This is a genomic window from Pseudomonas flavescens, from assembly GCF_013408425.1.
Lineage (GTDB): Bacteria > Pseudomonadota > Gammaproteobacteria > Pseudomonadales > Pseudomonadaceae > Aquipseudomonas > Aquipseudomonas fulva_A.
In genome coordinates this window covers 5843275-5900945 of the sequence record NZ_JACBYV010000001.1, presented here as the reverse complement: position 1 = coordinate 5900945, position 57671 = coordinate 5843275, and the positions used below count along the sequence as shown (strand labels likewise).

The window sequence follows — 57671 nt, the reverse complement described above, 5'->3', positions numbered from 1 at the left end:
CCGCTGGCCTGCCTTACATGCTGGTGTTCTCGACACTTTCCGTGTGGTTGCGCGAAGCAGGCGTGGCGCGGGAAACCATCGGTTTCGCCAGCCTGATCGGCCTGGCCTATGCATTCAAATGGGTGTGGTCGCCATTGCTCGACCAATGGCGCCTGCCACTGCTCGGCAAGTTGGGCAGGCGCCGCTCCTGGCTGGTGCTGTCGCAAATTCTGATCGCCATCGGCCTCGCGGGTATGGCGCTGTGCGATCCGCATACCCACCTGACCTGGCTGATCGCCCTGGCGGTGCTGGTGGCCTTCGCTTCGGCGACCCAGGACATCGCCGTCGATGCCTACCGCCTGGAGATCGTCGACGACACCCGCCAGGCCGCTCTGGCTGCCAGCTACATGGCCGGTTACCGGGTCGCGGCGCTGCTGGCCACCGCCGGCGCGCTTTACGTGGCCGAAGGGCTGGGCTCCACCACCCTGCTTTACCAGCACGCTGCCTGGGCCGGGACCTATCTGCTGTTCGCCCTGCTGATGCTGCCGGGCCTGCTCACCAGCCTGTGGATGAAGGAGCCCGACGTCTCCCTGAAGACCCAGCTGGCAGCCGCCAAGTACGGATTCAGCCACCAGATCGCATCGGTGCTGGTGCTGATCGTTCTGCTGGTCTCGGTACCGGCCATGTTCACCCAGTTGTACAACACCGACTTCCCCAGCCTGATCACCGGTGAAGCCACCCTGCTGGATCTGCTGCTCGAGGACCGTGCCTTCCTGCGCGCCATCCTCTACACCATCCTCACCTGCCTGTGCCTGTCGACCTTCGGCCGCCGCGGCCTGGCTCCCGTGCTGACTCCGGTCAACGACTTCATCCTGCGCTACCGCTGGCAGGCCTTGCTGCTGCTCGGGTTGATCGCCACCTATCGCATGTCCGACACGGTGATGGGCGTAATGGCCAACGTGTTCTACATCGACCAGGGTTTCACCAAGGATCAGATCGCCAGCGTCAGCAAGCTGTTCGGCTTGATCATGACCCTGGTCGGTGCCGGTGCCGGCGGCCTGCTGATCGTGCGCTTCGGCATCATGCCGATCCTCTTCATCGGCGGCGTGGCTTCGGCGGCGACCAACCTGCTGTTCCTGATGCTGGCCGGCATGGGCGCGGATCTGCAGATGCTGATCTTCACCATCTCCGCCGACAACTTCAGCTCGGGGCTGGCCACTGCCGCCTTCGTCGCCTACCTGTCGAGCCTCACCAACCTGAAGTTCTCGGCCACCCAGTACGCCCTGCTCAGCTCGATCATGCTGCTGCTGCCACGCCTGATCGGTGGCTACTCGGGCGTGCTGGTGGAAAAGTACGGCTATGCCGACTTCTTCCTGATCACCGCGCTGATGGGCGTTCCGACCCTGATCCTGATCCTGGTCCAGTGGCACCGCCATGGCGGCCGGCCGATGGCGCCGAGCAGCGAACCCGAGAAGCCCGAAGCCTGACTTCGGCCCATGAAAAAGCCGACGACCGTCGGCTTTTTCATGTCTGGCAGAGGGGCTGCTATCAACCCGCCCTGCCCTGCTGCTGCACCTGCACCATGCGTGGTGGCTGCGCCAGTTCGACACCCTCGGCACGCAGGCGATCACGCACGCTTTCATTGAGCATGAAGATCACCGGCCAGTAGTCGCCGGCCGAGGTCCACATGCGCAGCGACAGGTTGATCGAGGTCTCGCCCAGGCTGGACACCACCACGACCGGTGCCGGATCCTGATGCACCCGCGCGTCCTTGGACAGCGCCAGCAACACGTCTCGGGCCTTCGACAGGTCAGCGTCATAATCGAGCTTCACGTCGTACAGCACCTGGCGGGTCGTCTGCCGTGAGTGGTTGGTGATGATGCCGTTGGACAGCGTGCCGTTGGGCACTATCACCACCTTGTTGTCGCCGGTACGCAACACGGTGTGGAAGATCTGGATGTAATCGACGGAACCGGAAACACCCTGAGCCTCGATGAAGTCACCGGCCTTGAACGGTCGGAACAGCATGATCAACACACCGCCGGCGAAGTTCGCCAGGCTGCCCTGCAGCGCCAGGCCGATGGCCAGACCGGCAGCACCGATCACGGCGATGAACGAGGTGGTTTCCACACCGATCATCGAAGCGACGCTGATGATCAACAGCACTTTCAGGATGATGCTGGCCAGGCTGCCGATGAAGCTGCTCAGGGCACGGTCGACCTTGCGGCCGTCCATCAATGCGCTGAACTTGTTGGTGAGTTTGCTGATCAGCCACCAGCCAATCAGCAAGGTGAAGATGGCCAGGGTCAGCTTGCCACTGTACTGCAGCAACACCGGGATCCAGGCCTGCGACATGACGACCAACTGGTCGACGCTCATATCCATCTGGCACTCCTTCTAGGGCGTGAAACGAAAACGCCATGGCAGATCCTCACCAGCCTGAGCTGACGTCTCGGCGCAAGCTGCGTTGCTGCATGAAACGTCAACGGACCCCAACCATGGCGTTCGCGAGAGCGTTACAGAATGTGCGACGTCGTTGCCACGGTCAGGTTCAATAATCCTGACCGAGCAAGACACCCGTATTCCGTCAGTCGCGGAAGTTGTTGTACTGCAGAGGCATCTCGAAATTCTTGCCGCGCAGGGAGGCGATGCAGTCCTGCAGGTCATCGCGCTTCTTGCCGGTTACCCGCACCTGCTCGCCCTGAATGGCGGCCTGCACCTTGAGCTTGGCGTCCTTGATGTGCGCGACGATCTTCTTCGCCAGCTCCTTGTCGATGCCTTCGCGGAACTCGACCTCCTGCTTGACCACCTTGCCGGATGCATAGGCATCCTTGGTTTCCATGCACTGACCATCGATCTTGCGCTTGATCAGGCAGGAACGAATGATTTCGAGCATCTGCTCGAGCATGAAATCGGCTTCGGCAGTCAACGTGACCGCCTTGTCCTTGACCTCGAAACTGCATTTGCCGCGCAGATCGAAGCGCCGCTCCAGCTCCTTGGCCGCGTTATCCAGGGCGTTGGTGAGTTCGTGTTTATCCAGCTCCGACACCACGTCGAACGAGGGCATGGAATTACTCCTGATAAAAGGCGCGATTGTGGTCGGAATGTCATTCTCGATCTATCGTGAGTGGGGCAAGCCGGTGTCGACTCCTTGCGATTGTTTCGCCTGGAGTCTTGATCCGGCTGGGCGCCAGTTCGCGAGATCGTGAATAAGTTCTCCGCAAATCGCGCGGATGGCTTGACGATAAAATTGGCGCGATCATTATATCCGCTCTGATACAGACCGTTCGGCGTTGTATTGGTTACTCCCCCCCTCGACCCGTTTTCTTGCCTGTGAGTGCCATCCATGCCCAACCCCCATCTCAGCATTCTGGTGGTGGACGATGCCAAGTTTTCCAGTGCCATCATCGGCCGGGCGCTGAGCCAGGCTGGCTATCAGGACGTACGCTTCGCGAGTAGCGCTGCGGAAGCCATCAGCAACCTCGAACAACGCCCAGCCAGCGTGCTGCTGGCCGACTGGCTGATGCCAGAAATGGACGGCCTCGAACTGACCGGACGAGTGCGCCAGCTCGACGAAGCGGCCGAGCACTACACTTACATCATCCTGCTGACCGGCAAGGAGGGCGAGAACGTGCTGAACGAAGCCTTCGACCGCGGCGTCGATGATTTCATCAGCAAGTCGGCGATGAACGAACAACTGCTGCCACGGGTGTTCGCCGCCGAACGCCTGTGCAACACCCTGCAACGCCTGCTGCAGGAAAACGCCCTGCTGCTGCAGAACATCGCCAGCCTGGAAGAACGCAACCTGGTCGATCCCCTCACCGGCCTGGGCAACACCCGTTACCTGAAGCAGAAGATGGCCGACAGCCTGCGCCAGGTGGAATCGCGTGGTGGTGCCCTGTGCTACCTGCTGATTGGCTTGCAGGGCGTCGATGAACTCAGTGCCCGACATGGCACGACCTTCCACAACGAGCTGCTGCGCAGCGTGGCCCGCCGCCTGCAACAGCTGGTGCGCCCACTGGATGTGCTGGTGAGCCTGGATGACCGTCACTTCGCCCTCATCACCCTGCTCGAAGACCTTCAGGAATGCTCGCCAAGTAGCTTCAAGCGGCTGCATGAAGGCCTCAACCTCAAGGCCTTCAAGACCAGCGAAGGCTTCATCTCGCTCAAGGCCGGCATTGCCGTGGTCGGGCTGGATGGCAAGGCCATGCCCATGGAACAGCAACAACTGCTCGACCTCGCCGCGCGCCTGCTTCCCGAGGCCCACGCCAGCGGCCGCGTCACCGCGGTCCGTCTGCCACGCACATGAGTTGGCACGTGCTCGGCGCAGGCAGCCTGGGCAGCCTGTGGGCCGCGCGCCTGTCTCGTGCCGGCGTGCCGGTGCAACTGATCCTGCGCGATGAACGGCGCCTGGCGTCCTATCGCCAGACGGGTGCACTGACCCTGGTGGAGGGAGACCACGCCAGCCAGCACGTCATCCCGGCGCGCAGCCTCGCTGACGACACGCCCATCGAGCGCCTGCTCCTGGCATGCAAGGCCTACGATGCAGCGGACGCGATCGAGCGTGTCGCCCATCGCCTCGCCCCGGGCGCCGAAGTGATCCTGCTGCAGAACGGCCTGGGCAGCCAGGACGAAGTGCTCGAAAGGCTCCCCGGCCGGCGTTGTCTGTTCGCCTCCAGTACCGAAGGGGCTTTTCGCGACGGTGACTGGCGCGTGGTGTTCGCCGGCCAGGGGCATACCTGGATCGGAGACCCCGCCGACATCACCGCGCCGAGCTGGTTGATCGACCTGCAGCGCAGTCGCATTGCTCATACCTGGAGCCCGGACATTCTCGCGCGCCTGTGGCGCAAGCTGGCGCTCAACTGCGCGATCAACCCGCTGACCGTCCTGCATGGCTGCCGCAATGGCGAGCTTGCCGGCTACCGTGAGGACGTCGACGGGCTATGTGCCGAGCTGGAGGTTCTGCTGCGCGGTTGCGGTCAGGCCGAAGCGGCTGAACACCTTCAGGCCGACGTCTGGCGGGTGATCGAGGCCACCGCGGCCAATTACTCGTCCATGTACCAGGACGTCGCCGGGGGCCGGCGCACCGAAGTCAGCTATCTGCTCGGCTACGCCTGCACGGCGGGTGACCGCCATGGCCTGTCATTGCCACGGTTGCATGCCCTGCAGCAACGCCTGCTCGCCTATCTGCACAGCCGCGGATTACCGCGCCACTGAGCCCGAACCGGGGCCGTCGACGCTTGCGCGCAACGGTTAACAGGCCCTAACCTGCCCCCTTACCTGCCAATACGACAAAACCCAATGCGCCTGCGCCACCGCCTGAAGAATCTACCCGTTGGCCGTAAACTGCTCGCTGCCCTGCTGGTGCTACTGGCGGCAGTGCTGGTGGTGGCCAACATGACCTTCATCAGCGCCGCCTACTGGATTTCTCAGGAGAGCGTTGCCCCCCAGGCATTGCAAACCCTCAGCCGACTGATCGCCAGCCCCGCCCTGAGTCACGAAGCCCTGAGCTCACGGCAGGCCGCAGGCGATCTGCTGAAACGCCTGGACGGCTACGCGCCGCTGCGTGCCGCGGTGATCTACGACGCCAACGGCGACAGCCTGGCGCAGTTGCAGCGCGGCGAAAAACTGCAGCTGCCATCGCGGGTCGACGACCTCGACCACTGGCGCCTGGGCGAATTTCGCGCCAACCAGCTGGTCCAGCTGCCGCAGGCCGATGCGCCACCCGGCTACCTGCTGCTGGTCGCCTCCAGCGAATTGCCTGGTGCGTTCTACACCGGCACCGTCACCGCCAGCCTGGTGATCCTCGGCTTCAGTCTGGTGCTGTGGCTGCTGGTGGCGCGGCAGATCCGCCGCCTGGTCACCAGCCCGATCAAGCGACTGGAAGAGCTGACCCGCCAGGTCACCCGCGAAGAGAATTATTCGCTGCGGGCGCGGCGCGGCAATCAGGATGAAATCGGCAGCCTGGCCGAAGCCTTCAATACCATGCTGACGCGCATCGAGGCCCGTGAACAGCAGCTCAAGCGCGCCCGTGACGATTCCGAGGAGGCCTACAATCAGGCCCAGGGTCTGGCCGAGGAAACCCGCCTGTCGAACCGCAAGCTGGAACTCGAGGTGCAGGTCCGCAGCAAGATCGAGAAGAAGCTCACCGGCTTCCAGAACTACCTCAACAGCATCATCGACTCCATGCCCTCGGCCTTGATCGCTCTGGACGAACAGCTCTACGTCGCGCAATGGAATCAGGAGGCCAGCGCCCTGTCCGGCACCTCTCTGGACGAGGCGGTGAACCAGCCGGTGTTTCTCGCCTTTCCGCTGCTCAAACCCTATCTGTCCAAGCTCAAGCGCACGGCCGAACAGCACCGGGTGGAGAAGATCGAGCGGGTTACCTGGATCCGCGATGACGAGCCTCACCATTACGCCCTGACCTTCTACCCGCTGATCGGCAGCATCGGCCGCGGCGTGGTGATCCGCATCGACGACATCACCCAGCGCCTCAACCTCGAAGAGGTCATGGTGCAGTCGGAGAAGATGCTCTCCGTCGGCGGCCTGGCCGCCGGCATGGCGCACGAGATCAACAACCCGCTGGGCGCCATCCTGCACAACGTGCAGAACATCCGTCGACGTCTGTCGCCCGAACTGCCGCGCAATCAGGAACAGGCCGAAGTGGCTGGCGTCAGCCTGCCAGCCATCGATCAGTACCTGACGGCGCGGGAGATTCCCATGCTGCTCGACGGCATCCAGCAGGCCGGCACGCGAGCCTCGAAGATCGTCACCCACATGCTCAGCTTCAGCCGCCTCAGCAACCGCCAGTTGGCACCCTGCCAGTTGCCGGCGCTGATCGACCAGGCCGTGGAAATCGCCAGCAACGACTTCGACCTGACCGAAAGCTTCGACTTCAAGAGCCTGATGATTCAGCGCGAGTTCGATCCGGCACTGGGGCCGATCCCCGGCATCGCCAACGAACTGGAACAAGTGCTGCTCAACCTGCTGAAGAACGCCGCCCAGGCCATCCACCTGCGCGACGACGACAGCGTCCCTGGCAAGCTCATCCTGCGCACACGCCTGGCGCCGCCATGGGCCGAAGTGCAGGTGGAGGATAACGGCGTGGGCATCCCGGAGGCGGTGCGCAAGCGCATCTTCGAACCCTTCTTCACCACCAAGGAGGTCGGCCAGGGCACCGGTCTGGGGCTTTCCGTCTCCTACTTCATCGTCACCAACAATCACAAGGGCCAGATGGAAGTGCACTCACGCACCGGCCAGGGCACCTGCTTCACCCTGCGCCTGCCCATCGGTATCAGTAGCTGAACCCTCGCCACGGAGACCCCATGGGCTATCGACTGTCGAAAATCTACACACGCACCGGCGATGCCGGAGAAACCGGGCTGGCCGACGGGCGCCGGGTCGCCAAGGATCACCCACGCATCGAAGCCATCGGCGAAGTGGACACCCTGAACAGCCAACTTGGGCTGCTGCTGGCCGAGCTGATCGAGCAGCAGCCCCGCTACCCGGGTTTCGCCGAGCTGATCGAGGTATTGGCGCCCTGTCAGCATCGCCTGTTCGATCTGGGTGGCGAACTGGCCATGCCGGACTACCAGGCGCTGCAGGCCGTCGAGATCGAACGCCTGGAGACGGCCATCGATCGCTGGAACGAGGAAGTGGGACCACTGACGAACTTCATCCTGCCGGGTGGCTCGCGACTGATCGCCCAGGCTCACCTGTGCCGCAGTGGCGCGCGCGGCGCCGAGCGCCGTTGCGGGCAGCTCAATGCCATCGAACCGCTGCGTGGCGAGCTGCTGGCCTACATCAACCGATTGTCGGACCTGCTGTTCGTGGCGGCACGGCTGATCGCCAGGCGCCAGGGCGTCGACGAAGTGCTCTGGCAGGCGGCCGCTAAAGCCTGAGGACGCTCTCGAAACGCCTCGGCTCACCGCTCAACGGATCGGCAAACGACAAGCCGCGGGCCAATAGCTTGAGCGGCCGGCTGTAATCGTCGGGGTCACCTTCGCTGCTGCTCACCTCGGGATAGAAGGGGTCATTGAGGATCGGCGCCCCCAATGCAGCCATGTGCACCCGCAATTGGTGCTTCTTGCCGGTGACCGGCTCGAGGCCGTACAGCCAGCAGTCAGCGCGTCGTTCGAGTACGTCGATGCGCGTGCGGGTGTTGGCCACGCCCGGCGCTTCGCGCATGCGGAAGAACGGCTCGCCCGCCTCGAAACGGGTCTCGCGCAGTAACGGAAACCGCACCTGCGGCAAAGGCGCCGCCAGCGCCTCGTAACGCTTGCCGATGTGGCGCTCGCGAAACAGCGCCTGGTAGCGCCCCCGCGTCTGCGCATTGGTGGAAAACAGCACCAGCCCGGCGGTATGCCGGTCGATCCGGTGCAGCGGCACCAGATCGGCATTGCCGGTGCGTTTGACCAGCCGTGCCAGCAAGGTCTGCTCGACATAGGCGCCTGCCGGCATCACTGACAGGAAATGAGGCTTGTCGGCAACCAGCAGATGATCGTCGGCATGCAGGATCGCCTCCTCGAACGGGATGAGCGGCTCGGCTGGCACCTCACGAAAATAGTGCACACGCAAGCCGACCCGGTAGGGGTGATCGGCAGTGATGGGCGCGCCCTGCGCATCCAGCACCCGGCCCCTCGCCATGCGCTCCAGCCAGATTTCTCGTGAAATCGCCGGGAAGTGCGCGCACAGACAATCGAGCACGGTCGCCCAGGGCCCCGCCGGCAGATGCAGGGTGCTGGGGCGCAAGGAGCCGGACGGGTGATCGGATGCGGACATGCAAAGGCTCCGGGAGCGGTTATCGGGGGGCGATCAGATACAGGCAGATCGACAGCGTCACCAGCGACCCCAGGGTCGACAGCAGGATGGTACTCGACACCTGGGTGCCTTCACGCCGATAGAACTCGGCAAGCATGAATGGCCCGGTGCCGGTGGGCAGTGCACTGAGCAGCAAGGCGGCATGAGTCCACATGGGTGGCAGGCGGAAAACATGGACGGCGAGCACCCAAGTGATCAGCGGATGAGCGATCAGCTTGATCAGCACCAGGCCGATACCGCGCTGCTGCGCGCCCTCCTGCCGCTGCGCCAGGAACAGTCCCAGCGCGATCAGCGCACAGGGGCCGGTAGCGGCGGCGAGCAACTTGAGAAACTGGTGCAGCGGCCCGGGCAGCGGCTGCGCCGTCGTCGCCCATAGCGCACCGAGCAGCGGCGCCATGACGATGGGGTTCTTCAGCAACGCGATAGAGACCTTGCGTACCGCCAGCAGGACGCTCTTTTCGTTCTGCAAGCCAACTTCGATGCACACCACCGCCAGGGCGAACAGCACGCAGATGACGATCAGGCAGGCAATCAGTGCTGGCTCCATGCCTGCATCGCCGAACACCAGCAGACACAGCGGGATGCCCATGTAACCGGTATTCGCATAGGAGGCGCTCAGCCCCTGCACGCTGGCATCGGCCAGGCTGCCGGTACGGCGCAGGCGCCACAGCAACACCACGGCGAAGATACCCAGAGTGGCGATGCCATAGGCGAGGATGAACCCCGGCTGCCAGATCGCCTCCCAGACGACCGTCGCCATGGCCTCGAAGAGCAGCGCCGGCAGGCACAGCCAGACCACCATGCGGTTTATCTCGGACGCCGCCGTGGCGCCAAGCAGACCCAGCCGCCGACAGGCGAAGCCGGCGAGGATCAGCGCGAAGACCGGCAGGATGACATTGAAGACCGAGGCCATGGGCCGGAGAACTCTCAGCGAAAACGGACAGACGTACTGCCGCCCGAAACAGGCAGCAGATCGTGGTTATTGCTCGGGCCAGAAGGCGCGAATTCCGGCAACGCCCTGCGCGCCAGCCTGCCAGGCTTGCTCGCTGTGCTGCGGGCCGACTCCACCGAGCAAGTAACACGGCTGGTTGAAGCCCTGCAGCAGCTCGGTTGCCTGCTCCCAGCCCAAGGGCTGTGCATCGGGGTGGCTCTGGGTCGCCTGCAACGGCGACAGCGTGACGAAATCGGCGCCGATCTGTGCCGCCAACTGCAACTCCTCGGCGCTGTGGCAGGACGCCGCCAGCCAGCGGTCCGCCGCCAGCGGACGCCCCTTGGCGGCATACTTGCGCAATTGCTCGGCCGTCAGGTGCCAGCCGGCAGCGGGAAAATCGCCAAGCCACTCCAGGGGCCCCTTGAGCATCAATTGCGCCTTGCCGGCGCACAGCCCCTGGATGTCCACGGCAAGATCCCGGTACTGAGCATCGAACATCGCCGGGGCACGCAACTGGATCAGCCGCGCGCCACGGCCGATGGCTGCGCGAATGCCCGCCAGCAACTGCGGCCCATCCAGGCCATCCGGGGTGATCAGGTACTGCTCGGGCAAACGGGCGGCCGCCACGATTGGCCGGTTGGCAGCCGGGAAATCGTAATCGCCCAACTGCCGGGCACTCACCCAGGCCAGTGGCTGACCTTCGGCGCCGTGAGGCTCGCCACTGAAACGGCTGACCTCCCAGACGTCCAGCAGGACGTGCTTGTCGACATAGTCGTGGCGCACCTGGATCAGTGGCCGTGCACTTTCCGGGCGAATGCCCAACTCCTCGTGCAGCTCGCGGGACAAAGCAGCCAGCACGGCCTCGCCCTCCTCGACCTTGCCCCCCGGAAACTCCCAGAGCCCGCCCTGATGCTTGTCGTCGGGACGCCTGGCGATGAGGATGCGACCATCCTCACCACGAATCACCGCTGCCGCTACATGCACGCGCTTCACGTTCACTCCTTCAAGGCTGCCTGCAACCAGCGCTGGAACGCCGGCCACTGAAAAATGGTTTCCACATAGGCCGCGGCATCTTTGGGCAGTTGCACGGCATAACTACGCAGGCGGCTGGCCACCGGCGCGAAATAGGCGTCGGCGATGCTCAGTTCACCGAACAGATAAGGGCCACTCTGGCCAAAACGCTGACGACAGGTTGCCCACAAGGCGATGACCCGCTGGATATCGCCCTGCACGTCATCGGCAATGCTGGCCAGCGGCGTATTGCGCTGCATGTCCATGGGCATATGACTGCGCAACGCGCCGAAACCGCTGTGCATTTCCGCGCAGACGGAACGCGCCATGGCCCGAGCCGCTACATCACGCGGCCACATGGCAGCCTCGGGAAAGCGCTCTGCCAGGTACTCGGCGATGGCCAGAGAGTCCCAGATCACCCCGGCGTCATCGGTCTTGAGCACTGGCACCTTGGCGGTCGGCGAATGGGCCTGCAGGCGCGCGTGGGTATCGGCACGAAACAGCGGCACCAGGGTTTCCTGATAGTCCGCGCCACTGAGTTCGGCCAGCAACCAGCCGCGTAGCGACCAGGACGAGTAGTTCTTGTTGCCTATCAGCAATTGCAGCGGCATGTGCGCTCTCCGGCGGTCAGAAGAAACAGAGCGACAGCTTCGCCGCTACCTGCCGTGAAGGCAAATTCCGCTCGCTCATGGGGCCATGCGCGAGCGGAATGGGGGCCAGCTACCGACTGCAAACCTCGAGAGGCAAGCAGGTGCGGACCATCGATCCGCGCGAAGCCTGGGAATGGCCTACCTCAGGTGCGGTATTCGGCGTTGATCTTCACGTACTCGTGGGACAGATCGGTGGTCCAGATGGTCTCGCTGCAGGTGCCGCGACCCAGCTCGATGCGGATGGTGATTTCCGCTTCGGCCATCACCGCCGAGCCCTGCTCCTCGGTGTAGCTGCTGGCCCGGCAACCCTTGCTGGCGATGCACACATTACCGAGGAACACGTCGATCTTGCTGACGTCGAGCTGCGCCACACCGGCGCGGCCGACGGCCGCGAGGATGCGCCCCCAGTTGGGGTCGGAGGCGAACAACGCGGTCTTGATCAACGGCGAATGGGCCACGGCATAGCCGACATCCAGACACTCCTGATGCGTCGCCCCCCCGTTGACCTGCACGGTGACGAACTTGGTCGCGCCTTCACCGTCACGCACGATGGCCTGGGCCACGTCCATGCACACCTCGAACACCGCCTGCTTGAGGGCCGCGAACAGCGCCCCGCTGGCCTGGGTGATTTCCGGCAGCGCTGCCTGACCGGTGGCGATCAGCATGCAGCAATCGTTGGTGGAGGTATCGCCGTCGATGGTGATGCGGTTGAACGACTTGTTCGCCGCATCGCGCAGCAGATCCTGCAGCACGCCCTGGGCGACCTTGGCGTCCGTGGCGATGTAGCCGAGCATGGTGGCCATGTTCGGCTTGATCATGCCGGCGCCCTTGCTGATGCCGGTGACGGTGACCGTCACGCCTTCATGGCTGAACTGGCGGCTGGCGCCCTTGGGCAGAGTATCGGTGGTCATGATGCCGGTAGCGGCATCGGCCCAGTTGTTCACCGAGAGGTTATCCAGAGCGGCCTGCAGCGCACCCTCGATTTTTTCCACCGGCAGCGGCTCACCGATCACCCCGGTGGAGAACGGCAGCACTTCGCTCTCGTCCACACCGGCCAGGGCGGCCAGACTGGCGCAGGTACGCATGGCGTTCTGCAGGCCCGGCTCGCCGGTGCCGGCATTGGCATTGCCCGTATTGGTCAGCAGGTAGCGAACGCTGCCGGACGTGCGTTTCTTGGCCAGGATCACCGGCGCCGCGCAGAACGCGTTGAGGGTGAACACACCTGCCACGCTGCTGCCTTCGGCACAGCGCATCACCACCACATCCTTGCGCCCAGGGCGCTTGATGCCGGCGGAGGCGATGCCCAGTTCGAAACCTGGAACCGGGTGCAGGGTAGACAGCGGGCCAAGACCAACAGCCATGGGGAAGCTCCTCGAATTAGGTGACATTGCACAGCATGTTCGATGCGAAAACGCCGCGAAGAGGCTAGCCCTCGCGGCGTTGGGATTTTACAGCTCAGGTAAAGAACCTGATCACGACCTTGCGAGCTAGAGACCTGCAAGGCGAAAACAGGCGAGGAAGCGGAGTGTACTTTTGTACATGAGCATTCCGAGCCTGTTTTCAACGCCGCAGGGCCGACGCGCAGCTAGTCGTGTTCAGGTTCTCAGTTGACCTGACCGTGGCAGTGCTTGTACTTCTTGCCGGAGCCACACGGGCAGAGCTCGTTGCGACCGATCTTCTGCTCGGCACGCACGGGGGCGCTGGCAACCGCGACATCGCCGCCATCCTGCGCTTCGGCTTCAGGCTCTTCGAGCGCGGAAACTTCATCGTGCTGGAACTGCATGCGCTGGGCCAGGGCTTCGGCATCGCGACGCAGACGGGCTTCTTCCTCGGCCGGATCCTCGCGGCGAACCTGCACGTGCGAGAGCACGCGGATGGCATCGCGCTTGATGGAGTCGAGCAGCTCCTGGAACAGGGTGAAGGACTCGCGCTTGTATTCCTGCTTCGGGTTCTTCTGCGCGTAACCGCGCAGGTGAATACCGTGACGCAGGTGATCCATGGTCGACAGGTGGTCTTTCCACAGGTCGTCGAGTACACGCAGCAGAATCTGCTTCTCGAAGGTACGCAGAGCCTCGGCACTGGCCTGGGTCTCTTTCTCGTTGTAAGCCTCGATCAGCTCCTTGAGGATGCGCTCGCGCAGCGTGTCCTCGTACAGCTTGTCGTCTTCGTCGAGCCACTGCTGGATCGGCAGGCGCAGGTTGAAGCCAGCGTACAGCGCCTCTTCCAGACCGGCGATATCCCACTGCTCAGGCAGCGACTGCGGCGGCATGTGGGCGTTGATGGTGTTGTCCAACACTTCCTTGCGGAAGTCCTCGATGGTCTCGCCAACGTTGTCGGCGGTCAGCAAGGTGTTGCGCATGTGGTAGATCACCTTGCGCTGTTCGTTGGCCACGTCATCGAACTCGAGCAATTGCTTGCGCATGTCGAAGTTGCGGCCTTCGACCTTGCGCTGCGCCTTCTCGATGGCGTTGGTCACCATGCGGTGCTCGATGGCTTCGCCGGCCTGCATGCCCAGCGCCTTCATGAAGTTCTTCACCCGATCGGAGGCGAAGATGCGCATCAGGCTGTCCTCCAGCGACAGGTAGAAACGGCTGGAGCCGGCATCGCCCTGACGGCCGGCACGGCCACGCAGCTGGTTGTCGATACGGCGCGATTCGTGACGCTCGGACGCGATCACGTGCAGGCCACCCGACTCGAGTACCTGCTGGTGACGTTTCTGCCAGTCGGCCTTGATCTGGGCGATCTGCTCGGGAGTGGCGTTCTCCAGCGCCGCCACTTCGACTTCCCAGTTGCCGCCCAACAGAATGTCGGTACCACGACCGGCCATGTTGGTCGCGATGGTCAGTGCGCCTGGGCGACCGGCTTGGGCGATGATCTCGGCTTCCTTCTCGTGGAACTTGGCGTTGAGCACCTTGTGCTCGATGCCTTCCTGCTCCAGCAAGCGCGACACGTACTCGGACGTCTCGATGGTCGCGGTACCGACCAGGATCGGCCGGCCCTGGGCCTGGCATTCCTTGATGTCGTTGATGATCGCCGCGTACTTCTCTTCCTGGGTCAGGTAGACCAGGTCGTTGAAGTCCTTACGGGAAATCGGCTTGTTGGTCGGAATGACCATCACGTCCAGACCATAGATCTGGTGGAATTCGAAGGCTTCGGTATCAGCGGTACCGGTCATTCCCGCCAGCTTGTTGTACAGGCGGAAATAGTTCTGGAAGGTGGTCGAGGCGAGCGTCTGGCTCTCGGCCTGGATGTTCACGCCTTCCTTCGCTTCGATGGCCTGGTGCAGGCCTTCGGACAGGCGACGGCCCTGCATGGTACGACCGGTGTGTTCGTCGATCAGGATCACCTGACCGTTCTGCACGATGTACTCGACGTTGCGCTGGAACAGGGTGTGAGCGCGCAGGCCGGCATACACGTGGGTCAGCAGGCCGAGGTTGTGCGCCGAATAGAGGCTCTCGCCTTCGGCCAGCAGACCTGCCTGGGTCAGCATGTCTTCGATGACCTGATGACCTTCCTCGTTGAGTTCGACCTGGCGGCTCTTCTCGTCGACCTTGTAATGGCCTTCCTGAGTGACCACGCCCTCTTCTTCCTCGATGTGCAGCTTGAGACGAGGAATCAGCTTGTTGATCTCGGTGTACATCTTGGAGCTGTCTTCGGCCTGGCCGGAGATGATCAGCGGTGTACGCGCCTCGTCGATGAGGATCGAGTCGACTTCGTCGATCACGGCGAAATTCAGCTCGCGCTGGAATTTCTCTTCCACGCTGAACGCCATGTTGTCGCGCAGGTAATCGAAACCGAATTCGTTGTTGGTGCCGTAGGTGATATCGGACGCATAAGCGGCGCGCTTCTCGTCCGGCGGCATGAACGGGGTGACGATGCCGACCGACAGGCCGAGGAATTCATACAGCGGACGCATCCAGTTGGCGTCACGGCGAGCCAGGTAGTCGTTGACCGTGACCACGTGCACGCCCTTGCCTTCCAGGGCGTTGAGGTAGACGGCCAGGGTGCCGACCAGGGTCTTGCCCTCACCGGTACGCATCTCGGCGATCTTGCCTTCATGCAGGGTCATGCCACCGATCAACTGGACGTCGAAGTGGCGCATGCCCATCACGCGCTTGCCGGCCTCGCGGGCGACGGCAAAGGCTTCGGGCAACAGTTGATCCAGGGTTTCGCCTTTGGCCAGGCGGGCCTTGAATTCTTCGGTCTTGGCGCGCAGTTGCTCATCGGAGAGTGCGAGCATCTGCTCCTCGAATGCATTGACGGCCTGAACCGCCTTGAGCAGGCGCTTGACCTCACGCTCGTTCTTGCTTCCAAAGAGTTTTTTCAACAAAGGCGCAAACATATCGACAGGATCTTCCACGCTATGGATGGAGGGCGGCCCCGTGAGTCGCCCATGCAGCCCTCATGGCTGCGTGCGAAGGGGGCATTCTACCCGGAAACGGAATGGATGAAAGCGGCGTTATTGGCACAGGGCCATCGGCTGCTGCACGAAGTTGGCAGCGACCACCCTCATCACTCTTCGTCGCTGACTCGCGCAATGTAACTGTGCGGATTGACCAGTTGCCCGTTACGGCTGACTTCGAAGTGAACGTGATTGCCCGTCGAGCGCCCGGTACTGCCCACCGTTGCGATGGCCTGACCGCGCTGAACCAGGTCACCGACCTGCACACGATTGCTGCGGTTGTGCGCATACAGCGTGACATAGCCATCGGCATGGCTGATTTCCACGGTGTTGCCATAGCCGTTGCGACGCCCGGCGAAAGTCACCACGCCAGCGCCGACCGCGACCACATCGCTGCCCGCCTTGGCAGCGAAATCCACGCCCTTGTGCACACTGGCACGTCCGGTCAGCGGATCGACCCGATGACCGAATGGCGACGACACGTACCCCTGCAGCACCGGATGGCCCGAGAGCATCACCGCCTCATCGATACGCCGATCGGCCAGCAACTGCTCCAGCACCTCGAGCTGCTGCTCGCGGCTGTCCATGCGCATTGCCAGCTCATCCAGAGAACTCATGAACGGTGGCGGCGCGTAGGCAGCGCTCCCAATGGGCTCTTCAGGCCCACCCTGACCGACGCCGAGGGAGAAATCGAACTCGCTGGCGTCCAGCTCCGCCAGCTCGGTAAGCCGCTCGCCAAGAGCATCGAGCCGAGTCAGCCGGGCCTGCAGCTCGGCGACGTGGGCGGCGAATGCATCCAGTTGGCGCTGTGCATCGATACGCACCGCACCCACTTCGTCACGCTGGGCATCGAGAGCCTGAGTGATCTCGACGCTTTCCGGCAGCCCTGTAGGCTTCGGTGCCAGCCAGGCGCCCACTGCGGCACCTCCGCCAACCGCCAACGCGACCAACAACGCCAGGCCGATCGCCAGCCAGCGCAGATCGAGACTGAGCGAACGTGCGGCGCCGTGACGTCGACTGAGCAAAATGATGTGCATGACATCCCCATGTAAAAAAGGTGGAACCAGAGTGGTCAGCAAGGTTCTGCTACCATGACGGCCCCAAGAATTTGCAGGCTTCCCGCCATGAGTTTTCGTCCCTTGCCGGCCAAGGCTCCTGCCGCACTGCTGCGCGAGGCGAAGCCGCTCAAAGCCCTGTTCAATCAGGCCCAGCGGATCGATCACCTGCAGCAGTTGCTGGAAAGCCAGCTACAACCTGCCGCCCGGGAACACTGTCACGTGGCATCCTGGCGAGAAGGCTGTCTGCTTTTAATCGTCACCGATGGCCACTGGGCCACCCGGCTGCGTTATCAACAGCGGCGCCTGCAAAGGCAGTTGCAGGCGCTCGAAACGTTCGCGACCTTAACGAAAATACTCTTCAAGGTGCAACCTCCTACCGCCGAAAGGCGCGAGCCTCCCCGCCCCTTCGAACTCTCCGACAGCGCCGCTGACAGCATCCAGGAAACCGCCGCCGGGGTCACCGACCCTCGCCTGCGTGAGGCCCTGGAACGTCTGGCGAGCCATCGCCGACGCAGCGATTCGTAAACCTCATCAAGCGGTTATCAGAGCACCTGAGCGCCGCCGGAAAACTGTCACGCCATGCACCGAGCCGGTAGCCGTGGCTACTGCATATGTCGGCAGGCATCTGCAAAAACGATAAAAATACCGGAATAAAAAAAGGCCACCCGAAGGTGGCCTTGAAGATAAAACAAGGAGAGTGCCTTACATCGCCGCAGCTGGGCGCATGTAAGAAATCGGTGCGGTATCGGCGTCTTCGAATGTGACCACTTCCCAAGCCTCCGGCTGTGCGATCAAAGCGCGCAGCAGGCGGTTGTTCAGGCCATGGCCGGATTTGTAGCCGCGGAACTCACCGATAAGGCTGTTGCCGAGCAGGTAGAGATCACCAATGGCATCGAGAATCTTGTGCCTGACGAATTCGTCCTCGTAACGCAGGCCGTCTTCGTTGAGCACACCGAATTCGTCCACCACGATGGCGTTGTCCACGCTACCGCCACGGGCCAGATTGTGCGAACGCAGGAATTCGATATCACGCATGAAACCGAACGTGCGGGCACGGCTGACCTCTTTGACGAACGACGTGCTGGAGAAATCCACACTCGCCGTCTTGGTACGGTCATGGAACACCGGGTGATCGAAATCGATCTCGAAGCTCACCTTGAAGCCATCGAACGGAACGAAGGTGGCGCGCTTGTCGCCGTCCGTTACGGTCACTTCACTGATGATGCGGATGAACTTCTTGGGCGCGTCCTGCTCTTGCAGACCAGCCGACTGAATCAGGAAAACAAAGGGCCCAGCGCTGCCATCCATGATCGGCACTTCACAGGCAGAGAGCTCGACGTAGGCGTTATCGATACCCAGGCCAGCCATAGCTGACAGCAGGTGCTCTACCGTATCCACCTTGACATCACCATTGACCAGCGTGGTCGACATGGTGGTCTCACCGACGTTCAGGGCGTGACCGGTGACCTCTACTACAGGATCGAGGTCGGTGCGACGGAACACGATGCCGGTGTCAACCGGAGCCGGCTTCAGGGTCAGGTAAACCTTCTCCCCGGAGTGCAGGCCGATACCCGTGGCGCGGATGATGTTCTTCAGGGTGCGTTGTTTGATCATGGGTCTGGCCGCTATAGCGCTAGGTGCGAATTGTTTTCAACAAAGGCTGGCGATGATAGCAGAACCGACCTTTGCTGAACACCAATCACCCTTATACTCCTGATAGATTTCATCAATCTGCCTGACGGCGCAGGAACGCGGGGATGTCCAGATAATCCAGGTCATCCTGCGGGTTCATCTTCGCCGCAGTGGCAGCGCCACCATGGCTCTGACGCTGTACGGTCGGGCGCTCGTAATCTTTGTAATTGACGCTTTGCTCACTGCGAATCGGCGCAGCGACCGGAGCGCTGGACTGAGCGGCAGCCACCTGAACGGTGTTGTCGACGACCTTGACCGGCTTCTCGATGCGCGCGCCCAGACCGGTGGCAACCACGGTCACGTGCAGCTCGTCGCGCATGTCCGGATCGATCACGGTACCAACCTTGACGGTGGCGTGCTCGGAGGCGAATTGTTCAATGATGTTACCCACGTCGGAGTACTCACCCAGGGACAAGTCAGGACCGGCGGTGATGTTCACCAGGATGCCGCGAGCGCCCTGCAGGTTGACGTCTTCGAGCAGCGGGTTGCGAATGGCCGCTTCGGTCGCTTCACGTGCACGGTTCGGACCGCTGGCGCAGCCAGTGCCCATCATCGCCATGCCCATTTCGCTCATCACGGTCTTCACGTCGGCGAAGTCGACGTTGATCATGCCCGGACGCTTGATGATGTCGGAGATACCACGTACGGCACCGGACAGCACGTCATCGGCCTTGGAGAAGGCGGACAGCAGGCTGGCGTCCTTGCCGAGGATGGTCAGCAGTTTTTCGTTGGGGATGGTGATCAGCGAGTCGACGCTTTCCTGCAGCGCGCGGATGCCTTCATCGGCGATCTGCATGCGCTTGCGGCCTTCGAACGGGAACGGACGCGTCACTACCGCGACGGTCAGGATGCCCATTTCCTTGGCCACTTCGGCGATCACTGGCGCAGCACCGGTACCGGTACCACCGCCCATGCCCGTGGTGATGAATACCATGTCGCAGCCCTGCAGCACTTCGGCGATACGCTCACGGTCTTCCAGAGCGGCCTGACGACCCACTTCCGGATTGGCACCAGCGCCCAGGCCCTTGGTCACGCCAGTGCCCAGTTGCAGGATGGTGCGTGCACCGATGTTCTTCAGTGCCTGAGCATCGGTGTTGGCGCAGATGAATTCGACGCCTTCGATGTTGCTCTTGGCCATGTGATTGACGGCGTTGCCGCCACCACCACCGACACCGATAACCTTGATGACCGCGCTTTGCGGAAGGTTGTCTACGAGTTCAAACATGGTCTCTCTCCTGTATTTTCTAGTTTTTACGCCTACTGCCTGATGACGCCGCACACGCCCGTGCACGCGCCGCCCAACATTAGAAGTTGCCCTGAATCCAGCGTTTGAGCCGTTCCAGTACCGGGGTTTTAGTTTCATCGCCGTAGCTACCGTTGCCGGGCATCGGGATGTCGTCGGACTGCTTGCGCAGGCCGTACATCAACAGGCCAACGCCCGTCGAATAAATAGGATTGCGCACCACGTCGCTGAGCCCCTTGACGCTGTGGGGCACACCGAGGCGTACCGGCATGTGGAAGATTTCCTCGGCCAGCTCGACCGCCCCTTCCATCTTCGCGGTACCACCGGTGAGCACGATGCCTGCCGGGATCAGATCTTCGTAACCGCTGCGACGCAGTTCGGCCTGAATCAGGGTGAACAGCTCGTCGTAACGCGGCTCGACCACTTCAGCCAGCGACTGGCGCGACAGGTCGCGCGGCGGGCGATCGCCTACGCTCGGCACCTTGATGGTCTCGCCAGCGCCAGCCAACTTGGCCAGGGCGCAGGCATAACGGATCTTGATCTCTTCGGCGTACTGAGTCGGGGTACGCAGGGCCATGGCGATATCGTTGGTGACCTGATCGCCAGCGATCGGGATCACCGCGGTATGCCGAATCGCGCCTTCGGTGAAGATGCAGATATCAGTGGTGCCACCGCCGATGTCGACCAGGCAAACGCCCAGTTCCTTCTCGTCGTCGGTCAGCACCGCATAAGCGGATGCGAGCTGTTCGAGGATGATGTCATCGACTTCCAGGCCGCACCGGCGCACGCACTTCTCGATGTTCTGCGCCGCGTTCACCGCACAGGTCACCACGTGTACCTTGGCTTCCAGGCGCACACCGGACATGCCCAGCGGCTCACGAACGCCTTCCTGGTTATCGATCACGTAATCCTGCGGCAGGGTGTGCAGAACACGCTGGTCAGCGGGAATGGCAACGGCCTGAGCGGCGTCGAGCACGCGCTCCAGGTCGGCATTGCTGACCTCCCGGTCGCGGATGGCGACGATGCCGTGGCTGTTGAGGCTGCGAATGTGATTGCCGGCGACGCCGACGAAGGCCGAATGGATGCGGCAACCCGCCATTAGCTGGGCTTCTTCGACCGCGCGCTGGATCGAGGCCACCGTGGACTCGATATTGACCACCACGCCCTTCTTCAGGCCGCGCGATGGGTGAGTACCGATGCCGACGATTTCCAGCTGACCATCAGCGGTCACCTCACCCACCAGCGCCACCACTTTGGAGGTGCCGATGTCGAGGCCGACGATCATCTTGCCGCTCTGCACGTTTGCCATGACTCTTGCCTTCTCTCCTGATTCACTGCACCGCAGCGGTTTCGGCCGCTACGGGTGCCGGCGGCTCGTGCCACGCAACGGCGAGGCCGTTGGCGTAGCGCAGATCGATCCGCGCGATGTTGTCTTTCTGATCCTTCAGCGCCTTGCTATAGATGGCGCCGAAACGACGTATTTTTTCCACCAGATGGTCGCGTCCCAGCAGCACTTCGATCCCCTGCCCGGTGGACAGGAACCAGCTGCCGCGCTCACGCAACTCCAGGCGTGCCACGGTGAATCCCATTGGTCGCAGCATCTGGCTCAACACCTGATACTGCTGCATGACTTGTTGCTGGGCCCGTTTCGGGCCGTACAGCTGTGGCAGATTCTCGTAATGCGCCAGTTCTTTCGGCGCGAATGCCTGCCCCTGGTTGTTGAGCAGCGCTTCGTCACCCCAACGGGCGATCGGCAGTTGCTCTTCCAGACGCACCATCACCTGATCGGGCCATACGCGACGTACTTCGGCGTGGGCGATCCACGGCATCTGCTCCAGTTCGTGACGCATACCGACAAGGTCGACACTGAAGAAGCTCGCGCTGACAAAAGGTTCAATGCGTTGTTGCACCGATTGCTGGCTGATGTAGCTCAGATCGCCTTCCACGCTGATCTTGGCGATCGGCCGATCCGCGTAAGGCAGCAGGCGAAGTGACAACTCATAAGCGCCGAAACCCAGCACCAGCAATAGCACCGGCCAGGTGATGCGCTTGAACAGACTGAAATTGGGTCGCGGCAAACGCAGGCTGATCGGCTCCTTCGCCACCAGACGGCTGGCGCCGCGCGGCACGGCCTTGCCGCGCATGGGCGCTCGGGCGGTACCTGGCTGATGACGCAAGACGGCGCTCATGATTACCCCCGGGCCTCGACACTGTCGGCAAGGATCGCCAACACCAGTTGCTGGAAGTCCAGACCGGCAGCCTGCGCGGCCATCGGCACCAGACTGTGGTCGGTCATGCCTGGTACGGTATTGACCTCGAGCAGCCAGAAGCGCCCTTCGGCGTCCTGCATCACGTCGGCGCGAGCCCACCCCTGAGTGCCCACGGCCTCACAGGCCCTGGCGGTCAGCGCCTTGAGTTCGGCCTCCTTGTCGGCATCCAGACCGCAGGGAACCCGGTACTGGGTGTCATTGGCCAGGTACTTGGCATCGTAGTCGTAGAAGCTGTGCGACGTGCCCAGCGCGATGGGCGGCAACACTTCGCCGCGCAACATGGCGATGGTGAATTCGGGGCCGTGGATCCACTGCTCGACCAGCACCTGGCTGTCGTAGACGGCAGCGTCCTGCCAGGCAGCGATCAGCGCCTCGACATCGGCGACCTTGGCCATGCCGATGCTGGAACCCTCGTGGGCCGGTTTGACGATCAGCGGGAAACCCAGCTCGGCAGCCGCGCGGCGGCAATCCTCGGCACTGGCCAGTACCGCATGACGCGGCGTGGAAAGACCGAGGCTCTGCCATACCTGCTTGGTGCGCAGCTTGTCCATGGCCAGGGCAGAGGCCAGGATGCCACTGCCGGTGTAGGGAATACCGGCGCATTCGAGCAGGCCCTGCATGCTGCCGTCTTCACCACCACGGCCGTGCAGCACGATGAAGGCACGGTCGATCTTCTCGTTGAGCAGGCGCTCGAGGACGTCATCCCCCACGTCGATGCCGAAGGCATCCACGCCCGCACTCTGCAGCGCGGACAACACGGCATTGCCGGACTTCAGCGAGACTTCGCGCTCAGCGCTCTTGCCGCCGAACAGCACGGCCACTCGGCCGAACGCCGCGACCGGCAGTTGAGATTTCAGAGTATCGGCACTCATTTCCCTTGACCTTGCACGCTGAACAGCGGGCTTTGCAGCAGTTGTGGGGCAACCCCGCCAATGTCGCCGGCACCCTGGCAAAGCAGGATGTCGCCGGCACGCAGCAGCGGCTTGATCAGCGGCGCCAGCTCGGCGCCACGTTCGACATAAATGGGATCCAGCTGACCGCGTTGGCGGATGCTGTGACACAGCTGACGGCTGTCGGCACCCGGAATCGGCTCTTCGCCAGCCGGATAGACTTCCATCAACAGCAACACGTTGGCATCGGCCAGCACTTGAACGAAATCGTCGTACAGGTCACGGGTACGGCTGAAACGGTGCGGCTGGTAGACCATCACCAGACGGCGCTCTGGCCAACCGCCGCGTACTGCCTTGATCACTGCCGCGACTTCGCGCGGGTGATGGCCATAATCGTCGACCAGCATCACCTGACCGCCTTCGACCGGCAGCTCGCCATAGACCTGGAAGCGGCGACCGACACCCTGGAACTGCGACAGCCCCTGCACGATGGCTTCGTCACTGATGCCTTCATCAGTGGCGATACAGATGGTCGCCAAAGCGTTGAGCACGTTGTGATTGCCGGGCATGTTCACCGACACGTCGAGCGGCTCGCAGTCCGGACGCAGCACCGTGAAGAAGGTCTGCATGCCCTGCTGACGCACGTTGATGGCACGCACGTCGGCGTCTTCGCTGAAACCGTAGGTCACGGTCGGGCGGCCCACCTGGGAGAGAATCTCGCGAACCACCGGATCATCCACGCAGACCACGGCCAGGCCGTAGAACGGCAGGTTGTGGAGGAACTCGATGAAGGTCTTCTTCAGTTTGTTGAAGTCGCCCTCATAGGTGCTCATGTGGTCCATGTCGATATTGGTGACCACCGAGACCATGGGCTGCAGATGCAGGAAGCTGGCATCGCTCTCGTCGGCTTCGGCGATCAGGTAGCGGCTGGTGCCGAGCTGCGCATTGGTGCCGGCGGCGTTCAGACGACCACCGATCACGAAGGTTGGGTCCAGGCCACCGGCAGCGAACACCGAAGCCAGCAGGCTGGTGGTGGTGGTCTTGCCATGGGTACCGGCCACGGCGATACCGTGACGGTAGCGCATCAGCTCGGCAAGCATTTCGGCACGCGGCACCACCGGAATGCGCCGCTCGAGAGCGGTAGCGACTTCCGGGTTGGAGGTGTTGATGGCACTGGAAACCACCAGCACGTCGGCATTCTCGGCATTCTCGGCACGGTGACCGATGAAGATGTGGGCACCGAAGTTTTCCAGGCGCTCGGTGACCGACGAGGTTTTCAGGTCGGAGCCGGAAACTTCGTAACCGAGGTTGAGCAGTACTTCAGCGATGCCGCACATACCAGCGCCGCCGATGCCGACGAAATGAATACGGCGGATGCGGCGCATGCGCCGCACTTCTGCCTTGACCGCTGCGGGAGACTTAGCCACGGGCCACCTCCAGGCAAACATCGACAACGCTACGGGTGGCATCGGGCTTGGCCAGGCGACGTGCCGTGCTGGCCATTTCTTTGAGTCGTTCGGGGTGCATCAAGACCTCGGTCAGCTGCGCTGCCAGATCGGCAGCGTCAGTGGAGCGTTGGGGCAGAAGGACGGCGGCACCATCCTTCGCGAGATAGCTGGCATTGCGCGTCTGGTGGTCGTCGATCGCGTGGGGCAACGGCACCAGGAAAGCCGGCAGACCGGCAGCAGCCAGTTCACTGACGGTCAGCGCGCCGGAGCGGCAAACCACCAGATCGGCCCATGCATAGGCGCGGGCCATGTCGCTGATGAACGGCGCGACTTGCGCTTCGACGCCCACAGCGGTGTAACGTTCGCCAGTCACCGTGGCGTGCTGCTTGCCCGCCTGATGGAACACTTCCGGCCGCAGTTCGGCAGATACCCGCGCCAGCGCCTCCGGCAGCAATTTGTTGAGTGGCTCGGCGCCCAGGCTGCCGCCCAGAATCAGCAGACGCGGGCGACGACCGGTCAGGGAATCGCGGGGCGTTTCAAGGAACAGCTCCTCGCGCACCGGGTTGCCGGTGGTACGACGCTTGTCCGATGCCGCGAAGGTGTCGGGGAAAGCCTCGCAGACCCGGCTGGCGAATGCCACCAGGCTGCGATTGGCGGTACCAGCCACTGCATTCTGCTCGTGAATGATCAGTGGCACGCCAGCCAGCCGCGCGGCCAGGCCGCCAGGGCCGGTCACGTAACCACCCATGCCGAGCACACAGACCGGCTGCAGCTCACGCACCACCTTGCGAGCCTGGAACAATGCCTTGAGCAGTTGCAGCGGTGCCTTGAGCAGCGACAGCTTGCCCTTGCCGCGCAGCCCGCTGACGTTGATCAGGTGCAGCGGCAGACCGGCAGCCGGCACCAGCTCGTTCTCGATACCACGCGGCGTGCCCAGCCAGTGCACGCGGTAACCGCGCGCCTGGAACTCGCGGGCGCAGGCCAGGGCCGGGAACACATGCCCCCCGGTGCCGCCCGCCATGATCAGCACGTTACCGGACATGCTGCGCCTCCTTGCCGATGGCGGGCTCGGGGAAATCCGATTCGTCGAATTCGACGTCTTCGTTACCCAGCTGATTGCGCGTCTCCCACTCGATGCGCAGCAGCAGTGCCAGGCTGACGCAGCAGATCACCAGAGAGCTGCCGCCGTAGCTGAGGAATGGCAGGGTCAGGCCCTTGGTTGGCAACAGGCCGATGTTCACACCGATGTTGATCAGGAACTGACCAATCCACAGGAAAGCCAGACCGAAGGCCACATAGGCGGAGAAGAACTGCTTGGCGCGCTCCGCCCACAGACCGATGTACAAGGCCCGTACGCTGACGAACACGAACAGGCCGACGGTCGCCAGCGCACCGACCAGGCCAAGCTCCTCGGCCAGTACGGAGAACACGAAGTCGGTGTGCGCTTCCGGCAGGTAGAACTGTTTCTGGATGCTGTTGCCCAGCCCCACGCCCAGCCATTCGCCTCGACCGAAGGCGATCAGTGCCTGGGTCAGCTGGTAGCCGGAACCATATTGGTCGGCCCAGGGGTCGGTGAAGGTGATCAGACGCTGCAGGCGATATTCCTGGGTCTGCACCAGCACGAACACCGCGCCCACTGCCAGAGCCACCATCAGGCCGAAGCGCAACAGGCCGACGCCACCGAGGAACAGCATGGCCATTGCCGAGCCCATCATGACCACGGTGGCACCGAAGTCCGGCTCCAGCAGCAGCAGGAAGGCCATCGGCAGCAATACCACGAACGGTTTGAAGAAACCGGCCCAACTCTCGCGCACCTCTTCCTGGCGACGTACCAGATAACCGGCGAGATAGAGCACCACGAAGACCTTGGCGATCTCCGAGGGCTGAATGTTGAAGGCACCGAAGCCGATCCAGCGTCGTGCGCCGTTGACTTCGCGGCCGATGCCGGGAACCAGCACCATCACCAGCAGGGCGATGGCGATCAGCAGCAACAACCAGCTGTGCCGCTGCCAGGTGGCCAGCGGCACCATCAGCACCACCCCAGCAGCACCGAGGCCGATCACCAGATACACCAGGTGGCGGATCATGTAGTACAGCGGGCTACCCGTGTTGACCGCCGCCACTTCGGTAGAAGCCGAGGAGATCATCACCAGCCCCAGGCCGAGCAACGCCAGGCAGCCGGCGAGCATGGGGAAGTCCATGTCCAGGCCACGGCGGCTGAACAGCGGGGACGGATAAGGGCGCAGGAAGGACAGCATCAGACGAGCGCCTCCACGGCCTGGGCGAACAGGCGCCCGCGTTCTTCGAAGTTCTTGAACATGTCGAGGCTCGCGCAGGCTGGCGACAGCAGTACCGCATCACCACTCTGGGCGATGGCCGCAGCCTGCTCGACCGCCGCCTGCAAGGTATCGACACGAACGATGTCCACCGCGCCCTCGAGCACCGCCGCCAAACGCTCGGCATCACGGCCGAGCAGCACCACGGCGCGGCAATGGGCCGCTACCGGCTTGCGCAGGCTGGAGAAGTCGGCGCCCTTGCCGTCGCCACCCGCGATCAGCACCAGCTTGCCGGCGATGTCATCGCCCAGACCTTCGATGGCCGCCAGAGCGGCGCCCACGTTGGTGGCCTTGGAATCGTCGTAATAGCTCACGCCCGCGCGCTCACCGACCCACTGGCAGCGGTGCGGCAGGCCGGTGAAGCCCTTGAGGGTATCGAGCATGACCGCCATCGGAAGGCCCACGGCGTGCCCGAGCGCCAGCGCCGCCAGGGCATTGGACTGGTTGTGGGCACCACGCACTTTCAGCTCGCGCACTGGCAGCAAGGCTTCGAACTGATAGGCCAGCGCCTTCTCGCCGTTTTCCTCGAGCAGGCCGAAACGCTTGAAGTCCGGCTTGCCGAGACCGAAGCTCCAGCACGGCACCTGATCGGCGATCATCGGCCGTGACAGCGGGTCGTCACGGTTCACCACCACCTGGCGCGCGCCGCGGAACACGCGGTGCTTGGCCAGGTGATAGGCAGGCAGATCGGCGTAGCGATCCATGTGATCTTCGCTGACGTTCAGGCAGGTAGCCACTTCAGCGTTGAGCAATTCTGTGGTTTCCAGCTGGAAGCTGGACAGCTCGATGACATACAGCTCGACGTCGTCGTCGAGCAGGTCCAGCGCTGGCGTGCCGAGGTTGCCGCCCACGGCGACCTTGCGGCCGGCCGCTGCCGCCATCTCGCCGACCAGGGTGGTCACGGTACTCTTCGCGTTGGAGCCGGTGATGGCGATGATCGGCGCCTTGGCGGCGCGGGCGAACAGGTCGATGTCTCCGGACAACTTGGCGCCACGCTTGGCCGCCTCCTGCAACGCCGGTGTGGCCACGGCCAGACCGGGGCTGATCAGCAGTTCGCTGGCACGACCGAGGAACTCCGCGTCCAGCTCGCCACAACGCACCTCGACCTGCGGGAACTGCTCACGCAAGGTGCTCAGCTCCGGCGGATTGGCACGGGTATCGACCACGGCAAAGCGCACGCCCTGGCGCGCAAGGTAGCGCACCAGGGACATGCCGCTCTTGCCGAGGCCGACAACGATGCGGAATTGGTCGGAAGCGATCAGGCTCATGCTGTCCTCAACGCAGTTTCAAAGTAGCGAGGCCGATCAACACCAGAATGACGGTGATGATCCAGAAACGAACGATGACCCGTGGTTCGGGCCAACCCTTCAACTCGAAATGGTGGTGAATCGGTGCCATGCGGAACACGCGCTTGCCGGTCAGCTTGAAGCTGGCGACCTGGATGATCACCGACAGGGTTTCCATGACGAATACGCCGCCCATGATGAACAGCACGATTTCCTGACGCACGATCACGGCGATTGTGCCCAGTGCAGCGCCCAGCGCCAGCGCACCCACGTCGCCCATGAACACCTGCGCTGGGTAGGTGTTGAACCACAGGAAGCCCAGGCCGGCGCCAATCAGCGCACCGCAGAACACGATCAGCTCACCCGCCCCCGGCACATAGGGAATCAGCAGGTACTCGGAGAAATTCACGTTGCCCGACAGGTAGCAGAAGATGCCCAGGGCGCCACCGACCATGACGGTTGGCAGAATGGCCAGGCCATCGAGGCCATCGGTCAGGTTAACCGCGTTGCTGGAGCCGACGATGACGAAGTAGGTCAGGATCACGAAACCGATGCCCAGCGGGATGCTGACATCCTTGAGCAACGGCACGATCAGGGTGGTCTCGATCGGCGTCTGCGCAGTCATATAAAGGAAGGTCGCCGCGCCCAGGCCGAACACCGACTGCCAGAAGTACTTCCAGCGGCTAGGCAGACCCCGGGAATTCTTTTCGATCACCTTGCGGTAGTCGTCGACCCAACCGATGGCACCGAACAGCAGGGTAACGATCAGCACCACCCACACGTAACGGTTGCTCAGGTCAGCCCACAACAGGGTGCTGACGGCGATCGCCGAGAGGATCAGCGCACCGCCCATGGTCGGCGTGCCTTTCTTCGACAGGTGCGACTGCGGGCCGTCGTTGCGCACGGCCTGACCGATCTGCCGAATCTGCAGGGTACGGATCATCCAGGGGCCCAGGAACAGCGACAGTGTCAGCGCCGTGAGCACGCCGAGAATCCCGCGCAGCGTCAGGTACTGAAAGACCGCGAAGCCCTTGTGGAACTGTTGCAGATACTCTGCCAGCAGCAGCAGCATTTAGTGACTCTCCCCGCTATCGCCACACAGCGCGACCACGACGTTTTCCATCGCGGCGCTGCGTGAACCTTTAATTAGAATGGTGCTGTCGCCGGGCTCGGCGCGGACCGCAGCGATCAAGGCGGCCTGGTCGGCGAAATGCCGAGCTTGGCTACCGAAAGCCTGAACGGCGTGTTTCATCTGCGGCCCGACCGCGTACAGAACGTCCGCCTTGCCGATCGCGTATTCGCCGACTTCGCGGTGGCCCTGCTCCGACCAGGCACCCAACTCGCCGATATCCCCCAGCACCAGCGCCTTGCGGCCGGAAAAGCCGGCGAGGATGTCGATGGCGGCGCAGATCGAGGCGGGGTTGGCGTTGTAGGTATCGTCGATCACCCGGGCACCGTTCTGCGCCAGTTGCGCCACGGCCCGGCCCTTGACCGGCAACAGGCTCTCGAGACCGTTCTTGATGGCCATCAGCGGCACCGACAGGGCATGGGCGGCCGCTGCAGCGGCCAGCGCATTGGCGACGTTGTGCTCACCCAGCAGGTTCAGTTGCACGCGGGCCTGGCCGTCGTGGCAATACAGGCTGAAGGACGGGCAACCGCGCGGATCGCGACTCAGCTCGCTGGCATGGAAATCGGCGCTGGCGTCGCGCAGGGCGAAGCTCAGCACGCGACGACCGGCAGCGCGCTTGACCCAGCGCTCGAAGGCCACGTCATCGCGATTGAGCACGGCCACGCCACCTTCGGCCAACCCTTCGAGGATCTCGCCCTTGGCCAGCACGATGTTCTCCGGCCCGCCGAACTCGCCCACGTGAGCGCTGCCGGCATTGGTGATGATCGCTACCTGGGGCTGAGTCAGGCCGACGGTGTAGGCGATCTCGCCGATACCGGAAGCGCCGAGTTCGATCACGGCACCCTTGTGCTCGGGCGCCAGCTCCAGCAGCGTCAATGGCACGCCGAGTTGGTTGTTCAGGTTGCCACGGGTGGCCAGCACGGTGCCGCCCAGATCCATGAAGGCAGCGCGCAGGATGCTGGCGAGCATTTCCTTGACCGTGGTCTTGCCACTGGAGCCGGTCACGGCCGCCAACGGGCCACCGTATGCCTGGCGATTCAAGGCAGCCAGCTGACCGAGGGCCAGGGCCGTATCGCCGACTACCAACTGTGGCAAACCGGCATCCGGCACTTCCCGCTCGACCAGCGCCGCCACAGCGCCCTTGGCAGCGACCTGCGCCAGGTAGTCATGACCGTCGAAACGCGGGCCGCTCAGGGCGATGAACAATTGGCCGGGCACGATACTGCGGCTATCGGTGCTGACGGCATCGAAAGCGCGATCTTCGCCAACCAGGCGACCGTTCAATGGCCCGGCCACTTCACTCAAACGCAGCGCCTTAAGCATGTGCCGCCTCCCATGCCGCGAGTGTGCGAGCAGCTTCCTGCAAATCGGAGAACGGCTGACGCACGCCGTCGATTTCCTGGTAATCCTCGTGGCCCTTGCCAGCCAGCACCACCACGTCGCCCACCGCGGCTTCGCCGATCAGCTCAGCGATGGCACGGCCACGGCCATGGACGAAACGCACCTGATCCGCGCTGCGCAGACCGGCACGGATATCCTCGAAAATCTGCTCGGGTGCCTCGCTGCGCGGATTGTCGTCGGTGACCAGCGTGGCATCGGCCAAGCGCTCGACGACTTCGGCCATCAGCGGACGCTTGCCACGATCACGATCTCCGCCACAGCCGAACAGGCACAGCAGGCGACCGGTGACATGCGGGCGCAGCGCACTCAGTACTTTTTCCAGAGCGTCCGGGGTGTGGGCGTAATCGACCACCACCAGCGGTGCCTGCTGGCCACCCAGGCGCTGCATGCGCCCGACCGGCCCTTGCAGACGTGGCAGGGCCTTGAGAATCTCGTCCAGCGGGTAGTCCATGGCCACCAGCGCACCGACCACCGCCAGCAGGTTGCTGAGGTTGAAGCGCCCCAACAGCGAGCTGCGCAGGCTGCCTTCGCCCCGTGGCGTGACCAATGTGGCGCGCACGCCCTGATCATCGAAATGAATGTCACGGCAGAACAGGTAGGCGCTTTCGTTTTCCAGGCTGTAACCGATCAGTCGCGACTCGCGCTCGTCCTCGGCCAGTTTGCGGCCTGTGGCGTCGTCCAGATTGATCACCCGGGCGCGCAGGCTCGGCCATGCGAACAGGGCCGACTTGGCCGCCTGATAGGCTTCCATCGAGCCGTGATAGTCCAGGTGATCGCGCGACAGGTTGGTGAACACTGCCACGTCGAAGTCCAGCGCGGCGACACGGCCCTGATGCAGACCGTGGGACGATACTTCCATGGCGATCGCCCGGGCACCGTTCTTCTTCAGCCCGGCCAGGGTCGCCTGCACGCCGATAGGATCGGGCGTGGTGTGCAGCCCCTGAGCCAGAGCGCCATAAAACCCGTTGCCGAGGGTGCCGACGATGCCGCAGGGCTCGCCGAGCAGATCCAGCGCCTGGGCCAGCAACTGGCTGACACTGGTCTTGCCGTTGGTGCCGGTGATACCGACCATGTGCAGGCCACGGCTCGGCTCGCCATAGAAGCGCCCGGCAATCGCCGACAACTGCCCTGCCAGCCCCTTGATAGCGACCAGTTCGGCGCTCTCCGCGGTCATTGGCAGCGAACCATCGATTTCGTAGGCAACCGCAGCGGCACCACGGGAAATCGCGTCGGCAATGTGCACGCGACCATCCTGACGAGTGCCGGGAACGGCCAGGAACAAATCGCCCGGGCGCACCTGACGGCTGTCCAGCGTCAGTTCACGAATCAGTACGCCGCTGCTTGCCTGAGGCAACAACTGGTTCAATGGCATGGGCATCAGCCGCGCCCTCCATTGTTGGTCGCCGTCGGCGCTTCGGCTTTCGCCGCTGCAGTCTCGGGCAGATTGTCCGGGGTGATGTTCATCAGGCGCAGGCCACCGGCCATGACGCGGCTGAATACCGGCGCCGATACCAGGCCGCCGTAGTAGCCGCTCTTGCTCGGCTCGTCGATGACCACGGCGATGGCGATACGCGGGTTGCTGGCCGGAGCGAAGCCGGCGAACAGCGAACGGTAGGCATTGGCCTGATAGCCCTTGGTACCGGAAGCGGTCTTGCGCGCGGTACCACTCTTGCCAGCCACGTGGTAACCCGGCACCTGGGCACGGAATACACCACCTGGTGCCTCGATCACTTGTTGCAGCATGCCCTGCATGGTGTGGGCGACGTCTTCCGGGATCACTTGCACGCTGTCGCGCACACGATCGGTACGGGTCAGCGACATCGGCACACTGCGCCCGCTGTTGCCCAGTACGGCGTAGGCATGGGCCAGTTGCACAGCGGTAACCGAGAGGCCATAGCCATAGGACAGCGTCGCGGTCTCGGCCTTGCGCCACTCGCGGTGGTTGGGCAGGTTACCGACGCGCTCCCCCGGGAAGCTCAGGCCGGTGTCCTGGCCGAGGCCGACCTGCTGCATGACGTCATAAATGGCAGCGCCGCCGATGTCGAAGGCGACCTTGCTCATGCCGACGTTACTGGACTTGATGAGAATGCCCGTCAGGTCGAGCACGCCTTCCGGCGCACGGGAGACGTCCTTGATGGTGTAACGACCGATCTGCAGCGTACCGCCCTGCACATCGACCTTGTCGGTAGGCTTCCAGCGCCCGGTCTCCAGAGCAGCACTCATGGAGAACGGCTTCATGGTGGAGCCTGGCTCGAACACATCGATCATCGCCCGGTTGCGCATGGCAGCCGGCTGCAGATTGCGGCGGTTGTTCGGGTTGTAGGTCGGCTGGTTGACCATGGCGAGGATTTCGCCGGTCTTCACGTCGACCATCACCAGGCTGCCGGCCTTGGCACCGAATTCGACCAGCGCGTTGCGCAGTTCGCGGTGAGCCAGATATTGCAGACGCAGATCGATGGAAAGCGCCAGGGCCTTGCCGGCCTTGGCGTTCTGAGTCACCTGCACGTCGCGAATCAGGCGACCACGCCTGTCCTTGAGCACCTGCCGCTTGCCGGGCACGCCAGCCAGCCAGTCCTCGAACGCCAGCTCGACGCCTTCGCGACCGCGGTCATCGATGTCGGTGAAGCCGACCATGTGGGCGGTCACTTCCCCGGCCGGGTAGAAGCGCCGGAACTCTTCGATCGGGTAAACGCCCGGCACCTTGAGGTCGAGGACACGCTGCCCCTGCTCCGGGGTCAGGCCACGGACCAGGTACATGAACTCGCGTTCGGCGTTGGCCTGCAGACGCGTGGCGAAAGCATTCGGCTCCTGGCCGAGCGCAGCCGCGAGCACCGGCCACTGAGCCTTGCCGGCCTGCAGTTCCTTGCCATTGGCCCACAGCGTGGTGACCGGTGTACTGACAGCCAGTGGCTCGCCATTGCGGTCGGTGATCAGCCCGCGGTGCGCGGGAATCGGAATGTGCCGAACACTGCGCGCATCGCCATGGGCCTTGAGGAAGTCGTGGTCGAATACGTGCAGTTCGAAGATACGCGCAGCGATCGCTGCGACCATCACTGCCATCAGCAGCATGACCAGGCGGAAGCGCCACGGGTAGAGAGCCCCCTCGAGCTTCATCATGGCGCCACCATGCGTACTTCGGCAGCGTCGGGGATGCGCATCTTCAGCTGTTCGCTGGCCAGGGTCTCGATACGGTTGTGAGCGGTCCAGGTGCTTTGCTCGAGAATCAGCCGCCCCCACTCGGCCTGCGCCTTGTCGCGCACACTGAGTTCGGCGTACAGGCCATTGAGCAACTGACGGTTCCAGTGCGCGCTGTAGGACACCGCCAGCGCGGAACCGAGCACGGCAACGAAGAGCACCAGCATCAGCAGGCTGCCCTTGGGGAAACGCTTGGCGAGCACGCCGCTCATCGCAGCTTCTCCGCAACGCGCATCACGGCGCTGCGCGAGCGAGGGTTGGCCTTGAGCTCGGCCTCGGAAGCGAACTGCGGCTTGCCGATCAGCTTCAGGCGCGGCTCGAAGGCCTTGGGGATGATCGGCAGGTCGCGAGGCAACTTGTCCATCTCGCCCTTGGCGTGTTTGCGCATGAACAGTTTGACGATGCGGTCTTCCAGAGAGTGGAAGCTGATCACCACCAGACGACCACCGACCTCCAGGCTTTCCAGCGCAGCGTCGAGGCCACGCTCCAGGTCACCCAGCTCGTTATTGACGTGAATGCGCAGGCCCTGAAAAGCCCGGGTAGCCGGATTCTTGCCCTTCTCCCAGGCGGGGTTGGCGACAGTCAGTACCTGAGCCAGATCGGCGGTGCGCTCGAAGGGCTGCTCGGCACGACGTTCCACCACGGCACGAGCCATGCGCTTGGCGAAACGCTCTTCGCCATACTCTTTGAAGACCCGAGCGATTTCGTCGGCATCTGCAGTGGCAATGAACTGCGCAGCACTGACGCCGCGCGTCGGGTCCATGCGCATGTCCAGCGGGCCGTCATTGAGAAAACTGAAGCCGCGCTCGGCGTCGTCCAACTGCGGGGACGACACCCCCAGATCCAGCAGCACGCCACTGACGCGTCCACCGAGGTCGCGGACAGCGAGCTCGTCGGCAAGTTCCGCAAAGCTGCGCTGCACAACGACAAAGCGGCCGTCTTCGGCCGCCAGCGTATTTCCAGTCGCGATTGCGAGGGGATCCTTGTCGAATCCCAGCAAGCGACCGCCTGGTCCGATCCGATCAAGAATCAGCCGGCTGTGCCCCCCCCGCCCGAAGGTACCGTCCACATAGCAGCCATCCGCGCGCAACGAGAGGCCGTCTACGGCCTCCTCGAGCAACACGGTAATATGGCGGAAGGTACTGGTCATGGTCACAGAATCAGGTCACGTAAGTCATCGGAAAGAGCACCCGGTTGCTTGATGGCGGCCAGATCGGCGTCTGCCACGGCATTCCAGGAATCCTCATCCCACAGTTGAAATTTATTTAGCTGCCCCACCAACATCGCGCGCTTATCCAGCTTGGCGTACTCGCGCAAACGCGGCGGAACCAGAAAACGACCACTACCGTCCAGCTCGAGGTCGACGGCATTACCAATCAGCAAACGCTGCAGGCGGCGGTTTTCCTCACGGAAGGACGCCAGCTCACGCAGCTTGTTTTCGATGATTTCCCACTCCGGCAGCGGGTAGACACACAGGCAGGGATCGATGGCATCAATGGTAACGATGAGCTGGCCAGCCGAACGCGACACGAGCTCGTCCCGATACCGGCTAGGCATCGCGAGTCGCCCTTTGGCGTCGAGACTTATGGCGTTAGCTCCGCGAAACACTGCTGCGTTTCCCCTTAATTAGCCATCTGCATCCAAAAAAACCCACTTCATGCCACTTTTCACCACCGGGGCACACTATAGGAACGCGCATACCCCACCGTCAAGGCGCGCCAGAACGGAAAAGTCCTTATAGAACGGAGATTTAGCGGTTAAAGGAGGGAGCGGGACTGAGCTCTCGGAGCGAGAGTCGGGGTAAAAACAAAGACATACAGACGCCTACCCCACAAACTTAAAGTAGTTTGTTAAGAGTAAGATCTTTTCGGTATTAGAAACGAGAGGATGGAGCGTAAAGCGAAAGGAGGTGGAGAGTCGATCTATAAGCCGGGTTCTGTCGAGGACAGTCATTCCTCTACGACGGACATCACTGTACGTCTTTAGCAACCTACCCGGTTCCAGCGCGGGCCACGCCAATGGAACCCTATTTGGTCTTGCTCCGAGTGGGGTTTGCCTAGCCACGGACTGTTACCAGCCGTGCGGTGCGCTCTTACCGCACCTTTTCACCCTTACCGGCGCCGAAGCGCTTAGGCGGTTATTTTCTGTGGCACTTTCCGTAGGCTCACGCCCCCCAGGCATTACCTGGCACTCCGCCCTATGGAGCCCGGACTTTCCTCCCCCACACTTCGCGAACGAAGCACGGCAGCGACTGTCCGATCGACTCTCCGCCGACTAGGGTAACCGCAGGGATACGCTGAGAACAAGTTCAAACGTCCTGCTGACGCTCTAACGCGGCCTGATAAAGCAGGTTCTTGCGCACCCCGGTGATCTGCGCGGCCAGTGCCGCCGCACGCTTGAGCGGCAACTCGGCGAGCAGCAGATCGAGCACGCGCAGCGCTTCGACACTGACCGCGGCCTCCTCTTCGGGCGCCTGCCAGCCCGCCACCAGCACCACACACTCGCCACGCTGCTGATTGGCATCTGCCGCCACCCATTCGCACAACTGATCGAGTGGCAACCCCTGCAGGGTTTCGAAGGTCTTGGTCAGCTCACGCGCCAACAGCGCCTGGCGCTCGCCACCGAACACGTCGCGCATGTCCTGCAGGCATTCGAGAATGCGGTGCGGCGCTTCATAGAAGATCAGCGTGCGCGGCTCTTCGCGCACCAGCTCCAGACGGGTACGCCGCCCCACGCTCTTGGCGGGCAGAAAACCTTCGAAGACGAAACGATCGGAAGGCAACCCGGCAGCGGACAAGGCGGCGATCAACGCGCAAGCGCCCGGCACCGGCACCACGCGAATACCCGCAGCGCGCGCCTGTCGCACCAGGTGATAACCGGGATCGGAGATCAGTGGCGTGCCGGCATCGGAAATCAATGCGACATCCTCGCCCGCCCGCAGACGCTCGAGAAAGCGGCTGCCCTCGTCACGCTCGTTGTGCTCGTGGCAGGCAGCCAGCTGCGTGCCGATACCGAAGTGCTGCATCAGGCGCGCAGAATGCCGGGTATCCTCGGCGGCGATCAGCGCAACACCGCTCAGCACCTTGAGCGCCCGCGTGCTGAGGTCATCGAGATTGCCGATAGGCGTCGCCACCACGAACAAGGTGCCCGTGGTGGAACGGGGAGCTTCACTAGCAGTCACGGCGGCGCCTCATCTAATCGGAAAGCGCCCATTGTAACGCGTGCGACAAACGAGGGGTTCGCGACAGGCGATACCGCTGTCTGCGCACCCGTTAACACCTTCGAGATCGCGCCGGCGGCGTGCCTTGGGTACAATTGCGCGTTCATTTGCTCAAGAACCGGAATCGCTTACATGATCGCCTGCCTGCGTCCGCTCTCTGCACTCTGCCTTGCCGGCTTGCTCGTTGCCTGCAGCAGCTCGCCCACCTCCAACCTCGGCGAACTGCCTCGCACACCTCAAGCCAGCCTCGAGCAGATGCTCCAGCAGGCCGGTACCAGCCAGAGCGAAGACGCGCAATTGCTGCGCCTCACCGCCGCCGACCTGGCCTACAAGCAAGGCAACGCCGAGCGCGCCAGCGGTATTCTCGCCCAGGTCGACCTGCAGACCCTGAAGCCGGCCCAGCAGATTTTCGCCAGCACGCTCGCTGCCGAACTGGCCCTGACCCGCAACGATGCCAAGGCGGCGCTCAGTGCCCTCGCCCATCCCAGCCTCGAGCGCCTCGGTGAACTGCCGGTCGAGCAGCAGACACGCACGCAGTTGACCCGCGCCAACGCACTCGAGAAGGACGGCCAGATTCTTGCTGCAGCTCGCGAGCGCGTATTCATCGCGCCGCTGCTCAGCGGCGACGAGGCACAGCGCAACCAGGATCGAATCTGGAGCCTGGTCTCCAGCCTGCCGGCCGAGCCGGCGCCCAGCGCTGACGATGCCGATCTGGCGGGCTGGCTGTCGTTGGCGCAGGTGGCCAAGACAGTCGGCACCCTGCAACAACAGCAAGGCGCCATCGATAACTGGCTGGCTCAACACCCCAACCACCCCGCCGCCCAGCAACTGCCGAAGGCCCTGGCCGACCTACAGGCGCTGTCCAGCCAGCCGCTGGAGAAGATCGCCCTGCTGCTGCCTCAGGAAGGCCAACTGGCATCCGTGGCCCGCGCCCTGCGTGACGGCTTCCTCGCCGCCCATTACCAGGCCCAGCAGAGCGGCGAGAAGCAGCCGCAAATCCAGCTGTACGATAGCGCCCGCCTGACCTCCCTGGATGATTTCTACCGCCAGGCGCAGGCCGATGGCGTGCAACTGGTGGTCGGCCCGCTCGAGAAGAACCTGGTGACCCAACTGGGCAATCGCGAGCAACTGCCGATCACCACCCTGGCCCTCAACTACAGCGAAGCCAGCGCGGAAAGCCCGGATCAACTGTTCCAGTTCGGCCTGGCAGCCGAAGACGAAGCCCGTGAAGTCGCCCGCCGCGCCTGGGCCGATGGCAAGCGCAGCGCCGTGGCACTGGTCCCCAAAGGTGACTGGGGCGACCGCGTCCTGGCCGCGTTCCAGCAGAGCTGGCAGGCCGCTGGCGGCACCTTTCTCGGCGCCGAACACATCGACCAGCCGGTGGACATGGCCCGGCAGATCGCCAACCTGTTCCAGCTCAGCGGCAGCGGCTCGACTTCCGGCGCCGCGCCCAGCCGCCGCCAGGATGTCGACTTCATCTTCCTTGCCGCCACCCCGCAACAGGCTCAGCAGATCAAACCGACCCTGGCCTACCAGTACGCTGGCGAAGTACCGGTCTATGCCACTTCGCACCTGTTCAACGGCAGCATGAACGCCGCCCAGTACCGCGACCTCGACGGCATTCGCTTCTGCGAAACACCCTGGCTGCTGGACGCCAACGACCCACTGCGCCAGCAGGTCAATAATCAGTGGCCGCAGGCTGGCGGCAGCATGGGCCGCTTGTACGCCATGGGCGTCGACGCCTTCCGCCTGGCGCCGCGCCTGGGCCAGCTCAAGGCTCTGCCGGACAGCCGTGTCGATGGCCTCTCCGGTAGCCTGAGCCTCAACCCGGCGCAGCGGGTCGAGCGCCAACTGCCCTGGGCGGAAATCCGTGGCGGGCAAATCCAGCGCCTGCCCGACACACCGCTTTGAGCGACGACCCACGACATGCCAGCGGGCGGGCGGCTGAAGCCCTCGCCCGCGAGCATCTCGAAACTCACGGCTTGCAGCCCATTGCCCAGAACTGGCGGGGGCAGCGCGGCGAACTCGATCTGGTCATGCTCGACGGCGATACAGTAGTATTTGCCGAAGTGCGCTACCGCAAGCACAGCGCCTGGGGCGGTGCGATCGAGAGTGTCGACAGGCGCAAGCGCGACAAGCTGATCGCCACGGCGACACAGTTTCTGCAGCAAGAGAAGCGCTGGGCCAAACATCCTTGTCGTTTCGATGTCATAGCCATAGGCCATGGCAAACCCGCACCACTGGAGTGGATCAGGAACGCCTTCGACAGCTGAGCTCCGCCTTGCTGCGACAGCTCCGGTTCACCGCCAATTTTCAACGACAGCGCTGCGCGCCACACGGCTCGGCGTACCGTTACAGTCAAGGTCAAACATCCACATGGATATGCAAGCCCGTATTCGCCAGCTGTTCCAAGCAAGCATCGAAGCCAAGCACCACGCGATGGAGGTGCTCCCGCCCTTCATCGAACACGCCAGCCAGGTGATGGTTCAGGCACTGCTCAGCGAAGGCAAGATTCTCTCCTGCGGCAACGGCGGTTCCGCTGGCGATGCTCAGCACTTCTCTTCGGAACTGCTCAACCGTTTCGAACGCGAGCGCCCGAGCCTGCCTGCCATCGCACTGACCACCGACAGCTCGACGATCACCTCGATCGCCAACGACTACAGCTACAACGAAATCTTCTCCAAGCAGATTCGTGCACTGGGCCAACCTGGCGACGTGCTGCTGGCGATCTCCACCAGCGGCAATTCGGCCAACGTGATCCAGGCCATTCAGGCCGCCCACGATCGGGAAATGACCGTGGTCGCCCTGACTGGCCGCGACGGCGGCGGCATGGCCTCGCTGCTGCTCCCCGAAGATGTGGAAATTCGCGTGCCGTCCAAGGTCACGGCACGCATTCAGGAAGTCCATTTGCTGGCCATCCACTGCTTGTGCGACCTTATCGACAGTCAACTGTTTGGGAGTGAAGAATGACCCGTTCACCACTGATCTTCGCCGCCTTGGCAATAAGCCTGATCCTTGGCGGTTGCGGCAGCCGCAGCATCGGCAACAAGATCGACGACCAGTTCGTCGGCCCCGATGTCGCCAACGCCATCACCCGCGCCCACGCCGACCTGGCCAGCCCCACCTCGCACATCGTGGTGACCAGCTACAACGGCGTGATCCTGATCGCCGGGCAAACTCCGCGCGCTGAACTGAAGAGCACTGCCGAGCAGGCCGCGCGCACCGTGCAAGGCGTGCGCAAGGTACACAACGAACTGCAGGTTCAGCAGCCAAGCTCGCTGCTGGCACGCAGCAACGACTCGCTGCTGACCACCAAGATCAAGACCCAGATGCTCGCCGACAGCGGCGTTCCTGGCAGCCGTATCAAGGTCATCACCGAAAACGGCGTCGTCTACCTGCTGGGCGTGGTCAGCCGCCAGGAGGCCAACGCAGCGAGCAACGTGGTGCAGAGCACGTCGGGCGTGCAGAAGATCATCAAGTTGTTCCAGTACACCGACTGATCGAACAGCGAGCCGCTGTAATGAAAACGCCAGTCAGGCCTGCCTGACTGGCGTTTTTTTATGACCCGCTCACCCTGATGACTGCGCTTCAGGAACTGAAAGGTAATGACCTTTCGAACCCCTGCCGGCCACCGGGCTGCCTGGAAACGACCAGCAGGCGATTGCCGGTGCCCGTGATATCGCCAGCACGGACCGCGCACTGGGCAGCAGCCAGAACAGGTACTGACATGAGTGCCTCCTCAAAAGAGCCCGACTGCCTATCTGAGCCAAAGCATCCGCCACCAGCTACGCCTGAACAGAGCCACGCGCATCGCAACTCAGCGAGCCGGAGCCTCTACCGAGCGGCAATAAAAAAGCCAGTCAGGTCACCCTGACTGGCTTTCTCGTAGCAGCGGCGTTAGCCCGGATCAGACACCCGAAGCCTTGGCAGCAGCGACGTCCTTGATGGACAGTTTGATGCGGCCGCGGTTGTCGACGTCCAGTACCAGCACTTCGACTTCCTGACCTTCCTTGAGGATGTCGGTGACTTTCTCGACACGCGCATCGCTGAGCATGGAGATGTGCACCAGACCGTCCTTGCCCGGCAGGATGTTGACGAAGGCACCGAAGTCGACGATGCGCTCAACCTTGCCGACGTAGATCTTGCCGATCTCGGCTTCCGCGGTGATGCCCAGAACGCGCTGACGCGCGGCCTCTGCAGCGTCCTTGGTTTCGCCGAAGATCTTGATCGAGCCATCGTCTTCGATGTCGATCGAGGCTTTGGTTTCTTCGCAGATCGCGCGGATGGTGGCGCCGCCTTTACCGATGACGTCGCGAATCTTGTCCTGGTCGATCTTCATGGCGATCATGGTTGGCGCGTTGGCCGACAGTTCGCTACGGGATTGAGCAATGACCTGATTCATCTGGCCGAGGATATTCAGGCGCGCTTCCAGGGCCTGGCCCAGAGCGATTTCCATGATCTCTTCGGTGATGCCCTGGATCTTGATGTCCATCTGCAGCGCGGTGACGCCATTGGCGGTACCGGCCACTTTGAAGTCCATGTCGCCGAGGTGATCTTCGTCGCCGAGGATGTCGGTCAGAACGGCGAATTTCTCGCCTTCCTTGACCAGACCCATGGCGATACCGGCGACCGGCGCCTTCATCGGTACACCAGCGTCCATCAACGCCAGGGAAGCACCGCAAACCGAAGCCATGGAGCTGGAACCGTTGGACTCGGTGATTTCCGAGACCACGCGAATGGTGTACGGGAACACGTCGGCAGCTGGCAGCATGGCCTGTACCGAACGACGAGCCAGACGGCCGTGGCCGATTTCACGACGACCAGTGGCGCCCATGCGGCCACACTCGCCCACCGAGTACGGCGGGAAGTTGTAGTGCAGCATGAAGGGGTCTTTACGCTCGCCTTCGAGGGTGTCCAGCAGCTGTGCGTCACGGGCGGTACCGAGGGTGGCAACGACCAGCGCCTGGGTTTCGCCGCGGGTGAACAGCGCCGAACCGTGGGTCTTGTCCAGCACACCGACTTCGATGTTCAGGCCACGCACGGTACGGGTGTCACGACCATCGATACGTGGCTTGCCGTTGACGATGTTCTCGCGCACGGTGCGGTATTCGATTTCGCCGAAGGCTTCTTTCACTTCACCGGCAGAAGGCTGGCCTTCTTCACCGGAGAACTTGGCGACCACCTGATCTTTCAGCTCGCCCAGACGCGCATAACGGTCTTGCTTGATGGTGATGGTGTAAGCCTGGGAAATCGCGTCACCGAAGTCGCTACGGATAGCCGACAGCAGGGAGGTGTTTTCCGCTTTCGGCTGCCAGTCCCAAGTCGGTTTGGCGGCTTCGGCAGCCAGCTCGGTAACGGCCTGGATAACCACCTGGAATTCGTCATGGGCGAACAGCACGGCACCCAGCATCTGGTCTTCGGTCAGCTCTTTGGCTTCCGATTCGACCATCAGTACCGCGTCTTTGGTGCCGGCCACGACCATGTCCAGGCTGGAGGCCTTGAGCTGCTCGTAGTTCGGGTTCAGCAGGTAGCCGGTTTCCGGGTGGAAAGCGACGCGCGCAGCGCCAATCGGACCATTGAACGGAATACCGGAGATTGCCAGGGCAGCCGACGTACCGATCATCGCAGCGATGTCCGGATCGGTTTTCTTGCTGGTGGAAATCACGGTGCAGATGACCTGCACTTCGTTCTGGAAGCCTTCCGGGAACAGCGGACGGATCGGGCGATCGATCAGACGCGAGGTCAGGGTTTCTTTCTCGCTCGGGCGCGCTTCACGCTTGAAGAAGCCACCCGGGATCTTGCCGGCAGCGTAGGTTTTTTCCTGGTAGTGCACGGACAGGGGGAAAAAGCCTTTGCTCGGGTCGGCAGATTTGGCGCCGGTTACGGCGACCAGTACGGCGACGTCGTCGTCAACGGTGACCAGCACTGCGCCGGAGGCTTGACGGGCGATACGGCCAGTCTCGAGGGTGACGGTCGACTGACCGAATTGGAATTTCTTGATTACCGGGTTCACGGTGTTTTCCTTCTCTCTGTTGCCTTTGGGGAAACGGTTTCTTGCGAATTCGTGGGCAGTCGCTTCGGGAATCGGCCCGGCGCTGTCCAAAATGGGTGAAGCCATAAAACGGGTGAAGCATAAACGCAAAAGCTGGAAGCGGGGCGAGCCCACTTCCAGCTTTTGCGGTCAACGGCGCATAAGCATTGCTTAGCGACGCAGACCCAGGCGACCGATCAGGGCGCTGTAACGGCTGGTGTCTTTACCCTTCAGGTAATCCAGCAGCTTACGACGCTGGTTGACCATACGGATCAGGCCACGACGCGAGTGGTGGTCTTTGCCGTTGGCCTTGAAGTGGCCTTGCAGCTTGTTGATGTTAGCGGACAGCAGAGCAACCTGAACTTCCGGGCTACCGGTGTCGCCTTCGGCTTGCTTGTAGTCGTTAACGATCTGAGCTTTTTCTTCAACGCTGAGTGCCATGTGGGCATCCTCTCATCTGGAGATTGTCGTGAACGACAGTCTCAATAGGCCGGGAATCGCTTCCCGTGTTTTTAAAGGAGCAATGACCGTGCCTATTGACAGCCACCCTCGATACGAGCCGTTTGAGCGACTCGCCACGGTCATGCAGACCGAATCAGACGACGCGGCGCAATGCGCCCGTCTTCGCTCACTTCACCGATACCGATGAAGCGACCGCTGTGATCTTGTACCCGCACCATGCCGAACTTCGGCGCGTCCGACGCACGGACGGGCTGCCCTTGCAGCCAATAGAACGAGCTGTGCTCCGAGAAGCTCAGCAGCGGCCAATGTTCGAGGCCACTGTCCACCGGTTGCAGGAAGCGATCAACCGCCTCGTTGCCACCTTCGGCATGCACACGCTCGAGCTCTTCGAGGCTGACCGTCTGCACCAGACCGAACGGACCGGCCTTGACGCGACGCAGCTCCGCGACGTGAGCACCACACCCCAGCAACTGACCGATGTCCTCGACCAGGGTACGGATATAGGTCCCTTTGCTGCAGTCGACCGCCAGGCTCGCCTTGTCGGCGGCACAGTCGAGCAACTCCAGGCGCGCAATAGTAACAGAACGCGCCTCGCGCTCCACTACTTCTCCTGCCCGCGCCAGCTTGTAAAGCGGCTGGCCGTCGCGCTTGAGTGCCGAGTACATCGGCGGGATCTGGCTGATGTCGCCACGAAAACGCGGTAACAGCGCTTCGATATCGGCCGCCGCGACATTCACGTCACGACGCTCGAGCACCTCACCCTCGGCATCGGCCGTGGTGGTGGTGACGCCAAGCTGCATGACCGTCTCGTAACCCTTGTCGGCATCGAGCAGGTACTGGGAGAACTTGGTCGCCTCGCCGAAGCACAGCGGCAGCACACCAGTCGCCAATGGATCAAGGCTGCCGGTATGTCCGGCCTTCTCGGCATTGAGCAGCCAGCGCACCTTCTGCAGTGCAGCGTTGGAGCTGAAGCCCTTGGGCTTGTCGAGCAGGATGATGCCGTCGACCTTGCGACGAATACGTTTTACCTGAGCCACGCAGTTACTCCTTGGCTTCGGTATCGGTGTCGCCGTGCTTGCTGTCCTCGGTCACCGCACGCTCGATGAGCGCCGACAGCTGAGCACCGCGAATCACGCTCTCATCGTAGTGAAAGCGCAGGTTCGGCACGCTACGCAGCTTCATCGCCTTGCCCAACTGCATGCGCAGGAAACCACTGGCGTCGTTGAGCACCTTGAGGCTCTGCACGATAGGGTCGACACCTTCTTGCGGCTCGGCGCCCATGATGGTGACGAACACCTTGGCATGGCTGGCGTCGCGGCTGACGTCGACCGCCGTGACGGTTACCAGGCCACCCAGGCGCGGGTCTTTGACTTCGGTGCGAATCAGCTGCGCCAACTCGCGTTGAATCTGGTCGCCGATGCGCTGGGCACGGCTATAGTCTTTTGCCATCTTTGCTACCTTCCACTCGCCTCGACGCCTGAAAAAGCATCGGACTCAAAAGCGGCAAACGCCCGGCCGCGCGAATGCGGGGCCGGGCGTTGCGTGTTGCGACTCGCGATTACAGGCTGCGAGCCACCTGGACTTTCTCGAACACTTCGATCTTGTCGCCGACCTTGACGTCGTTATAGCTCTTCACAGCGATACCGCACTCCATGCCGTTACGCACTTCGGCCATATCGTCCTTGAAGCGACGCAGGGATTCCAGCTCGCCTTCGAAGATCACCACGTCGTCGCGCAATACGCGGATCGGACGATTACGGTAAACGGTACCTTCGACCACCATACAACCGGCGACCGCACCGAACTTCGGCGAACGGAACACGTCACGGACTTCGGCGATACCGAGGATGTTCTCGCGAACGTCACTGCCGAGCATACCGGTGAGCGCCTTCTTGACGTCCTCGATGATGTCGTAGATGACGTTGTAGTAACGCATGTCCAGACCTTCCTGCTCGACGATTTTCCGAGCGCCCGCATCGGCACGCACGTTGAAACCGAACAGTACGGCGTTGGAAGCCAGTGCCAGGTTGGCGTCGGACTCGGTGATACCACCCACCCCGCCACCGACGACGCGCACTTGCACTTCGTCGTTACCCAGACCGCCGAGCGAACCCTGCAGCGCTTCCAGCGAGCCACGGACGTCGGATTTGAGGACGATATTGAGCGTCTTCTTCTCCTCCTGACCCATGTTCTCGAAGATGTTCTCCAGCTTGCCAGCATGGGCACGCGCCAGCTTCACTTCGCGGAACTTGCCCTGACGGAACAGCGCAACTTCACGCGCTTTCTTCTCGTCAGCGACGACAGTCATGTCGTCACCGGCTTCCGGTGTACCGTCGAGACCGAGGATCTCGACTGGAATCGCCGGACCAGCTTCCTTGATCGGCTTGCCGTTCTCGTCGAGCATGGCGCGGATGCGGCCATAGTTCGAACCGACCAGCACCATGTCGCCCTGACGCAGCGTACCGTCCTGGACGAGTACGGTAGCGACCGGACCACGGCCCTTGTCCAGACGGGACTCGACCACCACACCGCGGCCTGGGGCCGACGGGGTTGCCTTGAGTTCCAGAACTTCGGCCTGCAGCAGAACAGCCTCGAGCAGCTCGTCCACACCGGTACCGACCTTGGCCGAGACAGGTACGAACGGCGTGTCACCGCCCCATTCTTCCGAGGTCACGCCATGCACCGACAGTTCGCTACGGATGCGATCGAGATCGGCGCCCGGCTTGTCGATCTTGTTCACGGCGACAACCAGCGGTACACCGGCAGCCACAGCGTGCTGAACGGCTTCGATGGTCTGCGGCATCACGCCGTCGTCCGCCGCGACAACCAGAATCACGATATCGGTAGCCTTGGCACCACGGGCACGCATCGCGGTAAATGCGGCGTGACCCGGGGTATCGAGGAAGGTAACCATGCCGCGCTCGGTTTCCACGTGGTAGGCGCCGATGTGCTGGGTGATACCACCCGCTTCACCGGAAGCAACCTTGGCGCGACGGATGTAGTCGAGCAGCGAGGTCTTACCATGGTCGACGTGACCCATGACGGTCACCACTGGAGCGCGAGAGAACGTTTCACCCTCGAACTTCAGGGACTCGGCCAGGGAGTCTTCCAACGCGGTATCGCTGACCAGGGTCACTTTGTGGCCCAGTTCTTCAGCAACCAGCTGGGCAGTTTCCTGATCCAGCACCTGGTTGATGGTCGCCGGCGTACCCAGCTTGAACATGAACTTGATGATTTCAGCAGCCTTGACCGACATCTGCTGGGCGAGGTCGCCCACGGTGATGGTCTCGCCGATCTTCACTTCGCGCACGATAGGGCCGGTTGGGCTCTGGAAACCGTGAGCGTTGCGCTTCTTCAGCTTGGCCTTGCCACGGCCACCACGACGGAAGCCATCGCTTTCTTCGTCGGTGGTACGCGGAGCGACACGTGGAGCAGGCGCCTTTTCCTTGACGGTCGGGCGATGCTGGGTGGTCTTGCGATCACCGCCACGGCGATCAGCGTCGTCGTTACGGGCTTTGTCAGGGCGACGCGGCTCGTCCTTCTTGCGCTCATCGGCAGCAGGGGCTGCGACAGGGGCAATGGTCGGCGTCGGCGCAACGGCTTCAACCACAGGCGCCTGCTCGGCGGCTGGCGAAGACGTCTGGCGCTTGGCCTCTTCTTCGGCTTTGCGCTTGGCTTCTTCCTCGGCCTTCAGGCGAACGGCTTCCGCCGCGGCACGCTGCTCGTCGAGCGCAAGCTGCTTCTCGGCTTCGATCTCTTCGTTGCTGCGCTCGACGAAGGTCTTCTTCTTGCGCACTTCAACACTGATGGTCTTGCTGCCAGCGACCCGCAGGGTGCTGGTGGTTTTGCGCTGCAAGGTAATCTTGCGCGGCGCGTCGGCTTTCTTCTCGCCGTGGCTGCTCTTCAGATGAGCAAGCAGGGCCTGCTTCTCGTTATCGGTGACAACTTGCTCGGCACTGCTGTGCGGCAAACCCGCCTCTCGCATCTGCTGCAGCAGGCGCTCTACCGGTGTGTCGACCACTTGGGCCAGTTCTTTCACCGTGACTTGCGTCATGCACTTCTCTCCTCAGGCCGTAAAACTTACTCGAACCAGTGGGCTCGGGCGGCCATGATCAGCTTGCCGGCACGCTCTTCGTCGATGCCGTCGATGTCGAGCAGGTCGTCAATAGACTGCTCGGCCAGGTCTTCGCGGGTAACCACACCGCGCACTGCCAGTTCCTGCGCCAGGCCTTTGTCCATACCCTCGACTTCGAGGAGGTCTTCGGCCGGCTGGGCGTCTGCCAGCTTTTCTTCTGTGGCGATGGCTTTGGTCAGCAAACGATCCTTCGCTCGCGAGCGCAGTTCGTTGACGATTTCTTCGTCGAAACCATCGATGCTGAGCATCTCTTCCATCGGCACGTAAGCGATTTCTTCCAGGCTGGTGAAGCCTTCTTCGACCAGCACCTGGGCCAGCTCTTCGTCGACTTCCAACTCGTCGATGAAGCTCTGCAGGATGTCGCCGGTCTCGGCCTGCTGCTTGGCCTGAATGTCCGCTTCGGTCATCACGTTCAGCGTCCAGCCGGTCAGTTGGCTGGCCAGGCGTACGTTCTGACCACCACGGCCGATCGCTTGCGCCAGGTTGTCTTCGCCAACGGCGATGTCCATGGCGTGAGCGTCTTCGTCAACGATGATCGCCGCGACTTCGGCCGGCGACATGGCGTTGATGACGAACTGCGCAGGGTTGTCGTCCCACAGCACGATGTCCACGCGCTCACCGACCAACTCGCCGGAAACCGCTTGCACACGCGAACCGCGCATACCGATGCAGGCACCCTGCGGGTCGATACGCTTGTCCTTGGAACGCACCGCGATCTTGGCTCGCGAGCCCGGATCACGAGAAGCAGCCTTGACCTCGATGAGGCCTTCGGCGATTTCCGGCACTTCGATGCGGAACAGCTCGATCAGCATTTCCGGCGCGGTACGCGACAGAATCAGCTGAGGGCCGCGGTTCTCGGTGCGGATTTCCTTGAGCAGGGCACGCAAGCGCACGCCGACTCGGAAAGTTTCACGCGGGATGATGTCTTCGCGAGCCAGCAACGCTTCAGCGTTGGCACCCAGATCGACGATGACATTGTCACGGGTGACCTTTTTCACGGTGCCGGCGATGATCTCGCCAAGACGCTCGCGATAGGCTTCGACGACCTGGGCACGCTCGGCCTCGCGCACTTTCTGCACGATGACCTGCTTGGCGGTCTGCGCAGCGATGCGCCCGAACTCGATGGACTCGATCTTTTCTTCGAGTACATCACCGACCTTGGCATTCGCCTCGACAGCACGCGGCATGTCGGTGGTCACCTGATGCGCGGGATCGTCGAAGTGTTCTTCCTCGACAACGGTCCAGCAACGGAAGGTCTCATAGCTGCCACTCTGGCGATTGATCGCCACGCGCAGTTCGACTTCATCTTCAAAACGTTTCTTGGTCGCTGTGGCCAGCGCCAACTCGAGCGCCTCGAAAATCACAGCGGCCGGTACGCCCTTTTCATTGGATACCGACTCAACAACCAGCAGTACTTCTTTGCTCATCGTACGCCTCGCCTTTCGCAATCCATTGGGATCCACGCATTCCGCGAATCCCGCGGGATCCGTGTCTCAATCAAACCGGGGGATAATGTTGGCCTTGTCGATCAGATCGATCGGCAAAAGGAACTCGTGGTCATCCACCTGCACCACCACGTCTTCCTCCTCCACACCGCGGAGCAGACCCTGAAAGTTGCGGCGCCCTTCGAACGGCGAGCGCAACTTGATTTTTACCTGCTCGCCGGCGTGACTGGCGAACTGCGCCAACGTGAACAGCGGTCGATCCATGCCTGGCGACGAGACCTCGAGGGTGTACTCCGCCGCAATGGGATCCTCGACATCGAGAACACCGCTGATCTGCCGACTGACTTTCTCGCAATCGTCGATGAGAACGCCATTGGCATGATCGATGTAGATACGCAGCAGCGAATGCCGCCCCTGAGACAGGAACTCGATACCCCAGCACTCGTAGCCAAGCGCTTCGACTACCGGGGCCACCAAGGCCTGCAACTGTTCTAGCTTGCTCGACACCCGAACCCCTCGCGCATGCTGTGCAAATGAAAAATGGGCGAAACGCCCATCCATAAAACCGTCCGTGCGACGGCAAATCTGTCAACCAGCTAGCAAAAAGCCCCTTGAAAGGGGCTCCGCTACAACTGGATGCGGGTGCTGGAGTTAACCAGCGACTTTCGGGCGACGAGCCCGACGAGCTACCGGACTGCTCCATCCCGCTTCAAAACTGGGAGCGGATTATACGGCTGAACCGCCCCGCGGGTCAACCAACCCCCAGAAACAGAAAAGCCCGCATGCTGCGGGCTCTTCTGTTCAATTGGTACCGAGAAGGGGACTCGAACCCCTACAGCCTATGGCCACTACCACCTCAAGGTAGCGTGTCTACCAATTCCACCACCTCGGCAAATTAACGCTTACTGCTCTTCAGGGGTTTGAGGTACGTCTTGCTGCCCCGAAGCTGGCGCTTGTTGCTGCTCAAGCACCGGTACATCTTCTGCTGCAGGCTTGCTTTCCTGCGGCACTTCCATCACTGCCGGATCAGGCAGACCAGCCTGGCCAAGCGTATCAGACTTTTGATTAGCAAAGTAAGCTAAACCCAAGCTGGTAATGAAAAAAGCGGTGGCGAGTATAGCAGTAACTCGACTCAGAAAGGTAGTAGTTCCTTGACTACCGAAAACGGTATTCGAAGCACCAGCACCAAACGAAGCACCTGCATCGGCACCTTTACCCTGCTGCAGCAGAACCAGCACAACCACACCGATCGCGCCCAGCAGATGAAGAACCACAACGACTGTTTCCAGCATATTCTTAGTTTCCTGCAGCGCGACAGATCGCACCGAACTCATCCGCATTCAGAGAGGCTCCACCCACAAGCCCCCCATCGATATCTGGCATGCCGAAAAGCTCGGCTGCATTGGCGGCCTTGACACTGCCGCCATAAAGAATTCTCAAAGCACCCGCCACATCCGCATCTTTGCCAGTGACCCGAGCACGAATCGCCGCATGCACGTCCTGCGCCTGCTCGGGCGACGCCGTCAGCCCGGTACCAATGGCCCAGACCGGCTCGTACGCCACCACGGCACTCGAAAGCACCGCGACACCCAGCGCATCCATCACGCTGTCGAGCTGACGCCCTACGACCGCAAGCGTCTCACCCGCTTCGCGCTGCTCGAGGGTTTCCCCCACACACAGAACCGGAACGAGCCCGGCAACCTGGGCCGCCGCGAACTTGCGCACCACCTGCTCCTCGCTATCACCCAGAATCAGGCGACGCTCGGAATGGCCGATCAGCACGAGCTTGCAACCGGCATCGCGCAATTGCTCGCTCGACACCTCTCCGGTCAACGCACCCTGCCCCGCCTCGACTGCACAGTCTTGCGCGCCAATCGACACGGCAACACCAGCCAATCCCTCGACAACCTGACCGAGATGAACACTGACAGGGAACACGGCAACATCGACATCGGCAGGCAACACCTGCCGATTCAGACCATCGATCAGCTCTGCGACACTGGCGCGGGTACCGTGCATTTTCCAGTTACCAGCAACCATTGAGCGGCGCATGCTTTACCTCGTTGGTCAAAGAGGGCGCAGATGTTACCCAACCGATTGTGGACTGGCAAGCCGAATCAGACACAGACTCGAGAGACAACCTCAGCCAATTCATTGGCATAGGCTCGTACCTGAGTTTCGTCCTCACCCTCCACCATCACCCGCACCAGCGGCTCGGTACCGGATTTGCGCAGCAACACCCGGCCGCGCCCGGCCATGCGCTCCGTCACGCTGTCGCTGGCAGCCTGGACGTCGGGATGTTTGAGCGGGTCGACACCACCTCCGAAACGCACGTTGACCAGCACTTGCGGACACTTGCGCAGGCCCTGACGCGCCTCGGCAAGGCTCTGCCCACGTCGACGGATGGCGAGCAGTACCTGCAGCGCCGCGACGATCGCATCCCCCGTGGTGACGTGCTGGAAGCACACCAGATGCCCAGAGTTCTCGCCACCCAGCTGCCAGCCGCGCTCCAGAAGCTCGGCGATCACGTAACGGTCACCCACATTGGCGCGCACGAAGGGAATCTGCAGTTCGTCGAGGGCCAGTTCGAGGCCCAGGTTGCTCATCAGGGTGCCGACCACCCCACCCTGCAGCTTGCCACGCGCCTGCAGATCACGAGCGATGATGAACAGCAGTTCGTCACCGTCCACCACAGCCCCGGTGTGATCGACCATCAGCACCCGATCGGCGTCGCCATCGAAGGCGATACCCAGATCCGCCTGGCGCGACACGACCTCGGCCTGCAGGTTTTCGACATGGGTCGAGCCGCAATCGGCGTTGATGTTCAGGCCGTTGGGCTGAGCGGAAAGCACCGAAACTTCGGCACCGAGCTCCTGGAACACGGCGGGCGCGACCTTGTAGGCCGCACCATGGGCACAATCGAGAACGATCTTGAGGCCAGCGAAGTCGGTACTGGTCGGCACACTGCTCTTGCAGAATTCGATGTAGCGCCCCGCGGCGTCATTGATCCGCGATACCTTGCCGAGCTGTTCGGACTCGACCACCGTCATCGGCGCATCGAGCAGCTCTTCGATCATCAGCTCGACCTCGTCAGGCAGTTTGGTGCCCTGCCCGGAGAAGAACTTGATGCCGTTGTCGTGGTGCGGGTTGTGCGATGCACTGATGACGATGCCCGCCTCGGCATGGAAGGTACGCGTCAGGTAGGCGATCGCCGGCGTCGGCATCGGCCCGAGCAGCATGACGTCAGCACCTGCAGCAGACAGACCTGCCTCCAGGGCCGACTCGAACATGTAGCCGGAGATGCGCGTGTCCTTGCCGATCAGAATCCGGCACTTGCCCTGCTTGCGAAAGGCCATGCCCGCGGCCCAGCCGAGCTTGAGCATGAAGTCGGGGGTAATGGGATAGTGACCGACGCGCCCACGAATACCGTCGGTGCCAAAATACTTGCGACTCAAAACGACAACTCCCTTTTTCTGATTACTGCGCCGCTTCGACTGCGGCGACCATGCGCACCACATCGACGGTTTCCGCCACATCGTGAACGCGTAAAATGCTCGCACCCTTGGCAACGGCCAACGCCGCCAGCGCCAGACTGCCATACAGGCGCCCGTCGACCTCGCGGCCCAACACAGCGCCAATCATACTCTTGCGTGAAACGCCTACCAGTAGCGGCAGACCAAAAGCCTGCAACGCCGGCATACGGCGGAACAGGCTGAGGTTGTGCTCGAGGGTCTTGGCAAAACCGAAACCCGGATCCAGAACGATGCGCTGCGAAGGTATGCCCGCCGCTTCGCAGACGGCCAGCCGCTCGCGCAGAAAGTCCGCCACGGCATCCAGCACATCCTCGTACTGCGGGCTCTGCTGCATGGTCGTGGGTTCGCCACGCATGTGCATCAGGCAAACCGGCAGGCCACTGTCAGCAGCCGCCTTAAGCGCACCGTCACGCTGTAGCGAGCGCACGTCGTTGATCAGTCCGGCACCCAGCCTGGCCGACTCGCGAATGACTTCCGGCGTCGAGGTATCGACGGAGACGATCACGTCCAGCTCAGCGGCAATGGCTTCCACCATGGGTGCCACGCGCGCGAGCTCCTGCTCCACGGGCACGGGATCGGCGCCCGGCCGAGTGGACTCACCGCCAACATCGATCAGCGTCGCCCCGGCCAGCACCATGCTTTCGGCATGGCGCAACGCCGCGTCGCGCATGGCGAAGCGGCCACCGTCGGAGAACGAATCGGGGGTTACGTTGAGGATCCCCATCACTTGGGGACGGGTCAAATCAAGAAACCGGCTGCCACAAGGCAGCCGGTTCCGGGGTATTGCATGGGACATGAAAAGCCTTACAGCTCGGCAGCAGGACCGCCGATTGGTTTTTCGGGACGATCAGCCTCATCCGACTTGGCTATCGGCGTACCGGTATCGTTACCGCCACCCGTCCAGTCACGTGGCTCGCGCGGCGTGCGACCGCTCATGATGTCGTCGATCTGATCGGCATCGATGGTCTCGTACTTCATCAGTGCTTCGGCCATGGCGTCGAGCTTGTCGCGATTCTCTTCGAGCAGGCGCTTGGCCGTGTCGTAGCAATGGTCGATGATGCTGCGCACCTCGAGATCGATGAGCTTGGCAGTTTCGCCAGAGATGTTGCTGCTCTGACCGCTGCCACCACGGCCCAGGAACACTTCACCCTCTTCCTCGGCATACAGCAGCGGGCCGAGCTTCTCGGACAGGCCCCACTTGGTGACCATGTTCCGGGCGATCTGGCTGGCGCGCATGATGTCGTTGGACGCGCCAGTGGTTACACCGTCGAAGCCCAAGGTCATTTCTTCCGCGATACGGCCGCCGTACAGCGAGCAGATCTGGCTGATCAGCGCGCGCTTGGAAAGGCTGTAGCGATCCTCTTCCGGCAGGAACATGGTCACGCCCAGGGCGCGGCCACGGGGAATGATCGACACTTTGTAAACCGGGTCATGCTCGGGCACCAGACGACCGACGATGGCGTGACCCGCCTCGTGGAACGCCGTGTTGAGCTTCTCCTTGTCCGACATGACCATGGTCTTGCGCTCGGCGCCCATCATGATCTTGTCTTTGGCCAGTTCGAACTCTTTCATCTCGACGACGCGCTTGCCGGAGCGAGCGGCGAACAGCGATGCCTCGTTGACCAGGTTGGCCAGATCGGCACCGGAGAAGCCAGGCGTACCACGGGCAATGACCGCAGCCTTGACGTCTTCGCCCATCGGCACCTTGCGCATGTGCACGTTGAGGATCTGCTCACGACCACGGATGTCCGGCAGACCGACGACCACCTGACGGTCGAAGCGGCCCGGGCGCAGCAGCGCAGGATCGAGCACGTCCGGACGGTTGGTCGCGGCGATGACGATGATGCCATCGTTCATTTCGAAGCCGTCCATCTCTACCAGCAACTGGTTGAGGGTCTGCTCGCGCTCGTCGTGACCACCACCCATGCCGGCGCCACGATGGCGACCAACGGCGTCGATCTCGTCGATGAAGATGATGCAGGGCGCGTGTTTCTTGGCTTGCTCGAACATGTCACGCACACGGGAGGCGCCGACACCCACGAACATTTCCACGAAGTCGGAACCGGAAATGGTGAAGAACGGCACCTTGGCTTCGCCGGCAACGGCCTTGGCCAGCAGGGTCTTACCGGTACCCGGGGAGCCGACCATCAGCACGCCGCGAGGGATACGGCCGCCGAGGCGCTGGAACTTGCCCGGATCACGCAGGAACTCGACCAGCTCGCTGACTTCTTCCTTGGCCTCGTCGCAGCCCGCGACGTCGGCGAAGGTGGTCTTGACCTGGTCTTCGGAGAGCAGGCGCGCCTTGCTCTTGCCGAAACTCATCGGCCCGCCCTTGCCGCCTGCACCGCCCTGCATCTGGCGCATGAAGAACATGAACACCGCGATGATCACCAGAATCGGGAAGCTGGCGACCAGCAACTGGGTCCAGATGCTCTGCTGTTCAGGCTGCTTGCCAACGATCTCGACGTTGTTGTCCATCAGATCCTTGATCAGGCCATTGTCCTGGATCGCCGGGCGCACGGTTTCGAACGACGTGCCGTCGGAACGCATGCCGCTGATGATGTAGCCATCGACGGTTACGCGCTTGACCCCACCATCCTGAACCTGCTGGATGAACTCCGAGTAATTGAGCTTGTTCGTCTCGCTCGGGCTGGAGAAATTGTTCATCACCGTAACCAGGACGGCGGCGATGATCAGCCACAGGATCAGATTCTTTGCCATGTCGTTCAATTAGCTACCCTCTGAAGCAGGCCCCTTGCCGAAGCGTGCTTCGCATGACGACCAGTTATATACCGATCTAACTTACTACAAACGCTCGCTCGTGGCTGACACCGTCTGTAACCCTTTATGAGATATCTGCCCGTTACGATGCGCGTATCGGCTTGGACTGACAACCAGGCCTTTGGTTTTACTCTTCGCGCTGCCCTTTGAATCCACGCGCCAGCATGTACTGCTCGCGGGAGCGCCCGCGCGATGACAGCGGCTTGCGCATCTGCACCTTCTCGAACAGACCACGAACCTGCCTGTGGTACTCGTCGAAACCTTCGCCCTGGAAAATCTTGATCAGATAATCACCACCGGGGCGCAGCACTCGGGTAGCCAGATCCAGCGCCAGCTCGCACAGGTACATGGCGCGCGGCTGATCCGATTCCCTGACTCCACTCATATTGGGGGCCATATCGGAAATCACAAGGTCTACGGGATGATTGTCGATAGCCTCGAGGATGCGTGCGAACACCGCATCGTCGGTAAAGTCGCCCTGAATGAAGGTGACATCCGGGATGCTGTCCATTTCCAGGATGTCCGAGGCGATCAGCCGCCCCTTGTCGCCGATCACCCGACTGGTGACCTGAGACCAGCCGCCCGGGGCCGCACCGAGGTCGACCACGGTGATTCCCGGGCGCAGGATGCGATCCTTCTCCTGCACCTCCAGCAGCTTGTAGCTGGCACGTGAACGGTAGCCGTCCCTTTGCGCCATTTTGACGTAGGGATCGTCGAAATGCTCTTTCAGCCAACGCTGGCTGGTCTTGGAACGGGCCACACAACACCTCGGAAGAACAGAATGAATAACTGGGCGGTCTTCAAGCGGCTCGGTTAAAATAGCCCGCTTTCCCCAGATTAAGACGCAGGGTTCAGATTATGCCGCTCACTCAAGAGCAGAAGAAACAGTTCAAATCTATCGGCCACCACCTGAAACCGGTATTGATCGTTGCCGATAACGGTGTTACCGAAGGCGTATTGGCAGAGCTGGAGCGCGCCCTGAACGATCATGAACTGATCAAGATTCAGCTGCGCATCACCGAGCGCGAAAGCCGCCTGGCGGTGATCGATGAGCTGTGCAAGGCCAGCAAGGCCGACCTGGCGCAGGTAATCGGAAAAATGGCGCTGATCTACCGCAAGAACCCCAAGGCCAATCGCAACCTGTCCAACATCAGCCGCTTTCAGGGCTGAATCAGCAGATCAGCCGACCGCCGGGTCGGCTTTCGCGACCGTTCGCGGCACGGGCTGCAGCACCAGCAGCAGGCCGAAGAACGCCAGCAGCAAGTAGCTGAACAGCTGCCAGCGAATGGCATCTGGCCAGAGCACGAGCGAAGCCAGCAAGGCCGAAGCGATTGCCAGCACCGCGAGCAGAAATTGCCCGCGGCGCTCGCCCCAAAGCGACGAAAGGCGACGCAGCCTAACGAGCAGACCAGCCTGAACGAGCACGCAGACCAGGGTGATGAGCACCATCTGCGGCATCAGCACGCCAGCGATCTCTTCGATCAGCAGCGACGCCAGCCCCACGCTGTACAGCCCCGGCACCACCATGAAGTGCAGTATCCAGATGCCGCCCACCCAAAGGGTTTGCAGCAGCATCCAGATACCTGCAGCCATGTCGGACGGCGCCAGGTCAGATGTGACGAACTTCGACAATCTCGTACTCGATCAGACCGCTAGGGGTGCTCACCGCCACCACGTCACCCTCTTCCTTGCCGATCAGGGCACGGGCAATGGGCGAACCGACGGAAATCTTGCCCTGCTTGATGTCGGCTTCGTCTTCACCGACGATCCGGTAGGACACGCTTTCATCGGTCTCGACGTTGGCGATTTCCACGGTAGTACCGAAGATCACCTTGCCGGTATGGGCGATGGTGGTCACATCGATCACCACCGCGTTCTGCAGACGGCCTTCGATATCGCGAACGCGCGCTTCGACCATGCCCTGCTGCTCGCGTGCAGCGTGGTACTCGGCGTTTTCCTTCAGGTCACCCAGCTCGCGTGCTTCGCCGATGTCCTGACTGAGCTTGGGCCGGACTACCTTGGTCAGGTGGGCCAGCTCTTCCTCGAGGGCGCGAGCGCCCTCCACGGTCATGGGGTACTTGTTCATGCCTTGATTCCTGCGTGCAGGTCTTGCAAACGACGTACGGTCTTTTCAGGGCCGAACTTCAGCGCCTCGCAAATCGCCTGACCAGCCGCAATGGTGGTGGTGCAGGCGATCTTGTGCTGCAGAGCGTTACGACGGATGGAGTAGGAGTCCGCGATGGACTGACGACCTTCGGTGGTATTGATGATGAGGGTGACCTCGTCATTCTTGATCATGTCGACCACGTGCGGACGGCCTTCG

52 protein-coding genes, 2 tRNA genes, 1 other RNA gene and 1 pseudogene (2 of these 56 only partly in view) are annotated in these 57671 nt (G+C 62.4%); 11 read left to right on the top strand and 45 right to left on the bottom strand.

Going from position 1 to position 57671, the window contains the following annotated elements; translation table 11 throughout:
• Positions 1 to 1466 carry the 3' portion of an AmpG family muropeptide MFS transporter gene (locus FHR27_RS26345; protein WP_042554938.1) on the top strand. It extends 79 nt beyond the left edge of the window, so the window shows 1466 of its 1545 coding nt (coding positions 80–1545); its start codon lies beyond the left edge, outside the window; its stop codon occupies positions 1464 to 1466.
• 61 nt (positions 1467 to 1527) lie between these two features.
• Here the strand turns inward: FHR27_RS26345 and FHR27_RS26340 are convergent, their stop codons facing one another.
• Both FHR27_RS26340 and FHR27_RS26335 read right to left on the bottom strand, forming a co-directional pair.
• Positions 1528 to 2364: a mechanosensitive ion channel family protein gene (locus FHR27_RS26340; protein WP_179539969.1), complete on the bottom strand. Its 837-nt coding sequence runs from the start codon at positions 2362 to 2364 to the stop codon at positions 1528 to 1530.
• A gap of 202 nt (positions 2365 to 2566) precedes the next feature.
• Positions 2567 to 3046, bottom strand: coding sequence for a YajQ family cyclic di-GMP-binding protein (locus tag FHR27_RS26335; RefSeq protein ID WP_042554936.1), 480 nt, complete (start codon positions 3044 to 3046; stop codon positions 2567 to 2569).
• Positions 3047 to 3319: 273 nt separating this feature from the next.
• Here FHR27_RS26335 and FHR27_RS26330 point away from each other — a divergent pair.
• The 4 genes and pseudogenes from FHR27_RS26330 to FHR27_RS26315 form a co-directional block, all read left to right on the top strand.
• A pseudogene (locus FHR27_RS26330) lies at positions 3320 to 4288 on the top strand (response regulator); the annotation flags it as partial.
• The gene (locus tag FHR27_RS26325; protein ID WP_179539968.1) at positions 4285 to 5196 is read left to right on the top strand and encodes a putative 2-dehydropantoate 2-reductase; all 912 of its coding nucleotides are present in this window, start codon (positions 4285 to 4287) and stop codon (positions 5194 to 5196) included. The pseudogene FHR27_RS26330 and the gene FHR27_RS26325, both read left to right, overlap by 4 nt.
• A gap of 84 nt (positions 5197 to 5280) precedes the next feature.
• Positions 5281 to 7284 (top strand): sensor histidine kinase, encoded by a 2004-nt coding sequence (locus tag FHR27_RS26320; protein WP_042554933.1) that lies wholly within the window; start codon positions 5281 to 5283, stop codon positions 7282 to 7284.
• 20 nt (positions 7285 to 7304) lie between these two features.
• Positions 7305 to 7880, top strand: coding sequence for a cob(I)yrinic acid a,c-diamide adenosyltransferase (locus FHR27_RS26315; protein WP_179539967.1), 576 nt, complete (start codon positions 7305 to 7307; stop codon positions 7878 to 7880).
• Here FHR27_RS26315 and FHR27_RS26310 read toward each other — a convergent pair.
• The 7 genes from FHR27_RS26310 to FHR27_RS26280 form a co-directional block, all read right to left on the bottom strand.
• Positions 7870 to 8760 carry a pseudouridine synthase gene (locus FHR27_RS26310; protein WP_042554931.1) on the bottom strand — a complete coding sequence of 297 codons (891 nt, stop codon included), beginning with the start codon at positions 8758 to 8760 and terminating at the stop codon, positions 7870 to 7872. The genes FHR27_RS26315 and FHR27_RS26310 overlap by 11 nt on opposite strands.
• A gap of 19 nt (positions 8761 to 8779) precedes the next feature.
• Entirely contained in the window at positions 8780 to 9712 is a 933-nt protein-coding gene (locus FHR27_RS26305; RefSeq protein WP_042554930.1) for an AEC family transporter, read from the bottom strand.
• A 66-nt stretch (positions 9713 to 9778) separates the two neighbouring features.
• Entirely contained in the window at positions 9779 to 10723 is a 945-nt protein-coding gene (locus FHR27_RS26300) for a Nudix family hydrolase (RefSeq protein ID WP_042554929.1), read from the bottom strand.
• Between the two features lie 2 nt (positions 10724 to 10725).
• On the bottom strand, positions 10726 to 11352 hold the full coding sequence (locus FHR27_RS26295) for a glutathione S-transferase family protein (RefSeq protein WP_179539966.1): 627 nt from the start codon (positions 11350 to 11352) through the stop codon (positions 10726 to 10728).
• A 182-nt stretch (positions 11353 to 11534) separates the two neighbouring features.
• Complete coding sequence (gene argJ, locus FHR27_RS26290) at positions 11535 to 12752, bottom strand: bifunctional glutamate N-acetyltransferase/amino-acid acetyltransferase ArgJ (protein WP_179539965.1); 1218 nt, start codon at positions 12750 to 12752, stop codon at positions 11535 to 11537.
• Between the two features lie 242 nt (positions 12753 to 12994).
• Entirely contained in the window at positions 12995 to 15733 is a 2739-nt protein-coding gene (gene secA / locus FHR27_RS26285) for a preprotein translocase subunit SecA (RefSeq protein WP_042554926.1), read from the bottom strand.
• A gap of 170 nt (positions 15734 to 15903) precedes the next feature.
• Entirely contained in the window at positions 15904 to 16830 is a 927-nt protein-coding gene (locus FHR27_RS26280) for a M23 family metallopeptidase (protein ID WP_179539964.1), read from the bottom strand.
• 87 nt (positions 16831 to 16917) lie between these two features.
• Between FHR27_RS26280 and FHR27_RS26275 the strand changes: the two genes are divergently transcribed.
• Positions 16918 to 17376 carry a DciA family protein gene (locus tag FHR27_RS26275; RefSeq protein WP_042554924.1) on the top strand — a complete coding sequence of 153 codons (459 nt, stop codon included), beginning with the start codon at positions 16918 to 16920 and terminating at the stop codon, positions 17374 to 17376.
• 177 nt (positions 17377 to 17553) lie between these two features.
• Here the strand turns inward: FHR27_RS26275 and lpxC are convergent, their stop codons facing one another.
• From lpxC to rsmI, 18 genes are all read right to left on the bottom strand, one after another.
• Positions 17554 to 18465: a UDP-3-O-acyl-N-acetylglucosamine deacetylase gene (gene lpxC, locus FHR27_RS26270; RefSeq protein ID WP_042554923.1), complete on the bottom strand. Its 912-nt coding sequence runs from the start codon at positions 18463 to 18465 to the stop codon at positions 17554 to 17556.
• A gap of 112 nt (positions 18466 to 18577) precedes the next feature.
• Positions 18578 to 19768, bottom strand: coding sequence for a cell division protein FtsZ (ftsZ, locus tag FHR27_RS26265; protein ID WP_042554922.1), 1191 nt, complete (start codon positions 19766 to 19768; stop codon positions 18578 to 18580).
• 79 nt (positions 19769 to 19847) lie between these two features.
• A complete protein-coding gene (gene ftsA, locus FHR27_RS26260) occupies positions 19848 to 21095 on the bottom strand; it encodes a cell division protein FtsA (protein WP_042554921.1) in 1248 nt (415 codons plus the stop codon).
• A 22-nt stretch (positions 21096 to 21117) separates the two neighbouring features.
• Positions 21118 to 21978: a cell division protein FtsQ/DivIB gene (locus FHR27_RS26255; protein ID WP_156152743.1), complete on the bottom strand. Its 861-nt coding sequence runs from the start codon at positions 21976 to 21978 to the stop codon at positions 21118 to 21120.
• Positions 21978 to 22928, bottom strand: a complete 951-nt coding sequence (locus FHR27_RS26250) for a D-alanine--D-alanine ligase (RefSeq protein WP_179539963.1) — start codon at positions 22926 to 22928, stop codon at positions 21978 to 21980. Before FHR27_RS26250 ends, FHR27_RS26255 begins: the two co-directional genes overlap by 1 nt.
• The gene (gene murC, locus FHR27_RS26245) at positions 22925 to 24373 is read right to left on the bottom strand and encodes a UDP-N-acetylmuramate--L-alanine ligase (RefSeq protein ID WP_179539962.1); all 1449 of its coding nucleotides are present in this window, start codon (positions 24371 to 24373) and stop codon (positions 22925 to 22927) included. Before murC ends, FHR27_RS26250 begins: the two co-directional genes overlap by 4 nt.
• A complete protein-coding gene (gene murG, locus FHR27_RS26240) occupies positions 24366 to 25436 on the bottom strand; it encodes an undecaprenyldiphospho-muramoylpentapeptide beta-N-acetylglucosaminyltransferase (RefSeq protein ID WP_042554917.1) in 1071 nt (356 codons plus the stop codon). The genes murC and murG overlap by 8 nt, the downstream gene beginning before the upstream one ends.
• Positions 25426 to 26652 (bottom strand): putative lipid II flippase FtsW, encoded by a 1227-nt coding sequence (gene ftsW, locus FHR27_RS26235; protein WP_042554916.1) that lies wholly within the window; start codon positions 26650 to 26652, stop codon positions 25426 to 25428. Before ftsW ends, murG begins: the two co-directional genes overlap by 11 nt.
• The gene (gene murD, locus FHR27_RS26230; RefSeq protein WP_179539961.1) at positions 26652 to 27998 is read right to left on the bottom strand and encodes a UDP-N-acetylmuramoyl-L-alanine--D-glutamate ligase; all 1347 of its coding nucleotides are present in this window, start codon (positions 27996 to 27998) and stop codon (positions 26652 to 26654) included. Before murD ends, ftsW begins: the two co-directional genes overlap by 1 nt.
• A 7-nt stretch (positions 27999 to 28005) precedes the next feature.
• Positions 28006 to 29088: a phospho-N-acetylmuramoyl-pentapeptide-transferase gene (mraY, locus tag FHR27_RS26225; protein WP_042554914.1), complete on the bottom strand. Its 1083-nt coding sequence runs from the start codon at positions 29086 to 29088 to the stop codon at positions 28006 to 28008.
• Positions 29089 to 30468: a UDP-N-acetylmuramoyl-tripeptide--D-alanyl-D-alanine ligase gene (locus FHR27_RS26220; protein WP_042554913.1), complete on the bottom strand. Its 1380-nt coding sequence runs from the start codon at positions 30466 to 30468 to the stop codon at positions 29089 to 29091.
• Positions 30461 to 31924, bottom strand: a complete 1464-nt coding sequence (locus FHR27_RS26215; RefSeq protein ID WP_042554912.1) for a UDP-N-acetylmuramoyl-L-alanyl-D-glutamate--2,6-diaminopimelate ligase — start codon at positions 31922 to 31924, stop codon at positions 30461 to 30463. Before FHR27_RS26215 ends, FHR27_RS26220 begins: the two co-directional genes overlap by 8 nt.
• Entirely contained in the window at positions 31924 to 33663 is a 1740-nt protein-coding gene (locus FHR27_RS26210) for a peptidoglycan D,D-transpeptidase FtsI family protein (RefSeq protein ID WP_042554911.1), read from the bottom strand. Before FHR27_RS26210 ends, FHR27_RS26215 begins: the two co-directional genes overlap by 1 nt.
• Complete coding sequence (gene ftsL, locus FHR27_RS26205) at positions 33660 to 33953, bottom strand: cell division protein FtsL (protein ID WP_042554910.1); 294 nt, start codon at positions 33951 to 33953, stop codon at positions 33660 to 33662. Before ftsL ends, FHR27_RS26210 begins: the two co-directional genes overlap by 4 nt.
• Positions 33950 to 34891: a 16S rRNA (cytosine(1402)-N(4))-methyltransferase RsmH gene (gene rsmH, locus FHR27_RS26200; protein ID WP_179539960.1), complete on the bottom strand. Its 942-nt coding sequence runs from the start codon at positions 34889 to 34891 to the stop codon at positions 33950 to 33952. Before rsmH ends, ftsL begins: the two co-directional genes overlap by 4 nt.
• Positions 34892 to 34893: 2 nt before the next feature.
• The gene (mraZ, locus tag FHR27_RS26195) at positions 34894 to 35349 is read right to left on the bottom strand and encodes a division/cell wall cluster transcriptional repressor MraZ (protein WP_013792660.1); all 456 of its coding nucleotides are present in this window, start codon (positions 35347 to 35349) and stop codon (positions 34894 to 34896) included.
• A 301-nt stretch (positions 35350 to 35650) separates the two neighbouring features.
• Positions 35651 to 36008: RNase P RNA component class A (rnpB, locus tag FHR27_RS26190), an RNA gene on the bottom strand.
• A 41-nt stretch (positions 36009 to 36049) separates the two neighbouring features.
• On the bottom strand, positions 36050 to 36922 hold the full coding sequence (rsmI, locus tag FHR27_RS26185; protein WP_179539959.1) for a 16S rRNA (cytidine(1402)-2'-O)-methyltransferase: 873 nt from the start codon (positions 36920 to 36922) through the stop codon (positions 36050 to 36052).
• Positions 36923 to 37093: 171 nt separating this feature from the next.
• Between rsmI and FHR27_RS26180 the strand changes: the two genes are divergently transcribed.
• The 4 genes from FHR27_RS26180 (at position 37094) to FHR27_RS26165 (ending at position 40461) form a co-directional block, all read left to right on the top strand.
• Complete coding sequence (locus tag FHR27_RS26180; protein ID WP_179539958.1) at positions 37094 to 38872, top strand: penicillin-binding protein activator; 1779 nt, start codon at positions 37094 to 37096, stop codon at positions 38870 to 38872.
• Positions 38869 to 39234: a YraN family protein gene (locus FHR27_RS26175; RefSeq protein ID WP_042554906.1), complete on the top strand. Its 366-nt coding sequence runs from the start codon at positions 38869 to 38871 to the stop codon at positions 39232 to 39234. Before FHR27_RS26180 ends, FHR27_RS26175 begins: the two co-directional genes overlap by 4 nt.
• Positions 39235 to 39337: 103 nt before the next feature.
• Positions 39338 to 39931: a phosphoheptose isomerase gene (locus FHR27_RS26170; RefSeq protein WP_042554905.1), complete on the top strand. Its 594-nt coding sequence runs from the start codon at positions 39338 to 39340 to the stop codon at positions 39929 to 39931.
• Positions 39928 to 40461, top strand: coding sequence for a BON domain-containing protein (locus tag FHR27_RS26165; RefSeq protein WP_179539957.1), 534 nt, complete (start codon positions 39928 to 39930; stop codon positions 40459 to 40461). The genes FHR27_RS26170 and FHR27_RS26165 overlap by 4 nt, the downstream gene beginning before the upstream one ends.
• A 407-nt stretch (positions 40462 to 40868) precedes the next feature.
• Here the strand turns inward: FHR27_RS26165 and pnp are convergent, their stop codons facing one another.
• The 15 genes from pnp to rlmE all read right to left on the bottom strand — a co-directional run bounded on the left by pnp (position 40869) and on the right by rlmE (position 56108).
• Positions 40869 to 42974 (bottom strand): polyribonucleotide nucleotidyltransferase, encoded by a 2106-nt coding sequence (gene pnp, locus FHR27_RS26160; RefSeq protein ID WP_179539956.1) that lies wholly within the window; start codon positions 42972 to 42974, stop codon positions 40869 to 40871.
• Positions 42975 to 43163: 189 nt separating this feature from the next.
• Positions 43164 to 43433 (bottom strand): 30S ribosomal protein S15, encoded by a 270-nt coding sequence (gene rpsO, locus FHR27_RS26155; RefSeq protein WP_042554902.1) that lies wholly within the window; start codon positions 43431 to 43433, stop codon positions 43164 to 43166.
• 140 nt (positions 43434 to 43573) lie between these two features.
• Positions 43574 to 44491 carry a tRNA pseudouridine(55) synthase TruB gene (gene truB / locus FHR27_RS26150; protein WP_179539955.1) on the bottom strand — a complete coding sequence of 306 codons (918 nt, stop codon included), beginning with the start codon at positions 44489 to 44491 and terminating at the stop codon, positions 43574 to 43576.
• Positions 44492 to 44495: 4 nt separating this feature from the next.
• Positions 44496 to 44903, bottom strand: a complete 408-nt coding sequence (rbfA, locus tag FHR27_RS26145) for a 30S ribosome-binding factor RbfA (RefSeq protein WP_084304366.1) — start codon at positions 44901 to 44903, stop codon at positions 44496 to 44498.
• Positions 44904 to 45012: 109 nt separating this feature from the next.
• Complete coding sequence (gene infB, locus FHR27_RS26140) at positions 45013 to 47508, bottom strand: translation initiation factor IF-2 (protein ID WP_179539954.1); 2496 nt, start codon at positions 47506 to 47508, stop codon at positions 45013 to 45015.
• Between the two features lie 26 nt (positions 47509 to 47534).
• Complete coding sequence (nusA, locus tag FHR27_RS26135) at positions 47535 to 49016, bottom strand: transcription termination factor NusA (RefSeq protein WP_042554898.1); 1482 nt, start codon at positions 49014 to 49016, stop codon at positions 47535 to 47537.
• Positions 49017 to 49082: 66 nt separating this feature from the next.
• The gene (rimP, locus tag FHR27_RS26130; protein WP_042554897.1) at positions 49083 to 49541 is read right to left on the bottom strand and encodes a ribosome maturation factor RimP; all 459 of its coding nucleotides are present in this window, start codon (positions 49539 to 49541) and stop codon (positions 49083 to 49085) included.
• A 126-nt stretch (positions 49542 to 49667) separates the two neighbouring features.
• A tRNA-Thr gene (locus tag FHR27_RS26125) sits at positions 49668 to 49743 on the bottom strand.
• 97 nt (positions 49744 to 49840) lie between these two features.
• A tRNA-Leu gene (locus tag FHR27_RS26120) sits at positions 49841 to 49926 on the bottom strand.
• A gap of 10 nt (positions 49927 to 49936) precedes the next feature.
• Positions 49937 to 50326 (bottom strand): preprotein translocase subunit SecG, encoded by a 390-nt coding sequence (gene secG / locus FHR27_RS26115; RefSeq protein ID WP_042554896.1) that lies wholly within the window; start codon positions 50324 to 50326, stop codon positions 49937 to 49939.
• A gap of 4 nt (positions 50327 to 50330) precedes the next feature.
• Positions 50331 to 51086 (bottom strand): triose-phosphate isomerase, encoded by a 756-nt coding sequence (tpiA, locus tag FHR27_RS26110; protein WP_179539953.1) that lies wholly within the window; start codon positions 51084 to 51086, stop codon positions 50331 to 50333.
• Positions 51087 to 51151: 65 nt separating this feature from the next.
• A complete protein-coding gene (gene glmM, locus FHR27_RS26105) occupies positions 51152 to 52489 on the bottom strand; it encodes a phosphoglucosamine mutase (protein ID WP_042554894.1) in 1338 nt (445 codons plus the stop codon).
• A 22-nt stretch (positions 52490 to 52511) separates the two neighbouring features.
• A complete protein-coding gene (gene folP / locus FHR27_RS26100) occupies positions 52512 to 53363 on the bottom strand; it encodes a dihydropteroate synthase (RefSeq protein WP_179539952.1) in 852 nt (283 codons plus the stop codon).
• A gap of 8 nt (positions 53364 to 53371) precedes the next feature.
• Positions 53372 to 55288 (bottom strand): ATP-dependent zinc metalloprotease FtsH, encoded by a 1917-nt coding sequence (gene ftsH / locus FHR27_RS26095; RefSeq protein WP_042554892.1) that lies wholly within the window; start codon positions 55286 to 55288, stop codon positions 53372 to 53374.
• Positions 55289 to 55475: 187 nt separating this feature from the next.
• Positions 55476 to 56108 carry a 23S rRNA (uridine(2552)-2'-O)-methyltransferase RlmE gene (gene rlmE / locus FHR27_RS26090; protein WP_042554891.1) on the bottom strand — a complete coding sequence of 211 codons (633 nt, stop codon included), beginning with the start codon at positions 56106 to 56108 and terminating at the stop codon, positions 55476 to 55478.
• Between the two features lie 98 nt (positions 56109 to 56206).
• Here rlmE and yhbY point away from each other — a divergent pair, with 98 nt between their 5' ends.
• Positions 56207 to 56518 carry a ribosome assembly RNA-binding protein YhbY gene (gene yhbY, locus FHR27_RS26085; RefSeq protein WP_042554890.1) on the top strand — a complete coding sequence of 104 codons (312 nt, stop codon included), beginning with the start codon at positions 56207 to 56209 and terminating at the stop codon, positions 56516 to 56518.
• 9 nt (positions 56519 to 56527) lie between these two features.
• Here the strand turns inward: yhbY and FHR27_RS26080 are convergent, their stop codons facing one another.
• The 3 genes in view from FHR27_RS26080 to carB are tightly spaced (at most 16 nt apart) and all read right to left on the bottom strand, a layout consistent with a single transcriptional unit that may run on beyond the window.
• Positions 56528 to 56941, bottom strand: coding sequence for a DUF4149 domain-containing protein (locus FHR27_RS26080; protein ID WP_042554889.1), 414 nt, complete (start codon positions 56939 to 56941; stop codon positions 56528 to 56530).
• Positions 56942 to 56957: 16 nt separating this feature from the next.
• Positions 56958 to 57434, bottom strand: coding sequence for a transcription elongation factor GreA (gene greA, locus FHR27_RS26075; protein ID WP_042554888.1), 477 nt, complete (start codon positions 57432 to 57434; stop codon positions 56958 to 56960).
• Positions 57431 to 57671, bottom strand: partial view of a carbamoyl-phosphate synthase large subunit gene (carB, locus tag FHR27_RS26070; protein ID WP_042554887.1) — the 3' portion only. Its footprint extends 2981 nt past the window's final position; only the last 241 of its 3222 coding nucleotides appear in the window; the start codon falls outside the window, past its right edge; its stop codon occupies positions 57431 to 57433. The genes greA and carB overlap by 4 nt, the downstream gene beginning before the upstream one ends.

Excerpts from the sequence above, each read along its gene's own strand:
- FHR27_RS26340 (WP_179539969.1), bottom strand. The coding sequence starts at position 2,364 with ATGGATATGAGCGTCGACCAGTTGGTCGTCATGTCGCAGGCCTGGATC.
- FHR27_RS26335 (WP_042554936.1), bottom strand. The coding sequence starts at position 3,046 with ATGCCCTCGTTCGACGTGGTGTCGGAGCTGGATAAACACGAACTCACC.
- FHR27_RS26325 (WP_179539968.1), top strand. The coding sequence starts at position 4,285 with ATGAGTTGGCACGTGCTCGGCGCAGGCAGCCTGGGCAGCCTGTGGGCC.
- FHR27_RS26320 (WP_042554933.1), top strand. The coding sequence starts at position 5,281 with ATGCGCCTGCGCCACCGCCTGAAGAATCTACCCGTTGGCCGTAAACTG.
- FHR27_RS26315 (WP_179539967.1), top strand. The coding sequence starts at position 7,305 with ATGGGCTATCGACTGTCGAAAATCTACACACGCACCGGCGATGCCGGA.
- FHR27_RS26310 (WP_042554931.1), bottom strand. The coding sequence starts at position 8,760 with ATGTCCGCATCCGATCACCCGTCCGGCTCCTTGCGCCCCAGCACCCTG.
- FHR27_RS26305 (WP_042554930.1), bottom strand. The coding sequence starts at position 9,712 with ATGGCCTCGGTCTTCAATGTCATCCTGCCGGTCTTCGCGCTGATCCTC.
- FHR27_RS26295 (WP_179539966.1), bottom strand. The coding sequence starts at position 11,352 with ATGCCGCTGCAATTGCTGATAGGCAACAAGAACTACTCGTCCTGGTCG.
- argJ (WP_179539965.1), bottom strand. The coding sequence starts at position 12,752 with ATGGCTGTTGGTCTTGGCCCGCTGTCTACCCTGCACCCGGTTCCAGGT.
- secA (WP_042554926.1), bottom strand. The coding sequence starts at position 15,733 with ATGTTTGCGCCTTTGTTGAAAAAACTCTTTGGAAGCAAGAACGAGCGT.
- FHR27_RS26280 (WP_179539964.1), bottom strand. The coding sequence starts at position 16,830 with ATGCACATCATTTTGCTCAGTCGACGTCACGGCGCCGCACGTTCGCTC.
- FHR27_RS26275 (WP_042554924.1), top strand. The coding sequence starts at position 16,918 with ATGAGTTTTCGTCCCTTGCCGGCCAAGGCTCCTGCCGCACTGCTGCGC.
- lpxC (WP_042554923.1), bottom strand. The coding sequence starts at position 18,465 with ATGATCAAACAACGCACCCTGAAGAACATCATCCGCGCCACGGGTATC.
- ftsZ (WP_042554922.1), bottom strand. The coding sequence starts at position 19,768 with ATGTTTGAACTCGTAGACAACCTTCCGCAAAGCGCGGTCATCAAGGTT.
- ftsA (WP_042554921.1), bottom strand. The coding sequence starts at position 21,095 with ATGGCAAACGTGCAGAGCGGCAAGATGATCGTCGGCCTCGACATCGGC.
- FHR27_RS26250 (WP_179539963.1), bottom strand. The coding sequence starts at position 22,928 with ATGAGTGCCGATACTCTGAAATCTCAACTGCCGGTCGCGGCGTTCGGC.
- murG (WP_042554917.1), bottom strand. The coding sequence starts at position 25,436 with ATGTCCGGTAACGTGCTGATCATGGCGGGCGGCACCGGGGGGCATGTG.
- ftsW (WP_042554916.1), bottom strand. The coding sequence starts at position 26,652 with ATGCTGTCCTTCCTGCGCCCTTATCCGTCCCCGCTGTTCAGCCGCCGT.
- murD (WP_179539961.1), bottom strand. The coding sequence starts at position 27,998 with ATGAGCCTGATCGCTTCCGACCAATTCCGCATCGTTGTCGGCCTCGGC.
- mraY (WP_042554914.1), bottom strand. The coding sequence starts at position 29,088 with ATGCTGCTGCTGCTGGCAGAGTATCTGCAACAGTTCCACAAGGGCTTC.
- FHR27_RS26220 (WP_042554913.1), bottom strand. The coding sequence starts at position 30,468 with ATGCTTAAGGCGCTGCGTTTGAGTGAAGTGGCCGGGCCATTGAACGGT.
- FHR27_RS26215 (WP_042554912.1), bottom strand. The coding sequence starts at position 31,924 with ATGCCCATGCCATTGAACCAGTTGTTGCCTCAGGCAAGCAGCGGCGTA.
- FHR27_RS26210 (WP_042554911.1), bottom strand. The coding sequence starts at position 33,663 with ATGATGAAGCTCGAGGGGGCTCTCTACCCGTGGCGCTTCCGCCTGGTC.
- ftsL (WP_042554910.1), bottom strand. The coding sequence starts at position 33,953 with ATGAGCGGCGTGCTCGCCAAGCGTTTCCCCAAGGGCAGCCTGCTGATG.
- rsmH (WP_179539960.1), bottom strand. The coding sequence starts at position 34,891 with ATGACCAGTACCTTCCGCCATATTACCGTGTTGCTCGAGGAGGCCGTA.
- FHR27_RS26180 (WP_179539958.1), top strand. The coding sequence starts at position 37,094 with ATGATCGCCTGCCTGCGTCCGCTCTCTGCACTCTGCCTTGCCGGCTTG.
- FHR27_RS26170 (WP_042554905.1), top strand. The coding sequence starts at position 39,338 with ATGGATATGCAAGCCCGTATTCGCCAGCTGTTCCAAGCAAGCATCGAA.
- FHR27_RS26165 (WP_179539957.1), top strand. The coding sequence starts at position 39,928 with ATGACCCGTTCACCACTGATCTTCGCCGCCTTGGCAATAAGCCTGATC.
- rpsO (WP_042554902.1), bottom strand. The coding sequence starts at position 43,433 with ATGGCACTCAGCGTTGAAGAAAAAGCTCAGATCGTTAACGACTACAAG.
- rbfA (WP_084304366.1), bottom strand. The coding sequence starts at position 44,903 with ATGGCAAAAGACTATAGCCGTGCCCAGCGCATCGGCGACCAGATTCAA.
- infB (WP_179539954.1), bottom strand. The coding sequence starts at position 47,508 with ATGACGCAAGTCACGGTGAAAGAACTGGCCCAAGTGGTCGACACACCG.
- nusA (WP_042554898.1), bottom strand. The coding sequence starts at position 49,016 with ATGAGCAAAGAAGTACTGCTGGTTGTTGAGTCGGTATCCAATGAAAAG.
- secG (WP_042554896.1), bottom strand. The coding sequence starts at position 50,326 with ATGCTGGAAACAGTCGTTGTGGTTCTTCATCTGCTGGGCGCGATCGGT.
- tpiA (WP_179539953.1), bottom strand. The coding sequence starts at position 51,086 with ATGCGCCGCTCAATGGTTGCTGGTAACTGGAAAATGCACGGTACCCGC.
- folP (WP_179539952.1), bottom strand. The coding sequence starts at position 53,363 with ATGTCCCATGCAATACCCCGGAACCGGCTGCCTTGTGGCAGCCGGTTT.
- ftsH (WP_042554892.1), bottom strand. The coding sequence starts at position 55,288 with ATGGCAAAGAATCTGATCCTGTGGCTGATCATCGCCGCCGTCCTGGTT.
- yhbY (WP_042554890.1), top strand. The coding sequence starts at position 56,207 with ATGCCGCTCACTCAAGAGCAGAAGAAACAGTTCAAATCTATCGGCCAC.
- FHR27_RS26080 (WP_042554889.1), bottom strand. The coding sequence starts at position 56,941 with ATGGCTGCAGGTATCTGGATGCTGCTGCAAACCCTTTGGGTGGGCGGC.
- greA (WP_042554888.1), bottom strand. The coding sequence starts at position 57,434 with ATGAACAAGTACCCCATGACCGTGGAGGGCGCTCGCGCCCTCGAGGAA.